This is a genomic window from Pedococcus sp. P2_E5 (genome assembly GCF_056403895.1).
Genome location: NZ_JBFUEP010000016.1, coordinates 1 through 55,558, shown reverse-complemented (window position 1 = coordinate 55,558; position 55,558 = coordinate 1). Strand labels below are relative to the sequence as shown.

General features: G+C 68.8%; 58 protein-coding genes (1 of these 58 cut by a window edge). 21 read left to right on the top strand and 37 right to left on the bottom strand.

The features are described from left to right. The 10 genes from AC1DVZ_RS07340 to hemG all read right to left on the bottom strand — a co-directional run. Window positions 1-399, bottom strand: partial view of a universal stress protein gene (locus AC1DVZ_RS07340; protein ID WP_477617528.1) — the 5' end (the start) only. The gene continues 501 nt to the left of window position 1, outside the view; only the first 399 of its 900 coding nucleotides appear in the window; the start codon lies at window positions 397-399; its stop codon lies off the left edge, out of view. 151 nt (window positions 400-550) lie between these two features. Continuing rightward, window positions 551-1,261, bottom strand: coding sequence for a response regulator (locus AC1DVZ_RS07335; protein WP_477617527.1), 711 nt, complete (start codon window positions 1,259-1,261; stop codon window positions 551-553). Then, on the bottom strand, window positions 1,262-2,212 hold the full coding sequence (locus tag AC1DVZ_RS07330; RefSeq protein ID WP_477617526.1) for a universal stress protein: 951 nt from the start codon (window positions 2,210-2,212) through the stop codon (window positions 1,262-1,264). A 49-nt stretch (window positions 2,213-2,261) separates the two neighbouring features. After that, window positions 2,262-3,800 carry a GAF domain-containing sensor histidine kinase gene (locus AC1DVZ_RS07325; RefSeq protein ID WP_477617525.1) on the bottom strand — a complete coding sequence of 513 codons (1,539 nt, stop codon included), beginning with the start codon at window positions 3,798-3,800 and terminating at the stop codon, window positions 2,262-2,264. Between the two features lie 228 nt (window positions 3,801-4,028). Continuing rightward, window positions 4,029-4,361, bottom strand: a complete 333-nt coding sequence (locus AC1DVZ_RS07320) for a hypothetical protein (protein ID WP_477617524.1) — start codon at window positions 4,359-4,361, stop codon at window positions 4,029-4,031. An 854-nt stretch (window positions 4,362-5,215) separates the two neighbouring features. Further along, on the bottom strand, window positions 5,216-6,682 hold the full coding sequence (locus AC1DVZ_RS07315; protein WP_477617523.1) for a SulP family inorganic anion transporter: 1,467 nt from the start codon (window positions 6,680-6,682) through the stop codon (window positions 5,216-5,218). A 31-nt stretch (window positions 6,683-6,713) separates the two neighbouring features. Next, window positions 6,714-7,352, bottom strand: coding sequence for a DUF4389 domain-containing protein (locus AC1DVZ_RS07310; protein ID WP_477617522.1), 639 nt, complete (start codon window positions 7,350-7,352; stop codon window positions 6,714-6,716). Beyond that, window positions 7,349-8,167, bottom strand: coding sequence for a 2-oxo acid dehydrogenase subunit E2 (locus AC1DVZ_RS07305; RefSeq protein ID WP_477617521.1), 819 nt, complete (start codon window positions 8,165-8,167; stop codon window positions 7,349-7,351). The genes AC1DVZ_RS07310 and AC1DVZ_RS07305 overlap by 4 nt, the downstream gene beginning before the upstream one ends. 38 nt (window positions 8,168-8,205) lie before the next feature. Continuing rightward, on the bottom strand, window positions 8,206-9,759 hold the full coding sequence (locus AC1DVZ_RS07300) for a carboxylesterase/lipase family protein (RefSeq protein WP_477617520.1): 1,554 nt from the start codon (window positions 9,757-9,759) through the stop codon (window positions 8,206-8,208). Window positions 9,760-9,818: 59 nt separating this feature from the next. Further along, window positions 9,819-10,355 (bottom strand): menaquinone-dependent protoporphyrinogen IX dehydrogenase, encoded by a 537-nt coding sequence (gene hemG / locus AC1DVZ_RS07295; RefSeq protein ID WP_477617519.1) that lies wholly within the window; start codon window positions 10,353-10,355, stop codon window positions 9,819-9,821. Window positions 10,356-10,501: 146 nt separating this feature from the next. Here hemG and AC1DVZ_RS07290 point away from each other — a divergent pair, with 146 nt between their 5' ends. Next, window positions 10,502-10,855 carry a hypothetical protein gene (locus AC1DVZ_RS07290; RefSeq protein ID WP_477617518.1) on the top strand — a complete coding sequence of 118 codons (354 nt, stop codon included), beginning with the start codon at window positions 10,502-10,504 and terminating at the stop codon, window positions 10,853-10,855. 110 nt (window positions 10,856-10,965) lie between these two features. Then, a complete protein-coding gene (locus tag AC1DVZ_RS07285; protein ID WP_477617517.1) occupies window positions 10,966-11,628 on the top strand; it encodes a DUF4386 family protein in 663 nt (220 codons plus the stop codon). A 74-nt stretch (window positions 11,629-11,702) separates the two neighbouring features. Here the strand turns inward: AC1DVZ_RS07285 and AC1DVZ_RS07280 are convergent, their stop codons facing one another. From AC1DVZ_RS07280 to AC1DVZ_RS07270, 3 genes are all read right to left on the bottom strand, one after another. Continuing rightward, window positions 11,703-13,076 carry an FAD-binding oxidoreductase gene (locus tag AC1DVZ_RS07280; protein ID WP_477617516.1) on the bottom strand — a complete coding sequence of 458 codons (1,374 nt, stop codon included), beginning with the start codon at window positions 13,074-13,076 and terminating at the stop codon, window positions 11,703-11,705. 90 nt (window positions 13,077-13,166) lie between these two features. Next, entirely contained in the window at window positions 13,167-14,555 is a 1,389-nt protein-coding gene (locus tag AC1DVZ_RS07275) for an FAD-binding oxidoreductase (protein WP_477617515.1), read from the bottom strand. A gap of 127 nt (window positions 14,556-14,682) precedes the next feature. Continuing rightward, window positions 14,683-18,267: a BTAD domain-containing putative transcriptional regulator gene (locus tag AC1DVZ_RS07270; RefSeq protein WP_477617514.1), complete on the bottom strand. Its 3,585-nt coding sequence runs from the start codon at window positions 18,265-18,267 to the stop codon at window positions 14,683-14,685. 190 nt (window positions 18,268-18,457) lie between these two features. On the opposite strand from AC1DVZ_RS07270, the gene AC1DVZ_RS07265 reads away from it, so the two are divergent. Together AC1DVZ_RS07265 and AC1DVZ_RS07260 are read left to right on the top strand one after the other, a co-directional pair. After that, on the top strand, window positions 18,458-18,619 hold the full coding sequence (locus tag AC1DVZ_RS07265) for a VOC family protein (protein WP_477617513.1): 162 nt from the start codon (window positions 18,458-18,460) through the stop codon (window positions 18,617-18,619). A gap of 24 nt (window positions 18,620-18,643) precedes the next feature. After that, window positions 18,644-18,886 carry a VOC family protein gene (locus AC1DVZ_RS07260; RefSeq protein WP_477617512.1) on the top strand — a complete coding sequence of 81 codons (243 nt, stop codon included), beginning with the start codon at window positions 18,644-18,646 and terminating at the stop codon, window positions 18,884-18,886. Window positions 18,887-18,941: 55 nt separating this feature from the next. On the opposite strand, the gene frdD is transcribed toward AC1DVZ_RS07260, so the two are convergent. The 5 genes from frdD to AC1DVZ_RS07235 are packed head-to-tail and all read right to left on the bottom strand — an operon-like array spanning window position 18,942 to window position 22,541. Continuing rightward, window positions 18,942-19,310 (bottom strand): fumarate reductase subunit FrdD, encoded by a 369-nt coding sequence (gene frdD, locus AC1DVZ_RS07255; protein WP_477617511.1) that lies wholly within the window; start codon window positions 19,308-19,310, stop codon window positions 18,942-18,944. Beyond that, window positions 19,310-19,735 carry a hypothetical protein gene (locus AC1DVZ_RS07250; RefSeq protein WP_477617510.1) on the bottom strand — a complete coding sequence of 142 codons (426 nt, stop codon included), beginning with the start codon at window positions 19,733-19,735 and terminating at the stop codon, window positions 19,310-19,312. The genes frdD and AC1DVZ_RS07250 overlap by 1 nt, the downstream gene beginning before the upstream one ends. Then, a complete protein-coding gene (locus AC1DVZ_RS07245; RefSeq protein ID WP_477617509.1) occupies window positions 19,732-20,514 on the bottom strand; it encodes a succinate dehydrogenase/fumarate reductase iron-sulfur subunit in 783 nt (260 codons plus the stop codon). Before AC1DVZ_RS07245 ends, AC1DVZ_RS07250 begins: the two co-directional genes overlap by 4 nt. Window positions 20,515-20,520: 6 nt before the next feature. Continuing rightward, a complete protein-coding gene (gene frdA, locus AC1DVZ_RS07240) occupies window positions 20,521-22,260 on the bottom strand; it encodes a fumarate reductase (quinol) flavoprotein subunit (protein WP_477617508.1) in 1,740 nt (579 codons plus the stop codon). Between the two features lie 56 nt (window positions 22,261-22,316). Continuing rightward, on the bottom strand, window positions 22,317-22,541 hold the full coding sequence (locus AC1DVZ_RS07235) for a hypothetical protein (RefSeq protein WP_477617507.1): 225 nt from the start codon (window positions 22,539-22,541) through the stop codon (window positions 22,317-22,319). A gap of 410 nt (window positions 22,542-22,951) precedes the next feature. Between AC1DVZ_RS07235 and AC1DVZ_RS07230 the strand changes: the two genes are divergently transcribed. From AC1DVZ_RS07230 to AC1DVZ_RS07220, 3 genes are all read left to right on the top strand, one after another. Then, window positions 22,952-23,329 carry a hypothetical protein gene (locus AC1DVZ_RS07230; RefSeq protein ID WP_477617506.1) on the top strand — a complete coding sequence of 126 codons (378 nt, stop codon included), beginning with the start codon at window positions 22,952-22,954 and terminating at the stop codon, window positions 23,327-23,329. 171 nt (window positions 23,330-23,500) lie between these two features. After that, complete coding sequence (locus AC1DVZ_RS07225) at window positions 23,501-23,983, top strand: pyridoxamine 5'-phosphate oxidase family protein (RefSeq protein ID WP_477617505.1); 483 nt, start codon at window positions 23,501-23,503, stop codon at window positions 23,981-23,983. A 362-nt stretch (window positions 23,984-24,345) separates the two neighbouring features. Continuing rightward, window positions 24,346-25,071 (top strand): phage baseplate assembly protein V, encoded by a 726-nt coding sequence (locus AC1DVZ_RS07220; RefSeq protein ID WP_477617504.1) that lies wholly within the window; start codon window positions 24,346-24,348, stop codon window positions 25,069-25,071. Between the two features lie 75 nt (window positions 25,072-25,146). Here the strand turns inward: AC1DVZ_RS07220 and AC1DVZ_RS07215 are convergent, their stop codons facing one another. The 3 genes from AC1DVZ_RS07215 to AC1DVZ_RS07205 form a co-directional block, all read right to left on the bottom strand. Beyond that, complete coding sequence (locus AC1DVZ_RS07215) at window positions 25,147-25,893, bottom strand: hypothetical protein (protein ID WP_477617503.1); 747 nt, start codon at window positions 25,891-25,893, stop codon at window positions 25,147-25,149. Window positions 25,894-26,196: 303 nt separating this feature from the next. Next, entirely contained in the window at window positions 26,197-26,859 is a 663-nt protein-coding gene (locus AC1DVZ_RS07210; RefSeq protein ID WP_477617502.1) for a response regulator, read from the bottom strand. After that, the gene (locus AC1DVZ_RS07205) at window positions 26,856-28,004 is read right to left on the bottom strand and encodes a sensor histidine kinase (RefSeq protein ID WP_477617501.1); all 1,149 of its coding nucleotides are present in this window, start codon (window positions 28,002-28,004) and stop codon (window positions 26,856-26,858) included. Before AC1DVZ_RS07205 ends, AC1DVZ_RS07210 begins: the two co-directional genes overlap by 4 nt. 237 nt (window positions 28,005-28,241) lie before the next feature. On the opposite strand from AC1DVZ_RS07205, the gene AC1DVZ_RS07200 reads away from it, so the two are divergent. Beyond that, window positions 28,242-28,748, top strand: a complete 507-nt coding sequence (locus tag AC1DVZ_RS07200; protein ID WP_477617500.1) for a hypothetical protein — start codon at window positions 28,242-28,244, stop codon at window positions 28,746-28,748. A 310-nt stretch (window positions 28,749-29,058) separates the two neighbouring features. Beyond that, on the top strand, window positions 29,059-30,813 hold the full coding sequence (locus AC1DVZ_RS07195; RefSeq protein ID WP_477617499.1) for a hypothetical protein: 1,755 nt from the start codon (window positions 29,059-29,061) through the stop codon (window positions 30,811-30,813). A gap of 82 nt (window positions 30,814-30,895) precedes the next feature. Here the strand turns inward: AC1DVZ_RS07195 and AC1DVZ_RS07190 are convergent, their stop codons facing one another. From AC1DVZ_RS07190 to AC1DVZ_RS07115, 16 genes are all read right to left on the bottom strand, one after another. Continuing rightward, window positions 30,896-31,723, bottom strand: coding sequence for an alpha/beta fold hydrolase (locus AC1DVZ_RS07190; RefSeq protein ID WP_477617498.1), 828 nt, complete (start codon window positions 31,721-31,723; stop codon window positions 30,896-30,898). Between the two features lie 546 nt (window positions 31,724-32,269). Continuing rightward, complete coding sequence (locus AC1DVZ_RS07185; protein WP_477617497.1) at window positions 32,270-32,782, bottom strand: gamma carbonic anhydrase family protein; 513 nt, start codon at window positions 32,780-32,782, stop codon at window positions 32,270-32,272. 13 nt (window positions 32,783-32,795) lie between these two features. Further along, window positions 32,796-33,422: a LutC/YkgG family protein gene (locus AC1DVZ_RS07180; protein ID WP_477617496.1), complete on the bottom strand. Its 627-nt coding sequence runs from the start codon at window positions 33,420-33,422 to the stop codon at window positions 32,796-32,798. Beyond that, the gene (locus AC1DVZ_RS07175) at window positions 33,422-34,873 is read right to left on the bottom strand and encodes a LutB/LldF family L-lactate oxidation iron-sulfur protein (RefSeq protein WP_477617495.1); all 1,452 of its coding nucleotides are present in this window, start codon (window positions 34,871-34,873) and stop codon (window positions 33,422-33,424) included. The genes AC1DVZ_RS07180 and AC1DVZ_RS07175 overlap by 1 nt, the downstream gene beginning before the upstream one ends. A gap of 14 nt (window positions 34,874-34,887) precedes the next feature. Then, window positions 34,888-35,652, bottom strand: coding sequence for a (Fe-S)-binding protein (locus tag AC1DVZ_RS07170; RefSeq protein WP_477617494.1), 765 nt, complete (start codon window positions 35,650-35,652; stop codon window positions 34,888-34,890). Next, the gene (locus AC1DVZ_RS07165) at window positions 35,649-36,770 is read right to left on the bottom strand and encodes a ring-opening amidohydrolase (protein ID WP_477617493.1); all 1,122 of its coding nucleotides are present in this window, start codon (window positions 36,768-36,770) and stop codon (window positions 35,649-35,651) included. The genes AC1DVZ_RS07170 and AC1DVZ_RS07165 overlap by 4 nt, the downstream gene beginning before the upstream one ends. Next, complete coding sequence (locus tag AC1DVZ_RS07160; protein WP_477617492.1) at window positions 36,760-38,259, bottom strand: amidase; 1,500 nt, start codon at window positions 38,257-38,259, stop codon at window positions 36,760-36,762. The genes AC1DVZ_RS07165 and AC1DVZ_RS07160 overlap by 11 nt, the downstream gene beginning before the upstream one ends. Beyond that, window positions 38,256-38,954 (bottom strand): GntR family transcriptional regulator, encoded by a 699-nt coding sequence (locus AC1DVZ_RS07155; protein ID WP_477617491.1) that lies wholly within the window; start codon window positions 38,952-38,954, stop codon window positions 38,256-38,258. The genes AC1DVZ_RS07160 and AC1DVZ_RS07155 overlap by 4 nt, the downstream gene beginning before the upstream one ends. A 31-nt stretch (window positions 38,955-38,985) precedes the next feature. Next, a complete protein-coding gene (locus AC1DVZ_RS07150; RefSeq protein ID WP_477617490.1) occupies window positions 38,986-40,224 on the bottom strand; it encodes a CaiB/BaiF CoA transferase family protein in 1,239 nt (412 codons plus the stop codon). Continuing rightward, on the bottom strand, window positions 40,211-41,101 hold the full coding sequence (locus AC1DVZ_RS07145; RefSeq protein ID WP_477617489.1) for an enoyl-CoA hydratase/isomerase family protein: 891 nt from the start codon (window positions 41,099-41,101) through the stop codon (window positions 40,211-40,213). The genes AC1DVZ_RS07150 and AC1DVZ_RS07145 overlap by 14 nt, the downstream gene beginning before the upstream one ends. Beyond that, window positions 41,101-42,117, bottom strand: a complete 1,017-nt coding sequence (locus AC1DVZ_RS07140) for an ABC transporter permease (protein ID WP_477617488.1) — start codon at window positions 42,115-42,117, stop codon at window positions 41,101-41,103. Before AC1DVZ_RS07140 ends, AC1DVZ_RS07145 begins: the two co-directional genes overlap by 1 nt. Further along, window positions 42,114-43,664, bottom strand: coding sequence for a sugar ABC transporter ATP-binding protein (locus AC1DVZ_RS07135; protein WP_477617487.1), 1,551 nt, complete (start codon window positions 43,662-43,664; stop codon window positions 42,114-42,116). Before AC1DVZ_RS07135 ends, AC1DVZ_RS07140 begins: the two co-directional genes overlap by 4 nt. 2 nt (window positions 43,665-43,666) lie before the next feature. Further along, window positions 43,667-44,845: a sugar ABC transporter substrate-binding protein gene (locus tag AC1DVZ_RS07130; RefSeq protein WP_477617486.1), complete on the bottom strand. Its 1,179-nt coding sequence runs from the start codon at window positions 44,843-44,845 to the stop codon at window positions 43,667-43,669. A 270-nt stretch (window positions 44,846-45,115) separates the two neighbouring features. Beyond that, window positions 45,116-45,757: a hemerythrin domain-containing protein gene (locus AC1DVZ_RS07125; RefSeq protein ID WP_477617485.1), complete on the bottom strand. Its 642-nt coding sequence runs from the start codon at window positions 45,755-45,757 to the stop codon at window positions 45,116-45,118. 121 nt (window positions 45,758-45,878) lie between these two features. After that, window positions 45,879-46,526 carry a response regulator transcription factor gene (locus AC1DVZ_RS07120; RefSeq protein ID WP_477617484.1) on the bottom strand — a complete coding sequence of 216 codons (648 nt, stop codon included), beginning with the start codon at window positions 46,524-46,526 and terminating at the stop codon, window positions 45,879-45,881. Next, entirely contained in the window at window positions 46,514-48,343 is a 1,830-nt protein-coding gene (locus AC1DVZ_RS07115) for a sensor histidine kinase (RefSeq protein ID WP_477617483.1), read from the bottom strand. Before AC1DVZ_RS07115 ends, AC1DVZ_RS07120 begins: the two co-directional genes overlap by 13 nt. Before the next feature lie 136 nt (window positions 48,344-48,479). Between AC1DVZ_RS07115 and AC1DVZ_RS07110 the strand changes: the two genes are divergently transcribed. The 12 genes from AC1DVZ_RS07110 to AC1DVZ_RS07055 form a co-directional block, all read left to right on the top strand. After that, on the top strand, window positions 48,480-49,118 hold the full coding sequence (locus AC1DVZ_RS07110) for a hypothetical protein (protein ID WP_477617482.1): 639 nt from the start codon (window positions 48,480-48,482) through the stop codon (window positions 49,116-49,118). Then, window positions 49,118-50,038, top strand: coding sequence for an ABC transporter ATP-binding protein (locus tag AC1DVZ_RS07105; RefSeq protein ID WP_477617481.1), 921 nt, complete (start codon window positions 49,118-49,120; stop codon window positions 50,036-50,038). Before AC1DVZ_RS07110 ends, AC1DVZ_RS07105 begins: the two co-directional genes overlap by 1 nt. Continuing rightward, window positions 50,035-50,790, top strand: a complete 756-nt coding sequence (locus AC1DVZ_RS07100) for a hypothetical protein (protein ID WP_477617480.1) — start codon at window positions 50,035-50,037, stop codon at window positions 50,788-50,790. Before AC1DVZ_RS07105 ends, AC1DVZ_RS07100 begins: the two co-directional genes overlap by 4 nt. 23 nt (window positions 50,791-50,813) lie before the next feature. Beyond that, on the top strand, window positions 50,814-50,993 hold the full coding sequence (locus AC1DVZ_RS07095; protein ID WP_477617479.1) for a response regulator transcription factor: 180 nt from the start codon (window positions 50,814-50,816) through the stop codon (window positions 50,991-50,993). A gap of 263 nt (window positions 50,994-51,256) precedes the next feature. Further along, the gene (locus AC1DVZ_RS07090; protein WP_477617478.1) at window positions 51,257-52,411 is read left to right on the top strand and encodes a tyrosine-type recombinase/integrase; all 1,155 of its coding nucleotides are present in this window, start codon (window positions 51,257-51,259) and stop codon (window positions 52,409-52,411) included. Window positions 52,412-52,794: 383 nt separating this feature from the next. Then, window positions 52,795-52,986, top strand: coding sequence for a helix-turn-helix domain-containing protein (locus AC1DVZ_RS07085; RefSeq protein ID WP_477617477.1), 192 nt, complete (start codon window positions 52,795-52,797; stop codon window positions 52,984-52,986). Window positions 52,987-52,997: 11 nt separating this feature from the next. Further along, on the top strand, window positions 52,998-53,231 hold the full coding sequence (locus tag AC1DVZ_RS07080; protein WP_477617476.1) for a hypothetical protein: 234 nt from the start codon (window positions 52,998-53,000) through the stop codon (window positions 53,229-53,231). Beyond that, on the top strand, window positions 53,228-53,446 hold the full coding sequence (locus tag AC1DVZ_RS07075; protein WP_477617475.1) for a hypothetical protein: 219 nt from the start codon (window positions 53,228-53,230) through the stop codon (window positions 53,444-53,446). The genes AC1DVZ_RS07080 and AC1DVZ_RS07075 overlap by 4 nt, the downstream gene beginning before the upstream one ends. After that, window positions 53,443-53,826: a hypothetical protein gene (locus AC1DVZ_RS07070; RefSeq protein WP_477617474.1), complete on the top strand. Its 384-nt coding sequence runs from the start codon at window positions 53,443-53,445 to the stop codon at window positions 53,824-53,826. The genes AC1DVZ_RS07075 and AC1DVZ_RS07070 overlap by 4 nt, the downstream gene beginning before the upstream one ends. A 513-nt stretch (window positions 53,827-54,339) precedes the next feature. Beyond that, complete coding sequence (locus tag AC1DVZ_RS07065) at window positions 54,340-54,528, top strand: hypothetical protein (RefSeq protein ID WP_477617473.1); 189 nt, start codon at window positions 54,340-54,342, stop codon at window positions 54,526-54,528. A 1-nt stretch (window position 54,529) separates the two neighbouring features. After that, window positions 54,530-55,183, top strand: a complete 654-nt coding sequence (locus tag AC1DVZ_RS07060) for a hypothetical protein (RefSeq protein ID WP_477617472.1) — start codon at window positions 54,530-54,532, stop codon at window positions 55,181-55,183. A gap of 124 nt (window positions 55,184-55,307) precedes the next feature. Beyond that, a partial coding sequence (locus tag AC1DVZ_RS07055) for a hypothetical protein (protein ID WP_477617471.1) occupies window positions 55,308-55,558 on the top strand: 251 nt, incomplete at its 3' end.

Here is a 55,558-nt window from a genome sequence, read left to right as displayed (position 1 = left end):
ATGAGCGAGCTGCAGGCTCGTCGACCCCAGGGAGAAGGCGCGTTGGCCGCCCCTGCCGTGCCCGCCGAGCACGAGCAGTTCGGTGGCGGTCAACAGGGCGGCCAAGTCTGGTGCGTCCAGCGGGAGGACGAGGGCACGAGCACGCACTGCGGGGTCGGTCTCACGAGCCCAGTCCAGGCCCCTGCCCGCCGTTACTGCGGCCGTGGAGACGGCATCCTGCTCGCTGCGAGCCATCTCTCCGAGGCGGTCGGATCGCAGCTCGCTCGGGACCGGGACAGCCAGGATGATGAGCTCCTCATCCCGCCGCACTGCTTCGCGGGTCGCGGTGCAGACGGCCCGGTGGCTGTGCCAGGAACCATCACAACCGACAACGATGGACCTGGGCGTCTGCTCTGGCATGGAGTACCACCACCCTCGCTGCCGGCCCACGATGGTCGTGACCGGCTCCACGCCAGCATGACGGTCCTGCCTCGACGTCACAGGGGCATTTGGTCCCGGAGTCTGCGCACCGTGGTGCGGTGGGGGCTCGATCCCCCGGGTTGACGCCTGCTCACACCGACGACGAGTGGCCCTGGGGCGTCGGTCCCCCCGCGCGAGACGCCTGGCTGGCGACGTAGACGGCCGCCTGGGTCCGGCTTTCCAGGCCCATTTTGGCCAAGACCGACGTCACGTAGTTCTTCACGGTCTTCTCGGCCAGGGACATCGTCTCGCCGATCTGTCGGTTGGTGAGACCCTCGGCGATGTGCTGGAGGATCCGACGCTCCTGTGGGGAGAGGCCGGTCAGTCGGGGATCTTCGACGTCGTGACCCCACTGGGCACGCAGCCGGGTCACCACGGCGCTGTCCAACAGGGTCTCCCCCGCCGCGACTCGACGGATGGACGCCACCAGGTCGTTGCCCTTGATGTCCTTGAGCAGGTAACCCACCGCTCCGGCCAGAACGGCCGACCTCAGGGCGTTGTCGTCGTCATAGGACGTCAGGATGATTCCTGCCACCGACGGGTCGATGGATCGCACGTCGCGACACACGTCGATGCCGGACCCGTCAGGCAGGCGAGCGTCGAGGACCATGACGTGGGGTCGCAGGGCGGGGATACGTCGAGTGGCTTCGCCTGCGCTGGCCGACTCACCCACCACCTCGATGTCCTCCTCGACCTCGAGCAGCTCCCGAAGGCCGCGACGGACCACCTCGTGGTCGTCCAGCAAGTAGACACGAATCACCGTCGTCAGTCCCTCCTCGTCGTTCACCAGCGTAGGCCCCATCTACAGCGAACCGTCGCGCATCACGGCGACCGGAAGGTCCGCCTGCCGCAGGATGGCTCGACTCACGGAGCCCAACATCAGTCCCGCGAACCCGCCATGGCCCCGCGAGCCGACGACGAGGAGCCCCGCATTCGCTGACTCAGCGAGCAGCGCTTCGGCGGGTCGACCTTCCGGCGTCCGAGGAATGGTCACGACGTGGGGGTGTCGTTCGTTCGCCTGCGAGACCGCCTCCCTGACACACGCCGCTGCCCCCTCGTACTCGGCGGCCAGGCGGTCCGCGGCCCGAGCGGGATCCGCCCAGAGGTCTCCCATCCACGGCTCGTGCTCCGGGCTCGACCAAGCGGAGACGACAACGAGGTCCGCACTGGTGGCGTATGCCATCGAGGCCCCGAACTCGAGGGCGCGCAACGACGCCCGCGACGAGTCGACTCCCACGACAACCGGGTGATCAGGGCCCAAAGGTCGCGGCTCGACCCCCTGCACGACCACGACCGGGCACCGCGCGTGGGCGCTCAACGCGAAGGAGACCGAACCCAGGCTCTCCACAGGGCCGGTCTGCTTGCGTCGTCCCACGACCACGAAGGCCGCCGACTCCGAGTGCATCACTAGCTCAGCTGCCGGGCTGCCGACCGCGCCCTGGCTGTGGACCGCCAAGTGGGGATGGTCCCGGCAGACAAGGTCTGCCCCCCGCCGCGCCACCTTGGCCGCCCTGTGTTGCATGGCCGACGTGCTCGGCAACATGTTCCCGGATGCCCAAGGCAGGAGAGCGGGAGGGTTCGCGGCATACACAACCCTGAGCTGCAACCCGCGGGCATCGGCCTGCGATGCGGCCCAGCGCAGCGCGTTGGTCGCCTCGGGAGACTCGTCGTAGCCGACGACGGCAACGGCGCGCCCTGCACCTGCACCCAGGTCGCGCCGAATCGTGCCCGCCTCTGTGTGGGAGTCGTCCATGCCCCCACCCTCGTGTGCTGAGCCGTGTGGTGGCAGGGCCCAAAGTCCCTCAGTCCTCGACGGGTCTCTCGGCGAGGGGGACCCGCCAGGTGAGATGCGTTCCCGTGGACGCACCAGACTCCAGCGAAAGGGACCCCCCACGCTTCTGCGCGCGTCGCGCCAAGTTGTCGAGACCGGACCGCACCAGGTCCGCCGGGATCCCGCGCCCGTCATCAGCGACGCTGACCGTGACTTCGCTGTCGACGTGAACGGCGACGTGGACGGCCGACGCCGCTGCGTGCCTGGCGACATTGCTCAGTGACTCCCGCAAGACGGCCAGGAGGTCCGCGGCCAAGGGCTCGGGCACGGTGTCGGTGCGGCCGGACAGCCGCAGCTCTGGAGGGAAGCCAAGGGTCACCGAGGCATCGCGGCAGATCGTCGAGATCTCGGTGGTCAGCACCCGCGCACCCGGCGCTCGGTGCAGGGCAAAGATGGTGTGCCGGATGTCCCTGATCGCTGCGTCCAGCTCGTCGACGGCAACATCGATCTTGGCGCGTGCGCTCTCGTCGCTCGTCCGGGCCGCGGACTGCAGGGACATTCCCGTGGCGAAGAGGCGTTGGATCACGTGGTCATGCATGTCACGAGCGATCCGGTCACGGTCCTCGTAGAGCTCGGACCGGGCCCGCTCGCTCTGGGCACTGGCCGCCCCCAGCGAGACGGCCAGCCCCTGTGCGAAGTTGGCCAGGACGGGGAGCTGGTCCGAGTGCTGCTCGTGCGACCAGTCCAGCAACAGGATCCCCATCGGCCGGTCCCCCAGGGCCAGCGGCACCAGCGCCCTGGTTCCCTCCTCTCCGAAGGCGGTGCTCCGGGCCTCCAGGAGCATGGCGGCGCGGACCTCGGGATCGCGGACCGGGCTGCCCGGCGAAGGCCGGTCGGGAGCGGCGGAAGTTCCCGCACTCGCGGCGTCTGAGCTCGCCGAGGCGACGACGAGCAGGTCGGCTTCCTGCTGCAGCGCGATGGTGCACGTCTGGGCGTCGGTCAGCTCGCACACACGCCGCGCAACGTCGGCGAGTACCTCTTGCTGCGCCTGTCCAGCGAGGAGTGACTGGGTGGCGTTGCGGATCACCTCACCCCAGAGCTGCTGCGACCTGGTTCGGTCGTAGAGGCGCGCATTCTCGATAGCCACACCTGCCGCAGCAGCCAGAGCCACGAGAATGGCCTCGTCGTCCTCGCTGAACTCCTTGGCGGACCTCTTGTCCGTGAGGTAGAGGTTGCCGAAGACCTGGTCGCGGATACGCACGGGAGCACCGAGGAAGCTGGTCATGGGCGGGTGGTTCTTCGGGAAGCCGTAGGAGTCGGGATGCTGCGCGATGTCTGGCACCCGCTGCGGCTGCGGGCTCGTGATGATCAGGCCCAACAGACCGTGGCCACGCGGCAGCGTCCCGATGGCGGAGCGTTCCTCGTCCGTGAGGCYCTGGGTGACGAACTCGACCAGTTCCTCCCCGCTCGGACCGAGCACCCCCAACGCTCCGTACGTCGCGTCGACCAGCTCGCAGGCAGACACCACTATGCGGTGCAAGACCTCGGCGAGGTCAAGGTTGGAGCTCACGGCGACCACCGCGTCGAGCAACKACCCCAGCCTTTCCTGGGACTCGCGAGCACTCCCAGCCCTGGCACGAAGTTCCTCGACCAGGTCATCGAGGTCGAGTGAGGACAGCGGCCATCGTGAAGCCTCCGGCGGCACAGGTGAGCCGGCTGCCCGAGTCCCAGAGCGCTTCCCAGTCACGCACGCAGCGTATGCCGTGCCGGTCGGTTCGGGCAGCGCATCCCGGATTGCCTACCTGACATCCAGTTCCTGGTGCATGCCGTTCGCGTAGTGGTTCCGGAGGTTGCAGACGAGCTCGTACCGGCCTGGGCCGAGGTCGACGGTGGTCCAGCCCACGGCGCCCGAGGCCAGGCCTTCACCCGAGTCGGGCCCACAGCCGTTGGACGCTTCCCCCAGGCTGAGGGACTCGTCGACCTGACCGTCCGGGCCGGGAAGGCGCTCGCCCTCGCTGGCACCCTGGTCCAGGGGCAGCACCACCAGCTCATGGGTCCGCCAGCCGACGTTCTCCGCCACCAAGGTCACGCGTCCAGCCGCGACCGTCGCCGGCAGCACACTCAGGCGCATGGGCGTACCCATGGGCACGGCCCCACCCATCACTCGCGTCATGCCCATGTCCGACAGTCGAACCCTGACCGCGTTCCCCGACAGTGTCCTCGGAGCGCGGCACGTGAGGGCTGAGTAGTGGTAGCCGCCTCCGGAGCCGCCCATCATGCCTCGGGACGACTGACCTCCCGAGCAACCGCCCAGGGCAACGCTTCCCGCGACCACACCGATGGCGAGGCGTCCCACGAGTGCAGGGTGTGAGGCCATGTGAACAGTCCATCCGTTCTCCCGGGGTCGGGACAGGGGCGATGGTCCCATGGACTCGCAGAGTCGGGACCAAGGTCCCTGACGAAGGATGGCCCGACATGGGACAAATGAGGTGTCGCAACCGGCAACGGCGGCGACACCGGTGGAACCCACCACCCTCGGTCCCAGGGGAAACCCTTGGGAAGCGCCCTTGACGAGGGGATGCGGTACGTGGCACCCATCGGCCAGCGTGGCCACGTCGGCCACACAGACGAGGCCCCGGACGATTCTCGAATGGTCCGGGGCCATCGCCATGTCGCACGGTGCAAGCAGGAGCCGGAGCGGACGTCTCCCGTCCGACCACAACGGCCATCGTGTGGCTCGCTCGACGCGACTGACCTACGGGGCCTGGAAGCCCCGAGGCGGCCCTCCGAGGTTCGCGATCGACCACTCCACGTACGCGTGAACGGCTGTTGGCAGGGTCATGAAGATTCTCTCCTCCCCCACTCTCGCAATGAATCCCGTGCGCTCGAGGTCGCCACGGAGGTCGTGCTTCACCCGCGCCATGGCGAAGACCATCCCCCGTCGGCCGACCTCGTCTCGCAGCTGCTCCAGGGTGTCCGCCGCGGTCAGGTCGACTGTGACGTTGGCCTCGGCGTTGAGCAGGAACCAGTGTGTCGGCGCGGTGACGAGTCGATCGCCGCCAGAGCGCGCCTCGTGAAGTCCTGTGCATTGGCGAAGAACAGTGGCGAGTCGTACCGGTAGACCACCAGCCCGGGGACGGGGGTGGCCTGCGGGTAGTCGTCGACGTCGTGCATGCCGGCCACCCCGGGGACGTAACCCAGGATGCCGTCGTGTGGTCGCGTGACGCGGTGCACCAGGTCCAGCACCGAAAGGGCAACGGCGACCAGGACCCCTTGCAGGGCCCCGAGCAGGAGGACTGCGGCCGTCGTGCCGACAGCCAGCGCGAACTCGACACGACGAAAGGCGGCGATGCGTCGGAACTCCGACACGTCGACGAGACGCAGCGCGGCATACACGACAATGGCCGCCAGGGCGGCCCGCGGGAAGGCGGCGAGGGCCGGTCCGAGGAATGCGACCGAGAGCACGACGGCGCCCATCGCCACCAGCGAATGGAGCTGGCTGCGACTGCCCAACGAATCACCGATGGCCGTTCGGCTTCCGCTGCTGCTCACGGGAAACCCTTGTGCCGCAGCGGAAGCCAGGTTTGCCGCACCGAGGGCCAGCAGCTCCTGGTTGGCGTCGAGACCAGCCCTGTTGCGGGTCTCGAAGGCGCGCGCGGTCAGCACGTTGTCGGAGAAGGCGACCATTGCGATTCCGAGCGCCGCGGGCAGGAGCATCCGCAGGTCCTCTGCCCCGAGGTGCGGCAGCTGCCGTGGCGGAAGGCCTCGCGGGACGCTCCCCACCACTGCGACACCGGTCGTGTCGAGGTGGAAGACGGCAACGACACCAGTAGCCAACAGCATCCCCATGAGGGGCCCGGGAGCCTTGGGCAAGTAGCGGCTGACAAGCAGGAGGAAGACCAGGACCGCAAGTGCCAGAAGTGCTGTGGGGACGTCGACCCCTCCCAGGTGACGAAGGACGAATCCAACCTCTTCGACGGGTGTGTCGCCCCGCACTGTCAGACCCGTGAGCCTGCCCAGCTGGCTCACCGCCATGAGGACCGCCACTCCGGCCATGTAGCCGACGAGCACTGGCCGAGAGAGCAGGTCTGCCAGGAACCCCAGTCGCGCAACCCAGGCGAGCAGGCAGATGAGGCCGACCAGGCCGGCGAGCGCTGCGGCCAGGGCGGCGTACCGAGCCGGCTGCCCGACGGCGAGTCCGGCCAGCGCCGTGGCAGTCATCAACGCGGTGGTCGACTCCGGCCCTACCGAGAGCTGCGGGGACGACCCCAGCACGGCGTACACGAGCAACGATGCGCCGGCGGCCCACAGGCCTGACACCGCCGGTAGCCCGGCGACCTCGGCGTACGCCATCACCTGCGGGACGAGGTATGCCGCGACCGTGACCCCGGCCAGGAGGTCACCGCGCAACCAACCCCGCTGGTAGCCGCGCAGCATCGCGATACCGGGCATCACCGCCACAGGCCCTCACCGCCACCGGTCATCAGCGAAGGGAGAACGGCGGGTACTCGTCGGTGACGAGGAGGAACGCATAGGCCTGCACACGTAGTCCCCATCGGGCGACGCCGACGACGAAGTCGAACAGCCCCGTTGGGAACTTGCCGGTGAGGAGGATCGCGAACCAGGCCACGACGACGCAGCAGACGGCCGCGATCCACAGGAAGAAGAGGACGACGTAGTGAGGAATGGCGAGCAACCACTTCACGAGCGGAAGCCACCGGTTCAGGTCACGCTCGACGTCCGGATAGTCGATCCCGAGGTGCACCCCCTGCTCGTCGACCGTCGACGGGTACTGGTCGGTCAGCAGTCCGAGGTAGGCGCCGATGCGCGTGCCGAAGCGGGTGAGCTCCACGGCGAAGTCGAACCACCACCGCGGGTACCGACGCCGGACGACGATCATGAGGAGCGTCGCCAAGAACAGGCCGCCGCTGATGCCGCCGCTCGTCCTGCTGACCACCTCACCGCTGTGGTCGTAGAGCGTTTGCGTGGTGCCCGCGGTGAGCACGCCGCTGACGATGGCRATGGGGACGACCAGAACGAGCCGGAAGAGGGTCGTCAGTCTGTTGCGGTCGGCCGCGTAGTCGACCTCGAGACGTGCCGGATAGACGGTCGATGTGGTCATTCTTCCTCCAAGGCATGGTTTGACGAGCCGACCAACGGCAGGACTTGCGGAGTGCCGGTCTGCGATCGCCCACTGGCGGGTTCCTCGAATGCGGCGGCCGTCTCTACCAGCGTGCGCAGTGTCTCTGCGAAGCGAGCCGCCGGGGCGCCGTCGACGACGGCGTGGTCGAAGCTGATGGTCAGGGGCAGCATCGCTCTCGCGACGACCTCCCCGTTCCGGACCACTGGCCTGTCCGCGACGCCACCCACCGTGACCGTCACGGTCAACGGCGCGACCGGGATTGCCCAACCCCAGTTGCGCGTGAACATCCCCACCGACGTGACCGCTACCGCTGGGCCGAACGTCGCCGCGAGGCGTGGTCTGCTGGCGGCCAGGCGGATCCCCGTCCGTCGCAGTGGTCCGGGCATCCGCATGAGTGCACGGGTGAAGCCGCGCGGCTGGTGTGACTCGGCCGGGCCGTGCTTGGCGCGTCGCAGGGCCTCGGAGATGTCAGAGCAGGACCGACGATCCGCGTCCTGGAGTACCACCACGTCGAGGACGGTGCGCCCTTTCCAGTGACGTTCCACCGTGGCAGCGACCTCGACGCGGTCGAAGTCCAGGATGTGGTTCCCGGCCTTGCGGGAGTTCACTCGAGGGTGCAGCGCGACGGCCCGCGCGACACTCGCGATCACGAAGCCCGTCCAGGACACGCGCGGCATCGCAGCCTCGATGCGCGGCTTCACATCCGTCACGTCGAGTTCGAGCAACGCGTGGACCTGAAAGCGTCGGCTGGCCCCCGCCAGCCGGTCCAGCACTGGCTGGCGCTCCTGTGGCACTGGCCGCACCGCATATCCGCTCCCATCTCGGCCGGTCGTCATCGAAGGCCCTTCCAGAGGGTCCGCTCCCAGGCACGGGGGTCGTTGACCATCTGTGGTTCCAGGTCGAAGCGCATCGTGGCCCGGTGATTGGGGTTGTACGCCGACCAGCCGGGATCACCGGTGCTCGCGAACGCGACCCAAGCCGCGTGCATCGCATGTGCCAGCTCTTGCGGGGGGTTGCTCCCGAGCAGCGGTCCGAACAGCGGCGCGTCAGAAGTGGCGGTATCGAAGACGAATGGCACCTCGAGCGCATGGACGGCACCGAGGCCCGGTGAGGGCCAAGCGAATTCGTACATGTAGGTGCGCGAGGTCGCGGAGGTCTCGGCATGCGCGTCTGCGAGTCGGATGGCGGGGATTCGCATCCACCAATCGGTCTGGAGGGTGGCGAGCAGGTCTCCGGGCCCGGTGTGCGGGTACCGCTCTCGATAGGCACGGAGCGCAGCGGTGGCCGTGAGCCCGTAAGCAGCCAGGCATTGGTAGCCGTTGTCGCGGACTGGTCCTGTCAGGATCTCGTCGGTGATCTGACCGATGGCGCCACTGGCCACCAGCCACAGGCGCCACTCGTCGGTGTTCGTACCGACGATGAGGTCGACATGCCGTGCCGAGCCGGCGGCGATCCGGTCGATCGGGGGACCCGGCAGCACCTCACCATCGACCACGGGCTGCCACGGCATCGTGCTGGTCACGACGGTCTGGCCCCAGCGCTCGGGGTCCGGGTCACTCAACAGCTGGTTCTTCAGCTCCGCCTGTGCCACCAGAAGCCGCTCCACCCCAACGCCCGCGATGGCCTCCCGGGTGCGTGCCACCCCCAGCTCGTCGGCAAGGAAGCCGGCGACGCGCAGGGCGTCGTCAGCCGACATAACGTTGTGGGCGGCACCACTCTGCAGGATGGCCCGTCGGAACAGTCCTTCGGCCCGCGGCATCGCAAGCAGCGCACCGATGCTCATCGCGCCGGCCGACTCGCCGAACACGGTGACGTTGCCCGGGTCGCCACCGAAGGCGCGGACGTTCTCCTGCACCCACTCGAGGGCGGCAACCTGGTCGAGCAGGCCAATGTTGGCGATGCCATCCGCAAGGTAGAGGAACCCCTCGGCACCGGGGCGCCAGTTGATGACGACACAGACCACACCATCACGCGCGAACGTGCTGCCGTCGTATGCCGCCGTCGTGCTGAGCTCGAACATCCCACCCTGGATCCACACCATGACCGGCAGCCCGACTGCACCCGGGTCGGGCGTCCAGACATTGAGGTTCAGGCAGTCCTCGAAGCCTGCTGCCCGCTCGACGCCGGCGAAGGCACCCGCGACGTCCTCCCAGTCCTCGCTCGCTCCGCCACTCGGGCCCCCCGTGGACGGTGGAGATACCTGCGGCGGCTCCGGCCCCATTCGAGTCGCATCGCGAACCCCCTCCCAGGGCGTTACCGGCTGAGGCGGACCCAGCCTGTTTGCACCGAACGGCGGCGCCGCATAGGAGATCCCGAGGAAGGCATGGCCACCCTCCACAACGGTCCCCAGCAACTCCCCCCGGGACGTCCTCACTGCGCAGTCCATGCCGCTCATGCTCGCCGCGACCAAGGAGCAACACCACGGGCCAAGGTCCTGCATCGGGCCTACGCGGGCTCCAGCTGGTCGGCGAAGTGGTCGGCGAAGCCCCGGACCGCGTCCCACTCCGTGTAGACGTAGTCTCGGGACGTGTCGATTCCGAGGTGGCCCGGCTTGCCCCGCACGATCTTCTTCATCATGTGCCGCTTGATGAAGCCGTAGTGGGTGTAGAGCAGCGCACCGCCGAAAAGCGCAGTCTTGTCCGGGCGCCACCCGGACTCTTCCGCGAACTGCTCTAGGTACCCCTCGGCCTCCTGGGTGTCTCCATGGGCGGCGAGGCTGACGGAGAAGAACGCCGAAGGGAGGCGAGCCAGGGTGCTGCGGTTCTTGCGGACGAACTCGAGAATGCGTTTGTCGTGCCGACCCATGTGGATGGACGCACCGAAGATCACGGCGTCATAGCCGTCCAGCTGGGGGTCCGACAGGCTCGCAATGTCGACGACCTCCGCGTTGTGGCCTTTGTCACGCATGACTTCCGCGATGACCGCGGCGATCTTGGCAGTTTGTCCCTCGGTTGTCCCATAGGAAATCAGCACCTTGGCCATCGTGGCCGACCTCCTTCGACTGGACCGATCAGAGCCGGGCCGGATGCGCGTCTATGCGCGTGCCGACTCCCAACCATGCTCCCGCTCGCCCAGGGTGCGACCCAGGGACCTTGTGCCCCTCCTGTCACGCCAGCACAGAGCTGTTGATGACCGTGGAGGAGAGTGGCCGCCTGTCGGCGTGGCGCTGGCCAGACAAGACCAAGGTCTGGACCACCGCCGTCATTGCCGACGGATCTCCCGGCGCCAGTCCGGATGGGGTCTTCGTCGCCGTGCCTGCGCAGCGCCGTGTCGCCCTCCTGGACGCGACGACCGGCAAGCTGCTGCGCCCAACGATGGAGCTCCCGGGTTTGGGCCCTCGCCGAGTGACGTGGGAGGACTCGGCACACTTCCTCGCCTCTGACCCGGATGCCTTGGGCGATGGGGTCGCGAGGTGTGCCGCAGCCACCGGCTCCTGCCAGAAGCTGGACCTGGGCGACACTCCGGTGGTGATCGCGCGATGAGGGTCGTGAGGGTCATTGACGGTCTACCGGCCCGGGTGGATCCTCAGAGCTGAGGAGCCGATCGGGGACCAGAGATGATCAAGTCGACGCGCCTTTCGAGGGTCGGTGCTGTGTGCGCCGTTGCCCTGGTTGCCTGCTTCCTGCTGGGCGGCATCTCCATGGCTTCAAGCGGAGTGGAGACGCTGATCCCGGAAACCGGAGAAGCTGGCCTCACGTGGATCGCGGACGTCGACGCGGCCGGCGGACTCTTCTACGTCGGGGCCTGGCTCATCATCCTCATGGGCTTCCTCGGCATCGTGGCCTGGGTGGGGTTCTACGACGTCCTGAGGGATGGCGGCAGGGTGATGGTGCTCGCCCCCATTCTCGGGGCAGTCGGGCTGACGTTGGTCACCTTGTCGCACCTTCTCCCCATCTCGATGGCGTACGAGCTGGTACCGGCCTACACCGACGCCGATGCGGCGTCGCAGGCAACGCTGGCAACGACTTTCGACACCTTTGCGGCGACCGCGTTGGTCACCAACAGTGCAGGAAACTTCCTGGGCTGGGGCGTGGTGATACCACTGTTCTCCGTGGCGATCCTGACGACCCGAGCGCTGCCCCGATGGATCGGATGGCTCGGCATTCTCGTCGGAGTCCTCGCCGGATGGCTGGGACTCCTCTCGCCTGTGTCGAGCGTCTTCGAAGGCATCTCGAGCATCGGCTTCCTCGCATTCTTCGTGTTCATGGCCAGCATGGGCGTCGCCATCCTGCGTCAGCGCTCCCCTGTCGCGTGAGCGCCGGCGACTGACAACAGCGACCCCGGACAGACTCGTGGCCCCCCTGGCTCAGGGGGCCACGACCGCATCTCTCAGTCCAGTACGCCACCGATGGCCATGACCCCGTCCGGGTCATAGGTGCGGATCGCCCTCCGCAGTCGCGCGATGGTCACCTCGTCGTAGGCATCGGCGTAGTCCGCCGGGGTGAAGGTGAAGTTCGGCAGCCGGTAGCCGCCGGTCCACGGGCGCATGGCCTCCAGGATCGCCGCCGCATGGTCCTCGACTCCGGGGATCTCGGCGATACCGACGATCAGGAGCGAGTAGGCAACCTCACGCGACGCGAACGCGCTGGGGTGCTCGCCACCCCGGGCAATCGCGCCGCCCATCTGGCGCACTTCGACGAGCACCTGCGGCGACGCCGCACCTGGTCCCGTCAGCGCGAGCAACTCGTCGATGGCGTCTTGAGGGAAGTCCGTGAGGACAGCCGCCGCCTCGTATGCCGGCGTGGGGTCCAGGGGGTCGGTGTGCACGGAATCGATTGCGGTGTATGGCTTGTGGGCAACATCGTCGAGGATCACCGGAGCCGCCTCGCGCATCGCAGCGAAGTGACGCTGTCCCTCTCCGGCATCGCCGGTCCACACATAGCGCACCGAGAGCGTGAGTCGGCCGGCGAGCGCCGGTGGTACGCCCGGCATGTCCGGCAGCCGGAAGAGCGCGAAGGAGGTGGTGGCCAGCTCGGGGAGGTCGTCCGACCAGGCCCGCCACTTTGCGATGACCGTCGCGGCGTCCGTGCCGTCGAACCACAACGAGCCTCCGTAGAACATCGGCTGGTGCACCAGGTCGAATTCGATCGCCGTGACGATGCCCAGCATTCCCTTGGCGCCGCGGAGGGCGAAGAACAGTTCGGGATGCTCACTGGGCGTGACCCGGCACAGCACACCGTCGCCCGTGACGACCTCGATGGCACGCACCTTGTCGATCGCGAGCCCGTAGGTCCGCGCCATCGGCCCGAGGCCACCGCCAGTGGTGTAGCCGACGATGCCGACGTCGGTGATCGAGCCGGACAGCGGCGCGAGACCGAAGGGTGCAGCGGCCTCGACGACGCGCAGCCACTTCACGCCGGCCCCGACCCGAGCCCAACCCTCGGGGTGGACCACGACCTCGTCGAGGCGCTTCGTCGTGACGAGGAGCTCGGTGAGGAGGTCCGCAATGGGGCCGTGTCCGGTGGCCTGCGGTGTCACCCGCAGACCGTGGTGTTCCGCGAAGCGGACCGCCTCGACGACGTCCTGGTCGGTCTCCGCGGCCACAACGGCTGCTGGCCTGACGGGGACCGCCACGTTCCATGGCGAGACGAGCGCGTCGTACTCCTCGTCTCCGGGAACGGCGACAGTTCCCTGCGTCCGCGCGTTCAGCTCCCCGAAGGGCACACGGCGTTCGAGCGGGGCGGGCGATTCGGCGATGGTCATGATTCCTCCGGGTCTTTCGGTGTGGTGGTGGAGCACCACCGTGACCCCGGGGTCTTGAGACGAACTTGGCGTCGGCTTGAGCCGCAGCCGTCAACTCCCCTGTGCGCCTGGCCGCGGCGAGAGGAACAGCCGCTCGGGGTCCGCTGCCCCGCGGATGTCGACGAGGCGCTGCCACGAGTTGGTCGGCCAGCCGCGCTGCTCGTCCACGTCCGCGTCGGCCATGAGGAGGTATGCCGATCCCGTGGCCCACGGTTGGAGGGCCTCGGTCACCCGGTTGGCGTCTTCCCGCACTGCCGCCCACCCCCCGCCTTGGTCGAGGCCCACGCAGAGGACCAGGAACGACCCATCCATGCGGTCCAGCGCGCCGCCGCGCGGGGTCGGCCGTGACACTGCTCCGCCGAGCTGGCGCAGCTCTACGAAGAGCAGTTCTGACCCCGATCCCTGGCCTGCCGTGGCAACCAGCTCCTCCACTGCCCGTTCGGGAAGCGCGTCGACCAGAACGCTGCTTGCATAGACGGCCGTCGGCTCGAGGGGGTCGAGCTGGAGCTGCGCGACGGAGGCTGCAGAGCGCTCGCCGAAGGTGTCGATCTCCGCGCCGAGGGCCCGCAGCGGCGCGAGCACCTGCGTGGCGGCCTCGCGCCCCGCAAGCACGACCGCGTCGATCATCACGAGCCTGCGTCCCCGGACATCAGCCGGAAGCCACGGCAGGTCGGGCGCCTGGAAGAGCCGGGCGACGCTGGTGACCTGGTCCGAAGCGGCTGCGGCCCACGAACCCCACGCCGTCAGCACCCGCTGGGCGTGGGTCCAGTCCCAGGCGAGCATCCCGGCATACACCGTGCTCACGGGGAGGAGGTCGAACTCGAGCGCGGTGACGACACCGAAACCGCCACCACCGCCGCGTGCCACCCACAGGAGGTCGCTGTCGACCTCGTCCGTCGCTCGGACGAACGTGCCGTCCGCCAGGACCAGCTCGACCGCCGTGATCGCACTGCACTGCAGCCCGTGCTGGCGGGCGTACCAGCTCAGCCCGCCCCCGAGCGACGATCCGACGACGCCGACGCCGGGGCTCGACGTGTGCAGCGCTGCGAGGCCGACTCGGCTGGCTCGCGCCACGGCGTCACCCCAGAGCACACCCGCGCCGACGCGCGCGGTGCGTCGCGTGGCGTCGACCCGCACCTCGGTCATGGCCGAGGTGCGCAACAGGACAGCATCGCCGAGGTGGCCGGCGAGCGGCGGTGCGCCATGGCCGGTGCCCTGAGGTGCGACCTTGAGGCCGGCGGACGCCGCCGCGCGGAGCACCGTGGCGACCTCATGAGGGAAGGCCGGATAGGCCACAGCGGCGGGATGGGAGTCGGCCTGGAGGTTCCACGGCATACGTGCCTCGTCGTATGCCGGGTCCCCGGGAAGGTGCACGGCGCCGCCGCACAGTCCGCGCAGGAGCTGCGCTCCTGACGGAGCGAGGGATGCGGACTCGGGCACCATGGGAATCCTCACGATCGGGGCGTACCACGATGACAAGGACGACTTGAGGGCAACTTGAGCCCCTTCGCGGGAGCTTGTCGGCGGACATCCGCAGCCGTGGTGACGCAGGCAGCTCTGGCCGATTTCATGGCGGCCCCCCTTGCACCAACTCGAGCACGGCACGCACCGTGCCTGGCGTGAGGAACAGGCGTTGGGCGACCTCATTGACGTCGAGCCCGCTTGCAGCGAGCTCGGTGACACGCCGCTGGCGGCTCGTGATCCGGGGAGGGACACCATCCACCTCGGCGCTTCTCTCTCCCCGCTCGACGAGCGCTGATACCGCGTCGCGAACGACCACTGCGGCCCCACACGCGCGGGCGGTGGCGAGAGCGGCCTGCAGGAGGGGCACCGCCTCCTCCTGGGCGATCGCCTCGGACCGCCCAAGAGCGACTTGGGCACGAGCCTCTTCCAGGACTGCGCACGTCCCCGAAAGGACCTCGACGGCCTCGCGGAGGTGCGCTGCCCCCTCAGCGCCGCGCAGCTCTCCCAGCAGGCGCAGCGACGGCCCCAGCGCCGTGGGCGCACCCCAGGCTCGCAGGAGGTCGACCTCCTCCTGAGCCAGCGCGACCGCTTCGTCGGTGCGCCCGAGCGCAGAAAGCGCCCGTGCCGTGAGCCCACGCCACGGAGCCCAGGCCGGGTTGACCGCCGGGGGGTTGTCGACGGAGGAGGTCAGCTCGCCGAGGGCCTCGGATGGTCGGCCCTGCTCGATGAGCAGCCGAGCTGCGGCCTCCCGCATCAGCCTGCCGCCCTCGCCGACCCAGGGCAGCCCGCGTCCGTCCTCCAGGCTCGCGGCGGCGGCGTCCAGGTCGCCCAGGTCGGTCAGGACGCCGAGAGTGAAGGCCGCGGCGTACGTCGACGTGATCCCGGAGATGCCCCACACGCGCTGCTGTTCGACGGCGTCTGCCAGCGACTGCAAGGCGTCATCGAGCTGGCCACCACGCCACTGGGCGAAGCCTCGCCAGAGGTTCACCGAGAGCGCCGCAAACAGTCCGCCCGTCGCATGGGCTCGGGCAAGAGCACGGTCCCAGAAGTCGCCCAGCTCGTCGTCGGCCAGCAGCAGCACGTTGGCGGCCACGATCCAGAGCAGCCCGTTGTCCACCGCCAGGAGGCGGTCCCCCGCCAAGGCGAATCGAGCCAGTCGCACCGCACCCTCTCGATCCTGTCCCTCGCGCAGCAGCTCGTAGGACAACGTCGCGGCAAGCATCCGGGCCCCGTCGCCCTCACCGGAGACCTCGGGCACCGGCCCTGCACGGTAGGAGTCAGGCGGCAGGCCGTGCATGAGGCCCGTGATGCGCTGCAGCGCGAGCAGGCCCTGCCGATCGTCGTCGAGGTGGTCAGGGAGGTCTGCTGCTGCCGCGCGCGCAAAGGCTGTCGCTATCCCGGGAGGGGAGACGAACACCTGGGTGCGGGCAATGTCCATCGCCAGGAGCGCGCGCTCGTGCGGCTCGTCCATGGCGGCGTATGCATCGCAGAGATGGGCGACACCCGAGGGACCGTCGACCAGGGTTTCGACGCGTCCGAGCTCGACCAGCACCCGAGCACGATCGGGTTCGGACACCGGCTCCTCGAGCGCTCGCCTCAATAGCCCGACACCCGCATCGGCAGCACCTCGCGAGATCGCGGTCCCAGCCGCTGCCCGCAGCAGCGCCACGGTGGCGGCACTGCCCCGGTGTGGTGCCCTCAGGACGTGAACCGCGACCTGCTCGGGCCGCGCGCCGAGCTTCAGCAGCACCTGCGCGGCCCGGTCGTGGTGCAGCGCCCGCTCGCCGGCCGAAAGGTCGTCGTAGATGGCGTCGCGGACCAACGGATGGACGAAGGTCAGGTGCCCGTCGTCCGTGAGGATCTCGCTCCGGCTCAGGATGTCGAGGGCGGTGGCCACCTCGTCCTCGGCCAGCTGGGCCAACGCTGCCACCGTCGGCACGCCCGCGGCCTCGCCCAGCACCGCGACTGCACGCGCGGCGGCCGTGACTGTCGGCGGCATCCGGCGCAGCCGCAACGTCACCAGGGCCGACACGGCACGAGAGCCGACTGCTCGCACGGTGTCGACGTGGGAGACGTCGGGCCGGACACCCTCGTCCGCCAGGGCGCGGAGCAGCTGCCGCAGCAGCAGTGGGTTGCCCGATGTCATGCGATGACAGGCTTCGATGAACGCGTCGGCCCCGTCGCCGAGCCGTGCCTGGACGAGGGTGGCTGCCGCTTCCGTGGACAGCGGCGCAGGGCGGAGCAGGGTGACCGACGTGTCCAGGGCGAGGTCCGCCAGCAATGCGTCGTCAGGATGCTGTTCGCCCGTCCGCATGGCCAGCACGACGAGGGCGGGGAGCCCTTCGAGTCGCTTGACGAGGTACGCGAGATACCGAAGCGAAGCGCTGTCGCACCACTGGATGTCATCGACGCAGATCACCAGCGGTCCTTCGCTCGCGAGGTTCACGGTCAGCCAGTAGAGGCCGTGGAGGACGGCAAAGCTTCCGTTGTTCGAGGTTTCGTCGGCCGCCACCTCCTCGAAGACCGGCCTCGCAACCGCGGCTGCGCCGCCGAGCAGCCTGTCGCGGGCTGCCAGGTCGCTGGTGCAGGGTTCGAACAGCTGGCGCACCGCCCCGAAGCCAAAGGAACGCTCGAGCTGGCTCCCCCGGGCGGAGAGCACCCGGACCCCAGCCGCCGTCGCCAGACGCATGACCTCGACGAGGAGGCGCGTCTTGCCGATGCCAGCCGGGCCCTCGACGAGCACGCAACCGGGGCTCCCGTCGCCCAGCTCGTCCACCATCCGCCGCAGGGTGGCGACTTCCCGCGCACGGTCTACGAGGTCGGACGAAACAGCTGGATCAGGGGACCCTCCTGCGACAGGCGGCTCCCCCACACGCGGCTCCCCCACTGGCAGCCCGACCCTGCCGCGCGGGGCTGGTCCGTCGAGGGCTGGGGACTGGGCGAGGACCTCGGCCTCGAGAGCCCGCAGGGCTGGCCCGGGATCCACGCCCAGCTCTTCGGCGAGGGTCTCGCGCGCCCTCCGCAACGCCGCCAGCGCCCCTGCCTGCCGCTGTGCTCGGTACAGCGCAAGGGCGAGGAGCCGCCATCGCTCCTCCCTGAGCGGGTCCTCAGCGACCAGTGCCTCGAGCTCACCGATGACCACGGCGGCGTCCCCCAGCCGCAGCCTCGTCTCGAGCCGACGCTCGCGGGCCACCGCGTGCAACTCGGTGAGGCGCAGGGCTTCGGCCTCGACCCAGGGCTCGCCCAGGTACTCGGCATAGGCCGGACCCCGCCACAGCCGGAGGGCCTCGTCCAGCGCGCGCATCGCATCGGCCGGCGCGAGCCCCGCCGAGGAGTCCAGGGCTCGTTCGAAGCACCAGGCATCGACGGAGTCGGGCGGGAGCCGCAGGACGTACCCGGCAGCCTCGCTTGCGATGACACCGTCGCGCTGGCGAGCCACTGCCTCGGGTTGGAGGCAGCGTCGCAGATGGCTGACGTACGACTGGAGGGCGCCGGCCGGGTTTGACGGTGGGTTGTCGCCCCAGACGCACCCTGCGAGGCGCTCGGCAGAGACGACCTGGTCACGCCAGATCACCAGCGCGGCGAGGACGGCGCGCTGGCGCCGCCCGCCAAGATCTACGACCGCACCATCGCGGGTGGCCGCGAGCTCGCCGAGCACTCGGAGTCGCATCGTCGTCCCGAGCTCCACCCCGCTCCCCAGTCTGCTCCGTCACGCAGGTGGCGACCGCCCGAACGGGCGTGGTCCAGCGCACCCTTCAAAAGCCACCCGCAGGACCGGATCAAGAGTCCCGCGGGAGGATCGTCTCGGCAACCCCCGCCGCCAGCCCGCCACCAAACCCAGCCACCCAAACACGCCACACCTTGTGAGGAGAAGCACGATGAACCCACCGCTCCAGATGCGGCTCGTGATCGAGGCCGCCGACTACGACGAGGCGGTGCGGTTCTACCGGGACGCGCTCGGCTGCCCTGTGGAGCTCCAGGTCCACGGAGACGATGGCGAGAAGGTGACCATCCTCGACGTGGGCCGAGCCACCCTCTAGATCTCCAACCCACGCCAGGTCGACATGATCGACCGCGTCGAGGTGGGCCGCCGAGTCAGCCCACGCCTGCGCGTCGCGTTCGAGGTCGCCTCTGTGCGTTCGGTGACCGACCGCCTCGTCAGCGCCGGTGCCGAGCTGATCGCCGAGCCGACCACCACACCGTGGGACTCGCTCAACGCCCGACTCCAGGCGCCCGCCGACCTGCAGATCACCGTGTTCGAGGAACTCGGTCCCGCCACGGTCACGCCACCTCGGCCAACCACTTAGGTCGATGCTGCCCCTCCGACCCTGTCGACGGGTCGGTCGCCGGTCCCCTGCGACGCTAGCCCGCCCGCGCCGCGACGGCCTGCCAGAGCACCACGAGCGCAGCCACGGACCCCACGGCGACCAGCGTGTAGACCGTCAGGTTGATGGCCCGCTGGTGCGCCTTGAGCAACAGGCCGTCGAACAGCGTGTAGCGAAAACGCTGCGCCCAGTGGAAGAGCGCGAGCACGCAGACGCCGAGGAGCACCAGCGCCACCAAGGGGTGCCCCAGGACACCCAGCACCCGTTCTCGGCTGGGTTCTGACACCCAGCCGAGCGGTGTGGCGAGCGCGAACAGGAGGACCAGCACGGGCAGGAAGATCGCCGCCATGACGCCGCCCGCACTGAACAGCAGCCACAGCACCGGCTCCGCACCACGCCTGGCCATCATCGCATCACCAGCCAGGCCACCAGCGCCGACACCACGACCCACGCGGCATACGCACCGCCTGCCACTGCCGCCGGCGGCAGCCTCCGGCCACCAACCCGCACCACCATCGCTGCCGGGGTGAGGTTGAACCACGTGACCGCATGGAGCACGAGGAAAGCCAGGGTGACCACGTCGAGCACCACCACCCACGGCGTGCAGGCCCAGTCCAGGAACGCCCGGTACTCGGCCTCGCCCTGCGCCACCGCCCGAACGAGCAGCAGCACCAACACCACCGCCCAGGCGACGAACACGGCACTGATCTCGCGCAGCACGAAGAAGGCATAGCTCCGTTTGTGCAGCCACCACAGGATGCTGACCGGCCTCCGATAGGTGGGTGGCCCGCTTCCCGGTCCTTGGTATGCCGCGTCACCGCGGGTGCTCATCGCGTCCCCCGAGGCAGCACGAAGCTTTTCAGGGACTGCAGGGCCGCGGTGAGCTTGTACCGCTGGATCGCGCCCGCCGGGTCGACACCCTTGGGGCAGGCTCGAGTGCACTCGCCGACGAAGGTGCAGCCCCAGATCCCCTCGGGGTGGATGAGCAGGTCCATGCGAACGTCGGCGCCCTGATCGCGGGAGTCGAGGTTGTAGCGCTGTGCCAGGGCAATCGCCGCGGGACCGATGAAGTCGGGGTCGAGCCCGTACACCGGGCAGGCCGAGTAGCAGAGCATGCAGTTGATGCACATGCTGAACTGCGAGTACTCCTCGAGCTGCTGCGGCGTCTGGAGGTACTCGCCCTCGGAGACCGGCCTCTCCTCGTCCCGCACGATCCACGGGTTGACCTGGGGGAGCTTGCGCATGAAGTCGCCGATGTCCACGACAAGGTCACGGATCACCGGGAAGTTGGCGAGTGGCTCGACCTTGATCGGCCCCGGCGCGTGGTCGACCAGGAAGGTCGCACAGGTGAGCCGGGGCTCACCGTTGACCGTCATGCCGCAGCTGCCGCAGATCCCCATCCGGCAGGACCAGCGGTAGGACAGGGTGCCGTCCCGGTGGTCCTTGACGTGGTTGAGGCCATCGAGGACGGTCCAGTCCTTGCGCAGCGGGACGTCGAACTCCTCGACGGTGGGCTCGGCGTCCTGGTCGGGGCGGTAGCGCGTCACCTGGAGGGTGACCGTCTCGGTGGGCGTTGCCGTGGTCGTGCCCGTGCTGGCCGTGTCAGCCATGCGCACTCATCTCCCGTACACGCGTTCGCCGGGCGGCCACCGGGTGAGGGTGACCGGCAGGTACTCGATCTCGGGTGTGCCCCCTGGTCCGCGAACGGCCAGCGAGTGGGCCAGGAACCGCTCGTCGTCCCGTGCCGGGAAGTCGAGCCGCTGGTGCGCGCCGCGGGACTCCTCACGCTTGAGGGCCGAGGCGAGGATCGCCTCGGCCACGTCGAGCATGTTGGACAGCTCGAGTGCCGCCACGAGCTGGGTGTTGAACGCCAGACTGTGATCCTCGATCGCCACGGACTCAGACTGCTGCTGCAGGTCCCGCAAGGTCGCCGCACCCTTGGTCAGCGATGCCTCGGTGCGGAAGATGCCCGCGCTCTCCTCCATGACGTCCTGCATGGCGGTCCGGACATCCGCGATGCGCACCCGGCCGTCGCTGCGGTCCCGCAGGTCGCGCTCGAGCCGGCGCACCTCTTCGCGCGCCTGGGTTTCCACTGCCGCACCGGGATCGGTCGCACCCGCGGCATACTCGGCAGCTGCCCGCCCCGCGCGAGCCCCGAAGACGAGGCACTCCGGGAGCGAGTTGGAGCCCAGCCTGTTCGCGCCGTTGATGCTCACGCACGCCGCCTCGCCCGCGGCATACAGTCCAGGCAGTGGCGTCGCCCCGTCGATGTCGGTGTGGACCCCGCCCATCATGTAGTGCACGACCGGCCGGACCGGCACGAGCTCTCGGACCGGGTCGATGTTCTCGTACTTCAGGCACAGCTCGCGGACGAACGGCAGCTTGGCGTCGATGAGCTTCGCGCCCAGGTGCCGCAGGTCCAGATAGACGACCGGCCCGTATGCCGTGCTGCCGGTCCGCCCCTTCTCCTCCTCGTGCACGAAGGCCTGGGAGAGCCGGTCGCGCGGCCCGAGCTCCATGCTCCGCAGGACCGGATTGGGGTCGGGCTTGCCGAGGTCGTAGTCCTGGAGGTACCGGTAGCCGTCCTTGTTGAGCAGCCAGCCACCCTCGGCCCGGGCGGCCTCCGTGATAAGGATGCCGGTGAACGGGAGCCCCGTCGGGTGGTACTGGACGAACTCCATGTCCTTGAGCGGCACGCCGGCCCGCCAGGCCAGGGCCATGCCGTCACCGGTGTTGATGTTGGCGTTGGTGGTGAAGGGAAAGACGCGCCCACAGCCACCGTTGCAGAGGATGACCGCCTTGGCGGTGATGGCCTCGATCCGCCCTGTGGACAGCTCGACCGCCACCACTGCCTGGACCCGGCCGTCGTCGACGAGCAGCCTCATGACGAACCACTCGTCGTAGCGCGCCACCGCCGGGTACTTCAGTGAGGTCTGGAACAGCGTGTGGAGCATGTGGAACCCGGTCTTGTCGGCCGCGAACCACGTGCGCATCCTCTGCATGCCACCGAACGCGCGCACCGCGATGTGGCCGTCCCGCTGCCGACTCCAGGGACAGCCCCAATGCTCCAGCTGCAGCAGCTCGCGAGGAGCCTCGCGCACGAAGGCCTCGACCGCGTCCTGGTCGCAGAGCCAGTCGCTGCCGGACACCGTGTCGTAGATGTGCTCCTCCACGCTGTCGCCGGCGGCGATCACTCCCGCAGCGCCACCCTCGGCCGAGACCGTGTGGCTGCGCATCGGATACACCTTGGAGACGATCGCGACCCGAAGCTGCGGGCTGGCCTCGGCGATGGCGATGGCCGCGCGGAGCCCGGCAGCGCCACCGCCGACGATCAGGACGTCATGGTCGGCGTTCATCACGTCGCCCGGTACGGTGCGGCCGGGAGCTCTTCGGCGTCATCCAGCATGGCGCCTCACTCGCCCCGCAGCTCTTCGTCGACCAACACCCTGCCGTTGTGGTGGACCACCCGGGTGTGGACGCTGCCGTCGTGGAAGGCGTCGCGAAAGTCCTGGCAGCCACAGGCATAGTGCAGGTGCTCGACGACCATGCCGTCGTCGTCGCGGTCGGTGTAGCGCACGCCGGCCATGACCTTCCCGCAGGGTGCGACTTCCCCGGTGAAACTCGTCCTCGTCGCCACGACACACCGCCTTCGCGCAACTACCTCCAGCATGCTCCCCAGCGGCGGCAACGGGAAGGGCCGCGAGCGGGAGGGCAGGGACCGAAAGGGGGTCCACGACCAGCCATGACTGGAGCGGCCGCGAGCCGGACGGAGTATCGGGCTCGGGGCCGAGCCCACCCTGGCAGCGTGAGCGACGCGTCGGGATCCACCAGGAAACCCGCGCCACGGCGCCGCGTGTTCCCGCTTATGCCACGATGCCTCGAGGTGCGGTCCGCGTCGCGGGACTGCGCTGTTTGCATCTGCTGTTGGACCGATCGCGGTGCCATGTTGTCTGCGTGAACGGTCCCTTGGGAGAAGGCGCGCCTCAAGCCTCGGGCGGATTGCCGGGCAAGCCGCGTGGGACATTGGGGCGAGCCCTGGTCCGCGCCATGGTCACGTTGCTCGTGTGCGACGTGGTCGGTGGCTTCATTGCCGTCGCATCGGGCGTCGACACGTGGGACCACGCGTGGGGCTTCGACACCGAGTACACGGTGCCGCTCCCAGTCGGCGTGGTTCAGCTCGCCCTGGCTTGGTTGGCCGGCCGCGACGTGCGGCCTCCCGTTGGGTTCATCGCGGCCCTGCTACTCAGCGCGTTCTGCCTGACCAGCCTGTTGTTCGGGTCGTTCGACGGTGACCTCAGGGGGAACATCGCGTCGGCTGGGTGGTTCTCATGGGGAGTGGTCTGGGGATTCGTGCTGCTCCTCGTCACTGGCGTCGTCGGTGTGCTCGCCGCGGCCCAGGCGAGGCGGCTCCGCCGGCATCCCTGATGGCCCGAAGCGCAGGTTGGCAGCTCAGGTCCCGTGTCGATGACCGGCCAGGCGAGACGCCATTCGGGGCCTTGCCCCTCATCACAATGGGGGGCTTGCCGACGCGCTGAGGGCAGGTACGTTGAGGAGATGCGGACCATCAATCTGGGAAAGGCGGAGGGGCTGCCGTCGGTGGACTGGGACGCCGTTGCCGCGAAGCTCGACGCGGGTTCTGCGCCGGCGACCGACGCAGCGAACGCCCGCACGACATGGTTGTCCACCATCAACGAGGACGGCAGTGCGCATGTGACCGCCGTCGGTGCGGTCTGGGTGGACGGCACCTTCTGGTTCCAAACCGGCGGCGGTACGCGCAAGGGGCGCAACGTCGCGCGCGACCCGCGCTGTTCTGTTGCGGTGTCGATCCGCGATGCGGACGTGGTGATCGAGGGTGACGCAGCGCGGGTGACCGAGCCGGACGTGGTGGCACGCATCGCGAAGGCGTGGGCCGACAGCGGGTGGCCGGCGGAGCCTGACGAGTCCGGGTCGGGCATCACTGCACCGTTCAACGCACCGTCGCAGGGACCCCCACCGTGGAACGTGTACCGCGTCGAACCACGCTCGGCCACCGTGGTCATGGCGACGGAGCCGGGCGGCCTGACCCGCTTCGACTTTTGACACCTCGCCCACACCGGCTCCCGACCCATCAAACCTTTGCTGGTCACCGGTAAGGGTCGGTGATCCTCCGTAGGTCGCTGAGGGCTTCGCGGAGCTGTTGCATGCGCTCAGTGCCGAGGTGCGCGCGCCACTCCTCCTCGATGCGTACCTCCTCGGCGCGGGCGTGCCGTATCGCCGACCTCGCGCGAGCGGTCATGCGTACCAAGCGGGCCCGGCCGTCGTGGGGTGCTGACGCGACGGCATACCCTGGCGAGCTGCGGGCCATGGACTGGCCACGCGGCATACCCTCCCGCGCCCACCGTGCCATGGCTGGAAGCGGTGGACGCGCGGATACTGGCAGGCATGAGCGGACGCCTGGGCCAATGAGCGGCGACAACGCCCCGACGGGCCGGCCACACCTTGAGGACCTGGTCCACCGTGCTCGCACCACGCTGAGGGACTGGACGGACACGACCCACACCGATCCGGGTGTGGCCCTGTTGGAGCTGTTCGCCTACGTGGGTGAGCTCCTCAGTCGGCACGCCGACGAGGTCGCGGCCGAGGCATATCTGGGTACCGGACGTCGCCACCGGTCGGCGGGTCGTCGACACAGCATCGAGCTCGAGGTCGACGGGCAGCAGTGGCGTCAGGTCACCGACCTCGCCGACTCGAGCGCGGAGGACCGTCATTACGTCGTCAGCCGACGCGATGACGGTGCGAGCGTCATCGAGTTCGGGGACGGCGTGCATGGTCGGAGACCGCCGGCACACGGCTCGATGCGCGTTCGCTACAGGCAAGGTGGCGGGTACGCGTCGGTGCTCCTGCAACACGACCGCGTCATCATCGACACCGATGAGGGGAAGGAGTCTTCCCGTCCCACCTGCGGGGTGTATGCCGCTGGGGTGCTCGACAACGCGGACCCGCTCGGGCAACGACGTCTGTTCGTTCGCGTTCCAGCGGTCAGCGGAGACGAAGGGGTGTGGGCCACGGCTTGCCTACCGGTAGTCGGCACCACCGAGGTCCCGGCCATCGGCGACGGCGTCTGGGTCGCCCTCGAGTCCTGCGACCCATCACGACCCGTGTGGTTGGGCCGGCGCATCACCCATTGAACCCGGTGCAACCCGGGTCACAGGGCCTCCACTCTCGCGTGTGATCACGGCGTGTTCCCAGCGTGCGGGGAGCCCTCATGGCCTTCCCGATTCCTCGTGCGCGACCGGGTCGGGCACCACAGCGTCGGTCGTTGGATCCGCGCGGTGGCGCAACAGGGCGATGCCCGTGCTGAGCATGAAGAGGAAGAAGGCGATGAAGCCGATCGAGCTGAGCCCTTCGGTCAGGCCGGACGCGGGCGCGAGCAACCCGATCCAGCCTGCACAGACGGCGACGACCGCCCCGAGCCAGCCGATCCAGTGGGGCACTACCGCTGTCGTCAGGATCGCGTAGGCGAGCATCGGGATCGCGACTCCCCAGCCCAGGAAGTTGCCGGCATCGTTCGTGACCAGCGCGATCGACGTCAGCGTCTCGAACGCCCCGGCGAGCGACTCCTGCGCGGGCCCGCTCGCCTTGGTGTAGGCCGGGACGAGCTCGTTCGCCATGGCGATCGGGATCAGATGCGAGAGGGTCACGAGCGTCAGACCGACGGCGCCGAGGATCGGCGCGATGACCAGGACTCGACCAGCCTCGCGCAGCGCGTCGTAGAAGCCGATGAGCGCGACGATGCCGAAGTAGCCGCCGAGGATCGCCAGCCAGCCGCCGACGACGAAGGCAGGCCCGGCACCGTCGACCTCACCGATCCAGGCAAGCCCGTGCGGACCGGTCTCGGGGATGAGCGTAGGGACGCCGCTGCTCGTGGTGAACGCGATGGCGAGCCCGAACGTGGCGAAGACCAGGACGGCGCACACCGCTCCGGCCGTCCTGAGACTGAGGTTTGTCATTGAGGTTTCCTTTCCGCCCCGAGGGGCGATCGGGCCGGCTGCGGCTTCGCGGACTCCAACGTCTCCGACGTCGGTGTCCCACTTGTGCGTTCGTCCATGCCGACGACGCTAGGGCGCGTCGGCCTCAGAGTCGTCACCCCCAGTTCCGACTCCTGTCATCCAGGGGTCCCGTTCACGATCAGACCTCGGTCTGAGCCGGTTCACCGTGACGACTGACGTGCCGAGTGCGAAAGCGCCGTCGGAACGGGGGCGATGGCTGCGGGACGCATGTCGTGAGCGACATCCGGCCCACGAGGCGACGCCTCAGTCGTTGCTTCCCGGCTCCACCAGACCGGTCTCGTACGCCATGACCACCGCCTGTGCCCGATCCCGCAGCGCCAGCTTGCTGAACAGGTGGGACACGTGCGTCTTGATCGTCGCCTCGCTGAGGAACAGCTCGGCCGCGACCTCGGCGTTGGAGCGGCCCCGCCCGATGAGTCGCAGCACGTCCATCTCGCGCTCGGTGAGCGCCTCGAGCGCCGGTGGGCGCGAGGAACCGGGACGGAGCCGCCGCACGTACTGCTCCACCAGCCGGCGCGTGATCGCGGGCGACAGCAGCGTCTCCCCGCCGGCCACCGTGCGCACGCCCTCGACGAGCTGCTCGGGGCGAACGTCCTTGAGCAGGAAGCCACTCGCCCCGGCCCGCAACGCGTCGTAGACGTACTCGTCGAGGTCGAACGTGGTCAGCACGAGGACCCGCGGCCCGTCGCCGGCCACGAGCAGGCGGCGAGTTGCCTCGACCCCGTCCATACCCGGCATGCGCACGTCCATGAGCACGACGTCGGGAGCCAGGTCGCGCACCTTGGTGAGGGCTTCCCGGCCGTCCACCGCCTCGCCGACCACTTCGATGTCGTCCTGGGACTGCAGGATCAGGCGGAAGCCGCCGCGCACCAGGGCCTGGTCGTCGACGATCAACACCCGGATCACGGCGCGACCCGTTCGACCGGCAGCCGGGCCCGCACCGTGAGACCCCCGTCGTGCGCAGGGGTCACGTCGAGGGATCCGCCATACAGGGCAACTCGTTCGCGCATCCCCGCCAGCCCGTGGCCGTCGCCGATCCCGCCAGCAGACTGCCCACGGCCGTCGTCGTGCACCTCCAGCCGCAGCTCGTCGGCGCCGTACCCGACGACGACCCGGGCATGGGTCGCGTGCGCGTGCCTCAGCGCGTTGGTGAGCGACTCCTGCACGATGCGGTATGCCGTGAGCCCGAGCCCGGGTGACAGCGGGCGGGGCGTCCCGGTCACCTCCAGGGTCGCGGGCAGCCCCGCCTCACCGACCGTCTTGAGGAGGGTGGGGAGATCGTCCAGGCCGGGTTGGGGCACGAACCCCATTCCCTCGTCGCCGGCCCGCAGCACCCCGAGCATGCGGCGCAGCTCCCCGAGCGCTTGCCGACCAGTCTCCTCGATGGCCAGCAGCGGGGCAGTGGCCTGTTCGGGGTGGCCGTTGAGCAGCATCCTTGCCGCACCGGCCTGGACGGTCATCACGCTGACGCTGTGCGCGACGACGTCGTGCAGCTCGCGGGCGAGCTGGGCTCGCTGGGCGGCCAACGCGGCCGTGGCTTCGAGGCGTTGGCGCTGCATCGTGGCCGCGAGCTGCTCGGCCGCATCGGCCCGCAGCCCGCGTCGGCGCAGGACCACGGCGGCGATCCACGTTGCAAGGCCGACCTCCGCGACGCTCAGGGAGTCGGTTGCCACGACCCGCACGTCCTCCAAGGTCACCAGGACGATGCCGGCCTCCGCGGCGAGCAGGCCCAGCCCGGCCCGCCTGGCCGGGTTCTCGGCACCGAAGACCCAGAACGTGAGCAGGTAGGCGATCACACCCAAGTACTCCCTCGAGCCCCCCGGGGCGTCGACGAAGGACGATCCGACCTGGACGGCCACCGCGAACAGTGGGGCGGCGAAGGGCCACCGGTGCCGGGCGAGCAGCGGGAGCGTGTAGAGGGGCACAGCGCCGACGAGCAGCCACACCGGTCCGGGGAGTCGGCGCAACAAGATCTCCGCGATGGCAGCGGTCCCGACGGTCACGACCAGGCCGTCGAGGACCGCTCCGCGCCAGGGCACGATGCTCCTCACACCGTCACCGTAGGTCGGTTCACCGCTGATGTGGTCGGCCCCAGGGACGAGTTCCCTCCACCCCTGGAGGGAGCGCGGGTCGTGGCGCGGGTTGGGTGTCTGCGTTGCGGCCGCAACACCTGGCGGATGGGGCCGGCTCCCTGGGCCGATCCGCTGGTCCTGGGCGGTTCCTAGCGTTGGTGGCGACTCGAGTCCAGGTCTGCCAAGAGGGCAGCGCGGGTCGCCTGGAGGCGCATCATGAGATCCACACTTTCCATCGCCTCGGTGCTCGCAGGCGCCGGGTTGGTCTTCATCGGCGGCTCGGCCATGGCTGCCGGGCCGCCGCAGGAGAACGGCACCATCCACCTCAGCAACGAGGTTTCCACGGCCGTGGACTTCCACCCCTGCACCGGGCAGGCGGCGCAGGTCACGACCGCCGAATCTGGGGTCATCCACCTACTGGTGCAGCCCGACGGAAACGTGCACTACACCGGCACGCTCCACGCCCAGTGGAGCGCCGACGCCCTGCCCACCGACGGGGTCGCGGATGCCGCGGGCACCTACGTCGTCTGGTTCGGCGGCAACGGGCTCCTCCTCGAGAACGACACCGCAGTCGGCAGGGCGGAGGTCGGCTACACAGTGAACGGTAAGGGCACCAACGCCGACGGCAGCAGGTTCAGCTGGCACCAGAACGCGCATGGCGTGTTCGACCCGACCGGGACGCCGCGTCTCTCGGTGTTCAACGAGAACACGCGCTGCGACTGAACCTACGGGACCTGGCTCGCCGCACGGGGCACCCGACCCGGTCGGGTGCCCCGTTCGTCACGCTCACGTCGGCGGCCGGCGCTCACCCTGGAGCCGGACCGAAGGCCTCCCGATCCGCCTTCCGTCGACTGACGGTCCTCACGAGGGGATGCCGGGTGACGCCTGACCGGTGCACGGGCTCAGCGATGGATGAGCCCTTCTCGAGATCGGTGAGCGGGCATCTGGGCCATAGCTACGCAGTTTGCTAGAGGTGCGGGTCATCTCTCTGCGGGAGGATGCGCTGGTCAGGCTGGATCGGGAGGGATCGTCGATGAACGCCGCTCCGAACTTCGTCCGTCGGCCGTTATGGCTGTTTGTCCCCGCCGCGCTCGTCGCGGCCCTGGTATTGCCCGGCGCGACGACACAGGCCGCCTCGGCGGGGGCGCCCGAGAAGCTGAAGCCGAAATTCACGAACGCCGCGGCGTTCGACGTGTCGCCGTCACTGCGTGAACTGGCCAAGGCCGCCACGCAAGGGACAGCGCGGCCCGACGTGGTGGGCCGAGACCCGAACCTGAAGTCGGCTGTCACCCGTGGCAGCGCGGCAGACGGGGCGCTGCAGTCCGACACCTCGCCCAGCGCCCTCGCCATCCCCGGCACCCAGGCCAACTTCGAGGGTCTGAGCAACCAGGACAACTTCAACGTCCTGGGCGGCCGGGTCAACCCACCCGATCCCAACGGTGAGGTCGGCCCGAACCACTACGTGGAGGTCGTCAACCTCGTCTTCGCGGTCTACTCCAAGAACGGCACGCGGTTGCTGGGGCCTGTGGAGACCGGCACGTTGTGGAACAACTTCCCGATCGACGAGTGCACCGAGCCATCCGGCGACCCCGTGGTCATGTACGACCAGGTGGCCGACCGCTGGATCCTGACCCAGTTCACCACACGCGGGATCGACTACCCGGACGAACCGCTCAACCAGTTCTACAACTGCGTTGCCGTCTCGACGAGCCCTGACCCGACCGGCTCGTACTACCGCTACGCGTTCACGACCGGGTTCAACTTCCCCGACTACCCCAAGTACGGCGTCTGGAAGGACTCGTACCTCATCACCACCCGCGAGTTCGGCATTCTCGACCCGAGCATCTACGGCATCGGCGTCTACGGGCTCGAGCGCAACAAGATGATCTTGGGCGATCCGGGCGCGCGTGCGGTGAGCTTCCTGATGACCGACAGCGCGGTACCGCTCAACCTGATAGGCGACGGGCTGCTGCCGCCGGACGTGGACGGAAAGACCAAGCCCAGGAACGACGCCCCAGCGCCGATCGTGGGAACCCAGGACGACAACGCTCCCTATGGAGCGACCTTCGACGCGCTCAACATCTGGGAGTTCGACGTCAAGTGGCGATCGACCCCGACTGCGTCGATCGTCCTCAAGACGCAGCTGCCGGTCGCCTCGTTCGACTCGGACTTCCCGTGTGTCGGTGGCTTCGGCTCCAGGGACTGCCTCCCCCAGCCGGGCATCACCAACCCGGCGCAGTACCTCGACATCCTGTCCTACCGACAGCGGCCCGCCTTCCGGCTGGCCTACCGCAACCTCGGCACCTCCGAGTCCCTGCTGACGAACCAGTCGGTCGAGGCCCTGCCGGGTGTTGCCGGCGTGCGCTGGTATGAGATTCGGCGCACCAACGGCGTCTACAGCGTGCGCCAGCAGGGCACCTACGCGCCCGCCGACGGCGTCCACCGGTGGATGGGAAGCATCGCCGCCGACAAGTTCGGCAACGTCGGGCTCGGCTACAGCGTGGTCAACGGCACCGACGTCTTCCCGGGTATCCGCTACACCGGGCGGATGGCGGGCGACCCGCTCGGCCAGATGCCACTGGGCGAAGGCACCATCGTCAACGGGACCGCGGCCCAGACCACAGCCAACTCGCGCTGGGGCGACTACACCGCCCTGACCGTGGACCCTGTCGACGACTGCACGTTCTGGTACGTCAACGAGTACTACACAGTGGCCAGCGCCGCCTCCGCGCCCAACGGAAACGGGTGGACGACCAGGATCGCCAGCTTCAGGCTGCCCGGCTGCTGACACCCCCCGCACCCGGGCGCCCCTGTCGGCAACTCCCGGTGTGGGCATGGGCGACGCCGAGCCTGCTCGGCGTCGCTGGTCCTCAGGCCGATGGGTCCGATGGGCTGGCGAGGGCCGCAAGGCAGGCGCCGATCTCGTCGGCCACACGGTCGGGGACCTCCCAGTAGAAGGCATGGCCCGCCCYGGGATATACCCGGAGTCGGGCGTTGGGGATTGCAGCCGTCAGCGCCTCCTGATCACCCCGGGGAATGATTCGGTCCTGATCGCCCCAGACAACCAGCGTCGGGGCCTTGACGTTGCCCAGCTCCTGGAACGAGTCGTCGTCCAAAAGGCCTTTGAACGTCGCCTTCCACACCCGCGCCGGGGCCTTGAGATTCTCCTGCACGATGGTTTCGAAGAACCAGGCAGGGACCGGCTGGGCAATGCAGCTCTGGGCGAACCCACGCACGAAGTCGGGATCGATCGGATCCGTCAGCGTGGACAACGTGGAGTCCCACAGCTCGAGAAGTTCCGGCTTACCCCGCAGCGTGGCTGGCGAACCCAAGAGAACGAGCCCACGAGTTCGCTCGGGGTAGTCAATCGCAAATCGGCGGCCGATGAGTCCGCCGCTGGAACCTCCCGCGAGGACGGCTGCCTCGACGTGGACGGCATCCATGAATGCCAGCAGGTCCGCGGCGAAATCCTCTGGCCGATAGCCGGTCGCGGGGCGGGTCGCGTCGCCGTGGCCGCGCTGCGTCGGGACGAAGGCGTGGATGGAGTCGGGCAGGTCAGGCAGGACGCGCTCGAAGCTGTGCCACGAGTCTGCGATCGCGTGCAAGAACACCAGAGGCGCACCCGTCGGGTCCCCCTGTTCCACATACGGAAGCGTCACCTCGTTGGGAAGCTCAACAGTCTTGAGGACAAAGGTCATGACGACCACCTCCACGTGACCACGCACATCGCCAGTTCACGATCCCACGCCTCTGGACCTCCGTGACCAATCCTGCGACCAGAGCACGGCCACGGACGCTGATGAACGTCCGTCCACGGCTACTCACATCCGCGGTCGTTGTCACTCACTCAGTCACTCATCGGTCGGCGACCACGACGTATGGGATCCATCAAGGAACCCGCGTCACAGCGCCGCGAGTGCGGGTCGTGTCAAGGATGCGGGCCATGTGGACGAGCACGGCACAGCTTTTCGAGCCCTATACCTGCGCGCGTCTGACGACGTCGTTCCCCAGTCAACCGCATTGGTCCAGCCAACTGGCCCCCAGGCCCTGAGGCTGACGACCTGCACGGGGTGAAGGCGGGACCGAACCAGCCCCGACATGTCCCAAGGCTACGCGTGCCCAGTGGCGCCGACGTCCTCTTGCGGTCCACAGCCGTGGCCCCACGGCCTACGAGATCGGTCCTGAGGAGGGCGCCGAGAGCGACTGGTGGCTGGACGGTTGAAGCCCGCAGTGCACTGCTCCGACTAGGAGGTGGCAGTCGTGTACTCGGCGACTCGTTCAACGTACAGGCGGGCGTTGGCGCGAATCTGTTCACGCTCTCCCTCCGTGGTCTGTCGACGGACCTTGCCGGGCAGTCCCAACACCATGGAATTCGGCGGGATCTGAGTTCCCTCCGGGATCATCGCACCAGCGCCGATGATCGAGCCCGAGCCGATGCTCGCGCCGTTGAGGACGATCGCGCCCATGCCGATCAGCACATCGTCGTCGACGGTGCAGCCGTGCAGCACCGCGTTGTGGCCGACAGTGACGCCGGCGCCGAGCCGCAGGCGAACTCCTCGGTCCGCGTGCAGGACACAACCGTCCTGGACGTTGCTGCCGCGGCCAATGGTGATCGTGTCACCATCGGCGCGGATCACCGCGGAGAACCACAGGCTGCTGCCCTCCTCCATCACAACCGCGCCGATCGCGGTGGCATTGGCGGCGATCCACGCGGTCTCGTGGATCAATGGCGTCCGGTCCTGGAGGGGGATCAGCATGGGTCGTCCTTCGTCATGGCTGGGGGTCGGTCTCCACGAGCACGACGCACAACGTGCGCGGCCCGTGCACGCCCTCGACCCGGTCGAGCTCGATGTCGCTCGTGGCCGAGGGTCCGCTGATGAACGTGATCGGTCGCTCCCCCGCCAACCGCGAGAGCATCTCGGGCACCGACGACACGACCTGGTCAGCCCGCACGATGCAGACGTGCAGATCGGGGATCAGCGTGATCGCGCGGCGGCCTTGGTCGGGAGACGCGTCGAGGGCGATGGTGCCCGTCTCGGCGCACGCCACCGTGGAGGCGGTGAGCACCGCGGCATACGCGTCGAGCTCCTGGGCCCCGAGGCCCTCGTGGTCGGGCTCGGCAACCGGGCACCACTCCGACGGCACTCCCGGTGCGCGCAGCACCGGCGAGGCCGCGGCCAACAGCCCCTGCACCGCAGAGGCGAGGCCGTCCGGTCGGCACCTCACGACCGTGGCGCGGTAGTCGACCAGCCGCTCCTCGAGGAGGTCGAGCAAGGCCGACGGCTCACCGGCAGCGGCCGTCACCGGTCCCTGACGATAGGCGCGCTCCACCGGACGGACCTCGATGCCGGCGTTGGCCTCCTTGATGCGCTGGAGGATGTCTTCGCGGGCGCCCATCACCGGTCCCTCGTCCTTTCCCACCACTCGCGGAAGGTCTCCGGCGGGGGCGCGGGCGCATCCCTGCTGGTGGTCCAGGCCGAGAGCGGGAACGGCAGGGACCGGAAGCCTCCACTTCGAGCGAACGGACGCGCCATACGGGATGCGGTCTCGGCCATGCGGAAACGACGCGGGCTCTGCATCACCCAGCCCACCAGGGACAGTGCCGCCGCCTCGGGCGTCGGCAGGCGGTGCGCCTTGGCCTGCTCCTCCGTGTGGCGCTCTCGCAGGTGAACGAGCAGGGACGGGATGTCGATCCGCACCGGGCAGGCGTCGAAGCAGGCGCCACACAGGGTTGACGCGAACGGCAGGGACGAGTTGTCCTCGATCCCCGTGAGCTGCGGGGTGAGCACCGCACCGATCGGGCCCGGGTAGACCGACCCGTAGGCGTGGCCGCCGGTGCGCTCGTAGACGGGGCACACGTTCATGCACGCACTGCACTTGATGCAGTGCAGCACCTCACGGCCGACGTGGTCCCCGAGCGTCGCGGTTCGTCCGTTGTCGAGCAGCACGAGGTGGAACGCCTGCGGCCCGTCACCGGGCGTTACCCCGGTCCACGCCGAGGTGTACGGGTTCATTCGCTCCCCCGTGGACGACCGGGGCAGCAGCTGGAGGAAGACCTCGAGGTCCTGCCACGTGGGCACGACCTTCTCGATCCCCATCACGGTGATCAGGGTCTCCGGCAGGGTCAGGCACATCCGGCCGTTCCCCTCGGACTCGACCACGAGCAGGGTGCCGGAGTCGGCGACGGCGAAGTTGGCGCCGCTGACGGCGACCTTGGCAGTGAGGAACTTCTGCCTCAGGTGGGCGCGCGCGGCCATGGCCAGCTGGCGCGGGTCGTCGGTCAGGTCGGCCGGTACGCCGGGCATCTCCCGCAGGAAGATCTCGCGCACCTCGGCGCGGTTGCGGTGGATGGCGGGCACGAGGATGTGGGAAGGCTTGTCGTGGCCGAGCTGGACGATGAGCTCGGCGAGGTCGGTCTCCGTGGCGGTGATGCCCTGCGCCTCGAGGGCCTCGTTGAGCCCGATCTCCTGGGTGACCATGGACTTGACCTTGACCACCTCGCGCTCCCCCGTCGCCAGGATGAGCTCGGAGATGATCGCGTTGGCCTCATTGGCATCCCGGGCCCAGTGGACCGTTCCGCCGCGGCGCGTCACCGCCTCCTCGAGGGTGCGCAGGTGCTCGTCGAGGTTGGCCATGGTGGCTGCCTTGATCTGCTCGCCCGCGCGGCGCAGCTCCTCCCAGTCGGGCACCTCGTCGACCACCGCGGCGCGCTTCTCCCGGATGGTGCGCGTCGCCCGTCCGATGTTGGCCCGCAGCTGGGTGTCGCCCAGTGCGGCCTTGGCGGCCTTCGGAAAGGACTCGTCACCACGCAGGCCGCCCACCCCACGAGGGGCGTGTATGGCGGGCATGCCGAGGAAGGTGCTCACCGCGCCACCGCGGAGGACCCGGTCGACGCCGACGTCTCCGTCGACGCCAAGATCTCGGCGAGGTGGACCGTGCTCGTGCCGACGCGCAGTCGCGACAGGCCACCACCGATGTGCATGAGGCAGGACGAGTCACCGGCAGTCACGCTCTCGGCCCTCGTCGCCATGACGTTCTTCATCTTGTCGGCGAGCATCGCGGTGGACGTGTCGGAGTTCTTGACGGCGAAGGTGCCACCGAACCCGCAGCACTGGTCGGCGTCCGGGAGCTCCACCAGGTCAAGGCCCCTGACCGCACGCAGCAGCCGCAACGGCTTGTCGTCGACCCGCAGCATCCGCAGCGAGTGGCACGTCGGGTGGTACGTGACGCGGTGCGGGTAGTGGGCACCGACGTCCTCGACGCCGAGGACGTCGACGAGGAACTCCGTGAGCTCGTAGGTGTGGCTCGCGACTCGCTCCGCTCGGACAGCCAGTGCCTCGTCGCCCGCCTTGCGAGCGAGCATGGCGTGCTGGTGGCGCACCGCACCCACGCAGGACCCCGAGGGGGCGACGATCGCGTCATACTCCTCGAACGTCTCGACGTGGTGGCGGACGAGGGGCACCGCCTTGCGTCCATAGCCCGTGTTGGTGTGCATCTGGCCGCAGCAGGTCTGGGCCTTCGGGAAGACGACCTCGTGACCGAGCCGCTCGAGCACGGTGACCGTCGCTCGGCCCACCTCAGGGAAGAGTCCGTCGGCCAGACAGGTCACGAAGAGCGCGACCTTCACGACGTCGCCCTGACGATGACTGCCAGGGGGTTGCCGTCGGGCGGGCCCTGGTGGGAGTTCTGCTCTCCCCCGCTGACGAAGACCTCGGTGCGGCCGGTCGTCGACGCGAGCAGGAAGCCGCCCATCGCCTTGGCGACGTGGTAGCCCACCTGGTCCTCGAGCAGCGTGATGCGGCGCCCGTCCAGCTCGCTGGTGCCCGGCATGATCATCTTGGCCAGGGCGTACACGAGGCTCTCGGACGCCTTGCGGGTGTCACCGTCCTCGACTTGAACCCCTGCCGACTCCAACGCCCCGGCGACGGCCGACCCGTCGATGATGCTGAGCATCGACTGGTGTCCGATCCGCATGCTGCTCGACGACGTCGTCGTGTTGCCGAGGAGGAGCACCTCGGCGTGAGTCTTCTCGCCACCGGAGGACGTGAGGGCGACGTCGGAGAAGACCGAGTAGTCGCGACGGACCATGTCGTCGTGGACGTCCGGGTCCTCGGCTTCGCCCAGGGCAAGGGCCACACCCAGCGCGGAGGCGTCGTTCGAGTAGCAGATGGCACCCTCGGGACCGATCGAGACATCGTGGGTCACCGTGTCGTGGCCACGCTGCTTGGCCTCCGCGATGCTCTCGGGGCTGAGGGACGGCGCCTTGACGAGGACAGCATGGACGTCAGCCGGGTCCTCGATCCCGGCGTCGGCCAATGCCTGCTCGACGGCGGCACGCACCTTGGTGATCTGGCCCATCCTGCCGATCTCCTCCGGGAGGATCTCGGCGGAGTGCGCCAGCCCCGCCACGAGTCGCGGCTCACCGACGGCCGCCTCCGCCGGGTCGTCCGTGCGCGCGAAGACGGCGATGTGGGGGGTGATGACGCCCGGACTGCCACCCGACAGCACGATGCAGAGCTTGTCGGCGACGTCGGCGGCGGTGGTGCCGAGCCGTGCGGCCAGCAGCTCCTTGATGGCCCGGTCGGYGGCCTCGCGGCCGGTGTCCTTGCCGAGGCCGGTGCCCTCGGACTTCCCGACCAGCGCGATGACGCTCTCGGGCGAGACCGTGCCCTCGTCGAAGAGGCGTGCGAGCTCCGAGACGTCACCAGGGCTGCGCATCTGGCAGACGTGGACGTCAACGCGCATGGAGCACCTGTCCGGAGCCGCCGCGACCGGAGTCGCCGTGCGCGGAGTCGACGCGACCGGAGTCGCCGTGCGCGGAGTCGACGCGACCGGAGTCGCCGTGCGCGGAGTCGACGCGACCGGAGTCATGGCTCACGCGGGGAAGGAGCTGACCGAGGCGCTCGCACACCGCCAGCGCGATGTCCTCGCGGAACGCGGGCGCCACGACCTGCACGGAGATCGGCGACCCCAGACGGGAGGTGGCGACCGGCACCGAGACCGCCGGCACGCCGAAGAGGCTGATGGCTCGGCTGGGCGCGAGGAGGTGGAAGTCGGCGACCCGACCCGTCAGGTCGTGGGGCGCCTCGGTGCTGACCGGCAGCAGGAGGGCGCGCTCACCGGTGAGCCACTGGCCCAGTCCCTCGATGAGAGCGTCGCGCTCGTCCCACAGGTCCGTGAGCTCGGAGTCCGTGAGGCTCACTCGGGCCCGCAGCATCCCCTTGATGGGATCACCGATCAGGTCGGGGTCGGCGTCAAACAGGTGCTGGACGGCGATCATGGGCTCGGCCGACCGGAGCCGGTCGTAGACGGCCCGCCCGCGGTCGACCTCGGACGGCACTCCCCTTGTCACTCGCACGCCCGAGGCGGCGAGGCTCTCGGCGGCCGAGGCCACCGCGTCGGCGACCTCCGCGTCGACCTCGACGTCGCCAACCGTAGGGGCCCAGGCCAGTTCGAGGTCGTCGACGCGCACGTCGCGGTAGTCGTGGAGGGGCTCGTCCGCGACGAGCGCGTCCCGCCCGTCGGGGCCGGAGATGACCTGTAGGACTGTGAACACGTCGTGGACCGTGCGGCCGATGGGGCCGACGACCTGCACCGTGTCTTGGAAGGAACGGACGGACTCGTTCAAGGGGGTCGCAGGCTGCTCCCCGCTGCGCGAGACCCTGCCCACGGTGGGTCGCAGGCCGATCAGCCCGGCGCACTGGGCCGGCCAGCGCAGTGACCCGCCGTAGTCGCTGCCCAGCCCGACCATGGACATCCCCGAGGCGACGGCAGCCGCCTCGCCACCGCTCGACCCGCCTGCAGTCCAGGGCCCCAACGGGTTCCGCGTCGGACCGAACAGGTCGTTGTCGGTGTCGACGCCGAGGGCGAACTCCGGACAGTTGGTCTTGCCCACCAGCACTGCGCCGGCGGCCCGCATCCGTGCGACCGCGGTCGCATCCTCACCGGTCAGGTTGCCTTCGAGGGCACGAGACCCGCAGGTCGTGGGCAGGTCGACGGTGGCGAGCATGTCCTTGGCAGTGAAGGGAATTCCGGCGAGGACGCCACCCGAGCGCGAAGACGGCAGCGCAGCGGCCTCCGCTAGTGCCGCCTCCGCGCGGTCGGCGACGACCGCGTTGAGACGGGGGTTCTCCAGGGCGATCCGCGCCACCGCGGCGCGAACCAGCGTGGTCGGTTCCACCGACCCGGCGCGGACCTCGTCCGCAGAGCTGACGATCGAGGTGGCAGAGCTCACGTGGCCGGCCCGATCAGCTCGTCGAGGTTGTCGAGGATCGACCGGTTGCCATGGTTGGCGATCTCGTGCAGGACTGCTGCCTTGTCCCCACGTTCGATGCTCTCCAGCAGCCGCGCGTGGCGCGGGTGCACGTCGCCCCGGTCGCCATAGAGGCGCTCACGGAACTTGAGGTTGTAGGCCATGCAGAGCTCCAGCTGGAGACGAAGCCCCTCGTATGCCGCGATGAGGCGCCCGTGGCCGGGCAGCGAGACCAGCCCCATGTGGAACCGGCTGTTCGCGGCGAGGACCGCGTTGTCGTCGCCGCTGTCGGCGGCGGCCTTCATGTCGGCGAGGGCCGCGCGCATGGGCTCCAGGCGGGCGGGGTCCGGGACGGGGACGCCGAGCTCGATGGCGAGCCGCTCGAGGGCGAAGCGCAGCGAGTAGATCTCGCGGACGTCCTCGGCCGTGATCGGCGTGACGATGTAGCCACGCCGGGGCAGGCTCTGCACCAGCCCGTCGCGCTGCAGGATGCGCAAGGCCTCACGCAGCGGCGGCCGGCTCACCCCGAACATCTCGGTCAGCCGCTCCTCGACCAGGCGGTCGCCGGGGCGCACGTCTCCCGAGACGATCAGCGCACGCAGGCGCTGGACGACGGCCTCGACCATCGACGGGATCTCGACCTTGCCCTGCTCCGTACGGAACGCCTCAGCAGCCATCATCGTGTCCTCCCTGTATCCCCGGTGCGGCTCATTGTGCAGCATCGACTGTCGAGTCCGGGTCGTGCACAACGTGCTGCAAGTCAGCTATCACGCCGGCCTTCAGGAGCTGCTGGATCACGTCCTCGCCGATGCCGGACTCCCGGGCCACCTCGATCGAGTGCTCGCCCAGCATCGGGGCTGCGCGACGCAGCCAGCCCTTCTCACTGCCCTCGACCTTCACCGCCTGACCGAGCACCTTCATCGGGCCGAGCTCGCGGTGCTCGATGGTCTCGACCATGTCGAGCGCCTCGGTGATGGGGTGGTTGAGTGCCTGCTCGAGGTCGAGCACCGGGCCGCACGGGACACCGGCGGCGTTGATCTCTGGGATCCACTCCTCCGCGGACTTCGCGGCGAGCACCTCCTCGATGGCGTGCCGCAGCTCACCGCGGTTGACCATGCGAGCCGCGTTGTCGACATACCGCGGGTCCTCGGCGAGCTCGTCGACGCCCAGCGCCGAGCAGAGCCGGCGCCACATCTTCTCGTTCCCCGAGGCCAAGGTGATCGAGCCGTCGCCGGTCTTGAACGTGCCCTGGGGGAACATGATCGGGTGGTCGTTGCCGTCGCGCCCGGGGACGATCCCGAGGCTGAGGTACTTCTGCGCCTGGTAGGACATCAGGGTGAGAGTCGACTCCATGAGGGAGGCCTCCACCACCGCGCCGTGGCCCGACCGGTTGCGCTCGTGCAGGGCGGCGAGCACTCCCACGGCGGCGAACACGCCCGTCGACGAGTCGCTGATGGCAATGCCGACGCGCAGCGCGCCTGTGTCCTCCGTGCCGGTGACGCTCATCAGCCCGGACATGGCCTGGGCCGTCTGGTCGAAGCCGGGCAGGGCGTCGCCGGGTGGCCGGGTGCCGAAGCCGCTGATGTTGACGTAGATGAGCTTGGGGTTGCGGGCCCGCAGGGTCTCCGCCCCCAGACCCATCGCCTCGGCCGTGCCGGGGCGGTAGTTCTGGACGAAGATGTCGGCGTCGTCGATGAGCCTCAGGAGGAGCTCGAGGCCCTCCGGCCGGCGCAGGTCGACCGCGAGGGACCGCTTGTTCCGGTTGGACGCCAGGTAGTACACGCTCTCCTCGTCGTGGAACGGCCCCGACTGCCGGGCCGGGTCCCCCGTGGGCAGCGTCTCGACCTTGACCACGTCGGCTCCCAGGTCGGCGAGCAACATCGTGAGCGTCGGGCCGGAGAGATATCGGGTGAGGTCGACGACCTTCAGTCCGTCAAGCGCTGCCATGACCGGAGGTCCTCTCGGTGGTGAACTCGGGAGCGCGGCCGGCGAGGAATGCCGCGACGCCCTCCTTCAGGTCTGCTCCGCCGTAGGCCTGCTCGTGGAAAGCGCGGAGCGTGGTGTGGTCGTCGGTGACGGCCGGGTCGAGACCCAGAGCCGCCGTCACCTTGGTGGAACGGATGGTGACCTCGGAGCTGGCCGCGATGTTCGCCACGAGGGCGTTCACCTCGTCCTGGAGGAACTCGGGCTCGACGACCTGCTGCACGAACCCCATCGAGGCGGCCTGCGTGGCGTCGACGAGCTTGCCGCTGGCCACGAGGTACATGAGGTTGGACCGGCCGAGGGCCCCGGCAACCGCCCGGGTCTCGGTGAGGCCCAGGGTGACGCCGAGGCGTCCGATCGGGATGCCGAACCGCGAACGCGACGAGGCGATCCGGATGTCACAGGCGGCCGCGAGCTCGCACCCGCCGCCGACCGCAAGGCCGTCGACCATGGCGATGACCGGGACCGGCAGCGCCTGGACGCCCTGCAACGCAGCGGCGATCGCGGCGTTGTAGGTGTCGGCGTCGCCCGGGGTGAGCCGCTTGGCGGGGAACTCACTGATGTCGGCGCCCGCGCTGAAGGCCCGGCCGCCGGCGCCGCGGATGACCACGGCCCGCAGCGACGTGTGGTCCAGCAGGCTGGTGAAGACCTCGCCGATCCGCAGCCACCCGGCCAGGCTCAACGCGTTGTGCTGGGCCGGACGGCTGAGGGTGACCACCGCAGTCGTGCGGTGGGCCCCCACCTGGGCCAGCTCGAGCCCGATCATTCCCTCGACACACTCGTCCGGCGTCTCTCCTGCCAGAACGGCCCGCAGCGGGGCGTGCTCCGTCATCGTGGCCATCACCCGTTGTCCAGCGGCACGCGGCCACGCGCCAGCTGCGAGAGGGCAACCGCGACGAGGAGGGCGCCACCGTAGAAGAGCTGCTGCACGTAGGACTGGACGCCCATGAGCTGGAGCCCGGTGATGCCGGTGACGAGGAAGTACACCGCGATCGCGGTTCCCCACGGGTTGAACCGTCCGGGCATGATGCTGGTCGCGCCGAGGAAGGCGGCCGCGAATGCGGGGAGCAGCAGCGTCGAGCCGGAGCTGGGGTCCGCCCCACCGGAGGTGCCGGCGTACAGCACACCGGCCAGCGCGGCCAGGGCAGCCGAACCCATGAGGGCACCGACCCGCACGCGGCCCACTCGCACACCGCTGAGCTTCGAGACGCTGCGGCCGCGGCCGACGAAGAGCAGACGGCGTCCGACCGAGGTGTACTCGAGCACCCACCACAGCAGCGCGCACAGGGCGATCGCGTAGAAGAAGGCCAGCGAGATCCCGGCGAAGCGCTTGACGATCACGTAGTCCACGAGCGTCTGCGAGATGCCCGAGATGGTCGCGGAGTCGCTGGCCCACAAGGTGATTCCCGTGAGGAGTGTGCCCATGCCGAGGGTCACGATCAGCGACTCGATGCCGAAGAAGACCATGATCAGGCCGTTGATCAGACCGACCACGAGCCCCATCACGAGGGCGGCGACGATCGCTGCCCAGATCGGCCAGCCGTGCTGGACGTTGAGGATCGCGACCATCATGGCCGACAGCGTCAGCACGCCCGCCACGGAGAGGTCGTAGTCACCGGCCGTGAGGGGCACGATGAGCGCGAGCGTCAGGACGAGGAGCACGGCCTGCGAGCCGAGCATCGTCTGGAAGGTCGCCGCCGTCAGGAAGACGCCGGGGTTCGCGATGCCGAAGCCCACGATGAGCAGCAGCCACGCGACCGGCAGCGCGACGCGCTGCACCAGGTCGAGACGGCTCACGCCCTTGGTCTTGGCGGCACTCACCGCCTTGTCCGTGCTCACGGTCTTGTCGGCGCTCACGACGCCACCTCGGTCGGCTCCAGTGCCGACGGCACCGTCTCCTGCACCGCGTACGAGAGCTCCGAGATCCGCTCCTTGCTGATCTGGTCCCCCGTCAGCTCCGCCACGATCCGGCCCTGTCGGAAGATCAGGACCCGATCGCAGATCAACGCCAACTGTTCGTGATCGCTGCTGGCGCATAGCACGCCCATCCCTTCTGCGGTCGCTGACCGCAACACTGAAAAAATCTCTTCGCGGGCGCCGACGTCGACGCCCTGCGTGGGTTCGTGGACCATGAGCACGGTGGGCCGGGTCTGCAGCCACTTGGCCATCAGGACCTTCTGCTGGTTGCCACCGGACAGGCTCGAGCACGGCAAGGTCGGGTCGTTGGGTCGCACGTCGAACGACGACAGGACCTTCCGAGCCTCCTCGCGCATCTTCTTGCGCCGCAGGAACGGACCCTGCTGGTAGGTGCGCAGGGTCTGCATGCTGACGTTGTCCAGGACGGACAAGGTCAGGATCGCGCCGTCGCGCGGTCGGTCCGCCGGCACGAGGGCCAGTCCCTGGTTGAACGCCTTGGTCGGGTTCTGGCGGCGCAGTTCCGTTGCCGCAGAGCCGATCTCGATTCGACCCGAGTCGGCGCGCTCCGCACCGAACATCAGGTAGGGCAGGTCCTCGAAGCCGGAGCCCGACAAGCCCGTCACCCCCAGGACCTCTCCGCGGTGGACCACGAGGGACGCGTCGGCGACGAGCCCCCCGCGAGCACCAGTGACGGTCGCTGCCACCTCGGACGCCGCGAGCTGGGCCGCGCTGCGGTGGCTGACCGCCTCGAGGTCGTGCCCGACGATGAGGCGCACGATCTCCTCGCGGGTGTGGTCCGCGGTGGCACCGCCACCCACGACCCGCCCGTCACGGAACACCGTGAAGCGGTCCGTGAGCTGCTTGACCTCCTCGAGGTCGTGCGACACGAACAGCACTCCCGTACCGGTGGCCGCGACGTTGCGTGTCACGTCGAAGAGCATCTGCGTGTCGTCCTGCGGCAGGAACACCGTCGGCTCGTCCAGGACGAGCAGGCCGTTGCTCGGCGCGTTCGCCACGGCCCGGACGATCGCGAGCAGGGCCCGCTCGACCGGTCGCAGGTCACTGACGAGCTTCGACGTCCCGAGGCTCACGCCATAGAGGCCGAAGAGCTCGCGAGCCTTGGTGCGCCACTGCTTCCAGGGGATCGAGACCGATCCCTCGGTGGCGAGCTCGTCCAGGAACAGGTTCTCCAGGACGGTCAGGGACGGGATGAGCCCGAGGTCCTGGTGCACGAACCGCATGCCCAGCGCCTTGTACTCACCCGGCGCGAGCGGCAGGGACACCTCCGTGCCGTTGATGTGCAGGTGTCCGCCGTGGTCCGGCTGGTGGAACCCTGCCAGCACCTTGATGAGGGTCGACTTGCCCGAGCCGTTCTGGCCGAGCAGGCCGTGGATCTCGCCGGCTCGCACCGTGAGGTCCACGCCCTGCAGGGCCTTCACGCCACCGAACGTCTTCGCCAGACCTTCGATCTTGAGGACGTCAGACATGTCTACTTGAGTCCCCACAGGGTCCGGTAGCCGTCCTTGAACTGGTTGGGGTCGCCATACCCGTCCTTCTGGTTGACGGGCTTGCCGGCCTCGTCCACGTTGGTCGCGTCGAACACGCGCAGCGGCGTCTTCTGGCTCACCAGCGGCTCCACGCCCGAGAGCACCCGGAGGACCTGGTCCATGTTCGCCCAGCCGAGCCACTCGAGCGGCTCGCCCACCTCGGCGACGACGAGGTTCTTGTCCTGGATCATCTTCATGACCGAGGCGGTGCCGTTGTAGGCGACGATCTTGACGCTGCCGGTCTTGCCGGCCTGGGTGATGCCGGTCGTGAGGAACGGCGTCATACCGTCGAACACCGGGATCGCGTAGTTGATGGACGGGTCCTTGAGCAGGGCCGTCTGCACCTGGGTGGGCACCTTGGTCGCCCAGTCCGAGATCGGGATGTTGACGATCTGCGCCTTGCAGGTGGCGGGGCACTTGGCCGCCAGCTCGTCCTTGAACGCCTTGGCGATCCCGGCTGCGGGCTGGACCTCGTTCGAGGTCACGAAGTACGCGTTGACGTGGCCGCCCGAGTTGACGATGGCGTAGTCAGCCATGAGCGTGCCGGCCCGGTAGTGGTGTGCGTCGACGAAGGCAGCGACGTTCGGCTGCTCCTTCTTGGCACTCTCGACGTAGGACTCGTCGTAGAGGTGCGTGCTGATGACCGGGATACCCGCGGCCTTGGCGGCAGCCAGCTGCGGTCCGAGCAGCTTCGGGTCCGGCGAGCCCTCGAGCACGATGGCGTCGGCCTTCTGCGCGATGCCGCTCTGGACGCCCTGGATCCACTGCGAGACCTGGCCCTGGTTGGTGAACTGGATGACCTTGACGCCGGCCTCCTTGCCCGCCTCGCCCATCGCCGCGTCGACGATCTGGTTGAACGGGACGGTGCTGTTGAGGCTGACGTTGACGATCGTCTTGCCCTTGGCCTTCGACGCGTCGAAGGTCGGGCCGGGCGCCGTGAACGACGGGAGGGCCTTGGCCTTGTCGATCTCTGCCTTGGCGGCCGACGTGTCGACGGCGGGGCCCGAGCCGTTCGCGGCAGACGCCGTCGGGCTCGTGCCCTCAGAACAACCTGCCAGGCCGAGTGCCGCGACGACCGCCAAAGATGCGGTCAGTCCGTGCGCTCCGAAGTTTCGCCGCATTGCGGTCCTCCATGATCCCGAGGGCGGCGAGCACCGTTGCTCACCGCGTGGTGGGCCTCACCGTAAGGGCCTCGGAACGCGATTGTCTACAATATTCAAACGACAATCTGCGAAATGGCGGAGATCCGCCGGGCCGTCCGCACTGTCCGAGGCGGATGGCCTGCGACGACGGGGCGCTTCATGTGTCCGGCCGGTCCGGGCTCGTGGAGGGGTACGGCCTCGCGCGCCCATACATGTCGCACGCGCCTGTCGGTGACCTGAGCAGCCAGGTCACGCTGGGCCCCGCCACGCTGGGGCGACCTCGCGGTAGTACGACCTGCCCGCCATCCTGCTGAGGAGAAAGGCGACGGGGGCCGGGATCGTGGAGCGGAAAAAGGCGCGCTCTTGGTTGGGCATCCCGTCCTGGACCCAGGCCATCCAGCGGCCCGTCTCGGCGAGGGACCCCGGACGCAGGCGTTTCTCGACGGCCTTCCAGTCCGGCGATTCAATGTGCGGCAGCATCAGCGGCTCGAGCTCTGTCTCCTCGTGGTGCAGGTGCCGCTCCACGACCTCGTGTGCTCGGATCATGGCGTCCCGGGCGGAGTGCGCGTCGGGGGCGGAAGCGGTCGAGGCGTAGGCGGTCATTGCTGTCGCTGCCTCTGCAAGCGCGGCCGCCATCGCCTCGTGCTCGGCCTCCATGACAGCCACGAGCTCGCTCGCTCCCTCGACCCTGGCCAGGAACGGGAAGACGTAGGTGTCCTCGCCCAGGTGGTGGTGCTTGAGCTGGCGGTGCATGTTCGCGTATGCCGCGTCGAGCTGGCGCGCCCGAGCCCGGTCACCGTCGCGAGCCGTATGGAGCGCGGACTCAAGGCGAACCAGGTCACGGCGGACTGCCGCATGGATCACCCGGTTCATCGTCATGGGGCTGCTCACGGGCCAGACGCTAGCGGACTGGATCCGTCGCTGGATCCAGCATTTGCGCTATCGATGGTGGGCGAGGTCGAAGGGTCCGAGGGTTGGCCAGTTCAGAGGGGTGCGCTGGGCTGCAGCCGCGTTACGACACCTCGCCGCCACGCAGGTGCGCGAGCACAGCCAGAACACGGCGGTGCTCGCTGGCGGACTCGGGGATGTCGAGCTTGATGAAGAGTCGGCGGACGTGCGACTCGACCGTCCGGTCGCTGAGCACCAGGCGCTGCGCTATGCCAGAGTTCGTCAGGCCCTCAGCCATGAGGGCGAGCACCTCCACCTCTCGCTCGCTCAACGCCTGAATCCCGTGTCGCTGGCGACCAGCCACCAGGTTGGAGATCACCTTAGGGTCGAGGGCAGAACCACCCCTTGCGACGCGTTCCGCCGTGGCCAGGAACTCGCCCACCTCCAGGACGCGATCCTTGAGGAGGTAGCCGAAGGCCTGGTGCTCGACCAGCCCGACGGAATGCACGGTCTCAACATGCTGTGAGAGCACCAGGACTCCCAGGGTCGGGAGGACTGACTTGAGCTCTGCAGCCGCGCGGATGCCTTCATCGGTGTGGGTCGGCGGCATCCGGACGTCCATGACGACGAGATCCGGCGTGACGTGCTGCACCACGGCGAGTAGCCCCTCGGCGTCCCCCTGGGTTGCCACGACCTCGTGGCCGCCGTCCTCGAACAACCGCGCCAAGCCTTCTCTGAGCAGGACCTGGTCCTCGACGATCACGACGCGCATGACAGCTCCGCTACGAGAGTCGTGCCCTGACCGGGCTCGGACCGGATGCTCAGCCGCCCGCCGTGGGCGGCCACGCGGTCGCTGACTCCGACGAGACCACCGCCGTCGCGCAGCTCGGCTCCGCCGACCCCGTCATCGGTCACCCGCAGGACCAGCCTGTCCCCCACCTCCCGCACGTCGAGGTCGAGCCGGGTCGCCGCTGCGTGCTTAGTCGCGTTGGTGACGCCTTCGCAGGCAATGAAATACGCCGCGGTCTCGACGTCCCTGGGAAACCGTCGATCCGGTACGCGCACCGAGACGGGCAGCAGCGTGCGCTGGACCAGGTCGCGCAGCGCCGACGCGAGGCCGTCGTCGAGGATGCCGGGCCGGATCCCGTGGGCGATCTCGCGGAGCTCCTCGATGGTGTCGGTGACCTCCTGGACTGCGGTGTTCAGCGAATGAGTCACCTCAGCACCCGGATCGCCCAGTTGGTGCTGGAGGTGGCGGAGGCCGAGCCCGATGGAGACCAGCCGCTGCTGGGTGCCGTCATGCAGGTCGCGCTCGATGCGACGGCGCTCGGACTCGGTGGCAGCCACGATGCGCCGCCGGGAGTCCCTCACCTCGGTCAACTGGGCACGAAGCTCGGCGCGCAGCCRGACCATCTCGATCGCCAGGGATGCCTCCTGCTCGAGTGCCGGCACGAGCGCGGCTCGTGCCTCGTCGCTGCGCATGCGAGCCGAGGCGTCTGCAATCACCCGCGAGACCTCCTCCGGCTCCCGTCTGCCCGCGCGCAGCTCGGCCATGAAGCGGGCGACATCGCCGAGGGCGTCGTAGCGCCCGCGGGCGAACCAGCGGTCCACGTACGTCTGGAAGAACGTCAGCAGCGGCCGGAAGGCAAGCGCAACGACCAAGGTGGCGAGTGCTGTCGCGATCGTCGAGCCTCGACCGAAGACGACCCCGAGCCCGACGATGAGTGCCGCGAAGGACCCGCCCAGCGCGGCGGTGACAGTGGCATAGACGACGGTGCGGCTGATGATCAGCTCGATGTCGTAGAGCCGGTAGCGCCAGATCGCCGCCAGCGCCGCCAGCGGGACGGCGGTCAGGACGATCGCATTCCAGATCCGCACCACGACAAAGCTGTAGTAGAGGGGCGCACCGATCGGAAGAGTGAGCACTACCAGGCTGACCGCTGCCACCATCCACTTCAGTTGTTGTCGCTCGACACCTTGCGCCTGGCGCATGCGGAGCACCATCGCCAGGGCGCCGAGGATCATCGAGGCCGCCAAGGCAGTCAATCCACTCCAGAAGAGGAGCTCACTCGGCACCACCTCGCTCAGCAGCGGGTTGCGGCCGGTCACCAGGCCCTCTGTCACCTCGTCACCCGTCGCCCAGCCGGCCATGGTGACGACCGCGCCCAGGCACCCGAGCGGGAGGACCCACGGCCAGACCCTCCCCTGCTGCGGAGGGGAGCCACTGGGGAAGAGCACGAACGTCGCCGCCATGAGAGCTCCCCCGATGGGCCACGCCGTGTTGACCACCAGATCTACAGCGACTGTGCCCGGCCACGCTCGGACCGTGCCGGCCAACACCCAACCCTGCGCGAGGTCGCTCACGATCGCATTCACCAGCCCCGTGGCGATCAGCAACCACCCGATCCTGTGACCGGGATGGCGCGCCAGGATCAGCACGCCCGCGACGATGTTGGCGAGGCCATAGAGGGCGTAGAGGAGGCTGTCCCACGCGGGTTCTCRTCCCCACGACAGGCCGATCGCGACGACCTCGATCACCAGCGTTCCAAGCAGCATCGCCCAGTGCGCAGGCCGCAGTCGCAGTTCCACCTTCGAATAGTGGCGCAGCCGAGGTATCCGCGCATTCAGTGCTGGCACGCAAGCCGGATCTCAGCATCCGCCCGGACGCGCAGCCAGGGTCGTCAGGCCTTTCATGGGAGTCACCAACGACTGTCTGGAGCCTGCGATGACACTCACCACCGAGTCCCACACCCCCACTACTCGCCGTCCCGTGCGCAAGGCGGTCTTCCTCCCGTCCGTCGGTCTGATCGTGGCGGCCGCCGCCCAGATCGACGCCGGCATCACGACCAACGCGTTCCGCTCGGTCAGCCCCGCGCCCGAGGACGGCCTGAACTTTCCCTGGTACGGCGAGCTGGCCGGCCAGATCTCGACCTGGTGGTCCTTCACCGGGCTCTTCCTGGTCATCGGGTTCGCAGCCTTCGCACTCAGCAGTGCTGTCCGGCACAGCAGACGGGGCCGAGCCGGGGCTTGGGCCGCTGTCGTCGGGGCAGCCCTGCTCGTGCTCGCCAACTTCATGTCTGCTGTCAACGCCGACGCGATGATGGACGACGGGATCAGCAAGGTCATTGTCGGCTTCTTTGCAGTCGCGACGCTCCTCATCGGGGCAGGGCTCATTGCCGGCGGCCTCGCGACCCTGCGGTCGGGAACCTGGCACGGCGTGGGTCGCCACGTCCCGCTCGCCACCGGAATCTGGTGCTTCCTCCTCATCCCGATCCAGTTCACCGGGGAGCTCGCCATCGGGGTCGGGGTCATGGCGGCGCTCCAGGTCGCGCTCGGCGCGGCCCTCATCGCCGAGGAGGCCTGATGAACATCGAGCTGAGCAGCCTCACCAGGCGCTTCGGCGACGTGCTTGCCGTCAACGACGTCAGCGCGGTGGCACAACCAGGCCAGGTGACGGCCCTGCTCGGACCCAACGGTGCCGGCAAGACCACGACGATGCGGATGCTGCTGGGGTTGGTGGCACCGGACACTGGAACCGCGACGTTCGGCGGCTGCCTCTACGGCGAGCTCCCGGATGCCGTCCGGCAGGTCGGCGCGGTCCTCGAGGCGTCGGGCTACCACCCGGGACGTTCGGCCCTGGATCACTTGCGGATCCTCGCGACGGCGTCGCGGCTGCCCACGGACGCGCCGATGAGCGCGCTTGTCGAGACCGGACTCGCAGACGACGCGCGTCGGCGAGTCGGGCAGTTCTCCCTCGGGATGCGCCAGCGGCTCGGGATCGCCGCGGCGATGCTCGGCGACCCGGGAGTGCTCGTCCTGGACGAGCCGACGAACGGCCTCGACCCGCCCGGGGTGCGGTGGCTGCGTGGCTACGTGCGCCGACTCGCGGACGAGGGTCGCACCATCCTGTTGTCCAGCCATGCTCTGAGCGAGGTCGAGCTGATCGCCGACCACGTGCTCGTCATGGTGCAGGGGCGGCTGGCCAGGTCCTCAAGCCTTGCAGCGTTTCGCGCCGAGGCGGGCGTCGGTTCGAGGGTGCGCACGCCGGACCCGGATCGGCTCGGCTCCGCCCTGGACGCGGCGGGGCACAGGCACCGTCGTACCGACGTTGGGCTCGCCGTGGACGCCACGCCCGAGCAGGTCGGTGAGCTCGCGGCCCTGCATCGAATCGTCCTGCACGGCTTGGAAGGAACAGCCGACCTCGAGAAGGCCTTCTTCCGGCTCACCCAGGAACCCGGCGAAGCAACGGAGCGATCACTAGCGGCCGAAGGGGTCATGTCATGAAGGCGCTGGTGGCGGCGGAGCTGCTCAAGCTGCGCAGCACGCGGGCGACAGCGTTGATGGTGCTGGCGACGCTCGGACTCGCCGTGCTCACCGTCCTGACGACCGTGCCGGGCGTGCTGGAAGAGAATCCCTCGATCTCGCTCACAGACCCTGACGTCCTGGCGATCATCGTGGGAAACGGTTTCGGTGCACCCCTGGTTCTCATGGCACTGCTCGGCGTACTCGCCTTCACTCAGGAGTTCCGCCACGGGACGGTCACCTCGACCTACTTGGCCGAGCCTCGTCGAGCACGAGTCCTGATCGCCAAGGTGTTGTCGCTGACGCTCGCCAGCATCGTCATCACCGCGGTGACGCTCGTCGTCACCGTGCCGCTCAGCATCGCCCTGATCCGCTCTCAGGACGGCGTCGTAACGGTGACGGCGCAGTTGTGGCAGACGGTCGCGGCCGGATTCCTCGCGATGGCGGCGTACGGCGTACTCGGCGTTGCCATCGGGGCACTGGTCACGAACCAGATCGCGGCCATCGTCGGGGTGTTGATCTGGATGCTCGCCGTCGAGCAAATGGTGATCCCCATCTACCCCGAGGCCGGTCGCTGGATGCTCTACGCATCCGCCAGTTCGTTCATGCAGATCGGTGAGTCCCTCGGCGTCCAGTTGCTCTCTGTCGGCATGGGTGGGCTCGTCCTGCTCTGCTACGCCGCCGTCCCGGTCATCCTCGCCATCGTCGTGACACCACGCAGGGATGTCTTGTGACGTCGGGGAGCCGAGGCGGTTCCTTGGTTCTCCTCGGCGGACTCAGCGGGCTCGCATGGGCCGCAGGCCTTCGCGGATTCGCCACCGAGCTCTACATCACCCCCAGCACCGTCAAGGCCCACCTCGCCAGCCTCATGAGAAAACTCGGCGCCCGCAACCGCGTCGAGGTCGCGATGTGGGCCCACGAGACCGGCCGCCTCTAGACCTCTCAGAGCCCTGTGCGGTCGGCTGCCGGCAACGAAACGGCCCCTGGTCTGCGTCTCCGCAGGTCAGGGGCCGTTCGTGACTGGTGGGCGATACTGGGTTTGAATCAGTATCCCAATGGATTCGGCTGCACTGGCCTGACCTGCTTAAATCCGTTGTGACCAGCGCGTATGCGACACAGTATCGCGGGACTGGACGTGACACAAGACGACACGGATAATCGCACGTATCGCACGCAGATCGCACGACGAGGGGATTCAGGATGGCTGGCAAAGCGAACCGCAGGGGCTTCGGGTACGTCCGTCGTCTGCCGTCCAAGCGCTACCAAGGGTCGTACATCGGCCCCGACATGGCGCGTCACTCAGCGCCCAGCACGTTCGACACCAAGGCCGACGCCGAGGCATGGCTATCCGACGAGCACCGCCGTATCGCCATGGAGGCGTGGACTCCCCCAAAGCTGCGGCGACAGGTGGCCGAGGCGAACCGACCCACGACGTTCGGCACGTACTCCGCCGCCTGGCTCCAGGGCCGAGACCTGAAGCCCCGCACCCGATCTCACTACACCGCGCTGCTGCGCGACCACATCGGGCCAGCGTTCGACGCGGTGCCCGTCAAGGAGATCCGCCCAGACATGGTGCGCGCCTGGCACGCCGACCTCGACAAGAAGACGCCCACGACCAAGGCGCACTCCTACGGGCTACTGCGCGCCATCCTCGCTACCGCCGTGTCCGACTCTCTCCTGCCCGTGAATCCATGCCACATCCGCGGCGCCGGAACGTCCAAGCGCGTGAAGAAGATCCGTCCCGCAACGCTCGAGGAGCTCGAGACGCTGGTCGCTGCCATGCCCGAACGGCTTCGCCCAATGACCTTGCTCGCCGCGTGGTGTGGACTGCGGTTCGGCGAGCTGGTGGAGCTGCGTCGCAAGGACGTCGACCTCAAGGCCGGGGTGATCCACGTCCGGCGCGCGGCCGTGCGAGCGGATGGTGTGGTCGTGATCGGCACCCCGAAGTCCGACGCCGGCACTCGAGATGTCGCCATCCCGCCACACCTGATCCCCATGCTCCGGGAGCATATGAGCAAGAACATCGTCGGCGGTCGCGACGGGTTGCTGTTCCCCAGCGCGAGTGGTGGAACACTGGCCCCCTCCGCCCTGTATGGCCGCGCACCGAAGGGCGAGCAACCAGGCTCGGGTTTCTACGCCGCGCGTGTGGCCGCTGGCAGGCCAGACCTGCGGTGGCACGACCTGCGCCACACGGGGGCCGTTCTGGCGGCACAGACGGGTGCCACGCTGGCCGAACTCATGGGGCGGCTCGGGCACTCCACGCCACAGGCCGCACTGCGCTATCAGCACGCCGCCGAGGGCCGAGACATGCAGCTGGCGAAGGCCCTGTCTGAAATGGCCAATCGCTCCCAGTGACGGAACTCCCGCTCCAGCAAACGCGCGCAAATTGCTAAATGTGAGCAGGATCACATTAGCTACCGATGGGGGCCTAAGTCGTGACACAGACGTGCACAGACCAACCACAGGCTAGTCCACACGATTGCACACGATGGTTCGCTGTATTTCCCTGTGCTTCGCCGCCTCGCGGGGGTGCCGATTTCGGTGCGACAGTCCGGTAGATCAGCGGGTACGCCGGCCGTAGACTGGCACTCACGGCCATTCAAGGGCAGCACGATCACCCGCGAATCGCCTTGAAACACAACGCAATGGCGGCCCCGGCATGACTTTGGCGAGACAACCGGGACCGCCTTACCTCCCGCTAGGAAGGCACTCCCATGCTAGACGTCCCCAGGGCTGCAATGGAACAGCCCGCCGCTTTCTGGTCGCTCGAGCGCGCCGCCGAGCACTACGGGTGCTCGGTCAAGACTGTGCGCCGCATGATCGCCTCTGGCGAGATCACCGGCTATCGCGTCGGTAAGCGCATGATCCGTGTCGCGGCCGATGAGATCTCTGTCCTGGCCCGCCGCATCCCCGCCGCCGACGCCAGCTAGGGCGAGACGGCATGGACGCCGCCCAGCACATGGTCAACCTCGACGACCTCCACCCCGCTCACATGGTCGGATACGACCAAGGCTTCGCGCACGGTCAGCGGCTCGCGGACAACGACCGCGCACACGCCATCCTGCACGCCTACGCCGTCAAGATGGCGGGACTGGCCATCAGGACAGCCCGAGCCCGTCACGGCGACGGCTGGGCAAGTGAGATAGCCCGCCAGGCCTCAGGTGAGGACTGGTGAACCGCATCTACGTCTACGGGATGCCAGAGAACTCCCGCTACACACTGATCCGCGGCCACCTGCGGGACTGGCTCAAGGCCGAGAACATCCCCGCGATGCATTCGGTCACTTACAAGGGCTGGCACGTCCGCACTGAACGGATTGGCGACCTCATCGCCAGGGCCGAACACGCCGGCTACGAGGTGCACATGAAGGGCCGGGTGGTCCGACCATGAGCATCAACGCATGGGCCAAGCACTACCAGACCGTCTGGCTCGAACGTGCGGGCGATCCGGAGCTGCCCGACTGGCTGCGCGTGGCATGCGTCGCCTACGGCCAACACAAGGCCAATGGACACGCGACGTTCCGTAGGGGCCAGCTCGCGCTGATCCTCGCGCGCATCGATACCGCCACAGGTGAAGTCCTTCCCCTCGACAGGCGAAACCTCTACCGAGCCATCCAGGTGGCGATCCAACACGGATGGCTTTCTGCCACCTCGAGCGCGCGATGCCTCGTTGTTCCGGCCCACCACGTTACGGGCGGACTTGGCAATGCACGCGCCGTCTGCCCACAGCACGAGGCCATCAGAGAACGCCACCTCAAGGCGGTGGGCTAGATGCAAACGTCATCACTCACTGACGACGTATACCCCCAAACGTCATCACTGAGTGACACCCTCTGTCGTCACTCAGTGATGACGTTTGGCGCGAAATCGTGCTCAGTTCGGAAAGCCCCTTCTATCTCTTCTCTCACCAAACGCAGCGTGCCCGACAGGGCACCCCGAATGGGTCCACCCACATGCCCAGTTTGCGGTGGGGCTCTCCGTCCCGGATGGCTCATCCACCCGTCATGTCGGGAGTCCGCGTGAACGCCGCCGAGCGACTGACTCAAGCCCTGGCAAACCTGGCCGAGCGCAACCAGCGGACGCCCTGCCTTGGTAGCAAGCGATCGGCCCGATGGACCAGCGACGACCTCGCCGATCTCGAGTGGGCGGCATTCCACTGCGTCTCCCTCAACTGCCCGCTTCTCGACCTCTGCGGCGACGCAGCTGACGAGATGAAAGCCCGTCATTTCACGTGGGGCGGACGCGTGCGCTCCCCCCAACCCCGAACGAAAGCGAGCTAGACCCATGAGTGACAAGAAGATCCGACGACAGGCCGCCACCACAGTGAAGAGCGTCTTGGGCTACGCAGTGGCTCGGGCGGCGTCGTTGCAGCAAAGCAAGGACGAAGGCGAGGACGTCACCAGCGAGGCACTGGCTCTGCTGTCCGTCCTGGCGATGGTCGACCGCATGGCGGACATCGCGGAGGGCAGCTGAGATGGCCAGCAACAGGGTCATAAAGGAGTCCCAGTCCTTCCGCTACAAGGTGCAGCTCCTGCGCGAGGAGCAGCGCCGCCAGCGATCGTCGTCGCCGTTCTGGGGTACGGGCGTCCACCCCAACGGCCAACTGGGCATGGACTCGGACAACTACGCCGCGGGCGTCTCCGGCTTCAGCCTGCGAGGCGGTGACGGGTTTCTTGAGATCAACGACATCCAGCTACGCGGCAACATCATCGGCAACGCGGCGCTGTCCAACCCGGTGATACCGGGGCAGCAGTTCATTGGAACCAACACATTCGGTGTGACCGTCGCAGGCGCCTACATCCTGACCCGTACTGCAACAGTGCCGGCAGGCTGCGACACGGCGACGGTGACCGCGTTCGGCCGAGTCATCGCGACCAACTCGACCGGCACCGATGACGCCCTGTACTCGACGATTGACATCAACGGCGCAGGCGGCAACCAGTTTGGGACCGACGTGCGCGCCGGGAAGTTCTCCACCAGCTCGGTCGGATTCTCAACGACCTTGACCGGCTTGACACCGGGAGGGTCGGTTGTGACACGCCTCTACGCCTCAACAGGACTCGCGTCGTGGGCCAGCAGCGCCTCGAACGCCGCAGACCTGTCCGTGACCATTCTGTGGACCCGGTGATCGCCGTGCCCGAGATGACCCCCACCAAGCCAGGCCCCGGTCAAACCCTGACCGAGTCGGACTATCTGCCGGACCCCGAGGCCGTCAAGGCCTCCGAGCCGCCCGCGGCAGAGGAGGTCACTCCGTGAGCGAAAGCGAGAGGCCGCTCACGACGTACTGGCCAGACATGCCCGGAACCCCACGGCAGACGGCCTACACGCGGCGGGCGGACACCTGGCCCACCCACCGTCGCCGCAGACCGCAGCGCAGCACGACCGAGCCGCAACCCCGGCAACTCACGACCGGGGAAATGGCCCGCGACCTCGTGGCCCGTGGGCTCGCGTCCTCGATGATCCTCGACTCCCAACCCACGACCTACGACAACCGAAAGAAGGC

Bases quoted from the DNA above. Each gene is read 5' to 3' on its own strand.
- AC1DVZ_RS07300 (WP_477617520.1), bottom strand. From the start codon at position 9,759: ATGGACTGCGCAGTGAGGACGTCCCGGGGGGAGTTGCTGGGGACCGTT.
- AC1DVZ_RS07230 (WP_477617506.1), top strand. From the start codon at position 22,952: ATGGTCACGTTGCTCGTGTGCGACGTGGTCGGTGGCTTCATTGCCGTC.
- AC1DVZ_RS07200 (WP_477617500.1), top strand. From the start codon at position 28,242: ATGAGATCCACACTTTCCATCGCCTCGGTGCTCGCAGGCGCCGGGTTG.
- AC1DVZ_RS07130 (WP_477617486.1), bottom strand. From the start codon at position 44,845: ATGCGGCGAAACTTCGGAGCGCACGGACTGACCGCATCTTTGGCGGTC.
- AC1DVZ_RS07250 (WP_477617510.1), bottom strand. From the start codon at position 19,735: ATGAGCACCCGCGGTGACGCGGCATACCAAGGACCGGGAAGCGGGCCA.
- hemG (WP_477617519.1), bottom strand. From the start codon at position 10,355: ATGGCCAAGGTGCTGATTTCCTATGGGACAACCGAGGGACAAACTGCC.
- frdD (WP_477617511.1), bottom strand. From the start codon at position 19,310: ATGGCCAGGCGTGGTGCGGAGCCGGTGCTGTGGCTGCTGTTCAGTGCG.
- AC1DVZ_RS07330 (WP_477617526.1), bottom strand. From the start codon at position 2,212: ATGGACGACTCCCACACAGAGGCGGGCACGATTCGGCGCGACCTGGGT.
- AC1DVZ_RS07060 (WP_477617472.1), top strand. From the start codon at position 54,530: ATGGCCAGCAACAGGGTCATAAAGGAGTCCCAGTCCTTCCGCTACAAG.
- AC1DVZ_RS07150 (WP_477617490.1), bottom strand. From the start codon at position 40,224: ATGGCAGCGCTTGACGGACTGAAGGTCGTCGACCTCACCCGATATCTC.
- AC1DVZ_RS07135 (WP_477617487.1), bottom strand. From the start codon at position 43,664: ATGTCTGACGTCCTCAAGATCGAAGGTCTGGCGAAGACGTTCGGTGGC.
- AC1DVZ_RS07185 (WP_477617497.1), bottom strand. From the start codon at position 32,782: ATGCTGATCCCCCTCCAGGACCGGACGCCATTGATCCACGAGACCGCG.
- AC1DVZ_RS07155 (WP_477617491.1), bottom strand. From the start codon at position 38,954: ATGGCTGCTGAGGCGTTCCGTACGGAGCAGGGCAAGGTCGAGATCCCG.
- AC1DVZ_RS07265 (WP_477617513.1), top strand. From the start codon at position 18,458: ATGAACCCACCGCTCCAGATGCGGCTCGTGATCGAGGCCGCCGACTAC.
- AC1DVZ_RS07220 (WP_477617504.1), top strand. From the start codon at position 24,346: ATGAGCGGCGACAACGCCCCGACGGGCCGGCCACACCTTGAGGACCTG.
- AC1DVZ_RS07320 (WP_477617524.1), bottom strand. From the start codon at position 4,361: ATGCGCCTGAGTGTGCTGCCGGCGACGGTCGCGGCTGGACGCGTGACC.
- AC1DVZ_RS07080 (WP_477617476.1), top strand. From the start codon at position 52,998: ATGGACGCCGCCCAGCACATGGTCAACCTCGACGACCTCCACCCCGCT.
- AC1DVZ_RS07180 (WP_477617496.1), bottom strand. From the start codon at position 33,422: ATGGGCGCCCGCGAAGACATCCTCCAGCGCATCAAGGAGGCCAACGCC.
- AC1DVZ_RS07215 (WP_477617503.1), bottom strand. From the start codon at position 25,893: ATGACAAACCTCAGTCTCAGGACGGCCGGAGCGGTGTGCGCCGTCCTG.
- AC1DVZ_RS07120 (WP_477617484.1), bottom strand. From the start codon at position 46,526: ATGCGCGTCGTGATCGTCGAGGACCAGGTCCTGCTCAGAGAAGGCTTG.
- AC1DVZ_RS07070 (WP_477617474.1), top strand. From the start codon at position 53,443: ATGAGCATCAACGCATGGGCCAAGCACTACCAGACCGTCTGGCTCGAA.
- AC1DVZ_RS07105 (WP_477617481.1), top strand. From the start codon at position 49,118: ATGAACATCGAGCTGAGCAGCCTCACCAGGCGCTTCGGCGACGTGCTT.
- AC1DVZ_RS07335 (WP_477617527.1), bottom strand. From the start codon at position 1,261: ATGGGGCCTACGCTGGTGAACGACGAGGAGGGACTGACGACGGTGATT.
- AC1DVZ_RS07100 (WP_477617480.1), top strand. From the start codon at position 50,035: ATGAAGGCGCTGGTGGCGGCGGAGCTGCTCAAGCTGCGCAGCACGCGG.
- AC1DVZ_RS07315 (WP_477617523.1), bottom strand. From the start codon at position 6,682: ATGCCCGGTATCGCGATGCTGCGCGGCTACCAGCGGGGTTGGTTGCGC.
- AC1DVZ_RS07145 (WP_477617489.1), bottom strand. From the start codon at position 41,101: ATGGCCACGATGACGGAGCACGCCCCGCTGCGGGCCGTTCTGGCAGGA.
- AC1DVZ_RS07085 (WP_477617477.1), top strand. From the start codon at position 52,795: ATGGAACAGCCCGCCGCTTTCTGGTCGCTCGAGCGCGCCGCCGAGCAC.
- frdA (WP_477617508.1), bottom strand. From the start codon at position 22,260: ATGAACGCCGACCATGACGTCCTGATCGTCGGCGGTGGCGCTGCCGGG.
- AC1DVZ_RS07175 (WP_477617495.1), bottom strand. From the start codon at position 34,873: ATGCCCGCCATACACGCCCCTCGTGGGGTGGGCGGCCTGCGTGGTGAC.
- AC1DVZ_RS07065 (WP_477617473.1), top strand. From the start codon at position 54,340: ATGAGTGACAAGAAGATCCGACGACAGGCCGCCACCACAGTGAAGAGC.
- AC1DVZ_RS07110 (WP_477617482.1), top strand. From the start codon at position 48,480: ATGACACTCACCACCGAGTCCCACACCCCCACTACTCGCCGTCCCGTG.
- AC1DVZ_RS07290 (WP_477617518.1), top strand. From the start codon at position 10,502: ATGACCGTGGAGGAGAGTGGCCGCCTGTCGGCGTGGCGCTGGCCAGAC.
- AC1DVZ_RS07195 (WP_477617499.1), top strand. From the start codon at position 29,059: ATGAACGCCGCTCCGAACTTCGTCCGTCGGCCGTTATGGCTGTTTGTC.
- AC1DVZ_RS07260 (WP_477617512.1), top strand. From the start codon at position 18,644: ATGATCGACCGCGTCGAGGTGGGCCGCCGAGTCAGCCCACGCCTGCGC.
- AC1DVZ_RS07090 (WP_477617478.1), top strand. From the start codon at position 51,257: ATGGCTGGCAAAGCGAACCGCAGGGGCTTCGGGTACGTCCGTCGTCTG.
- AC1DVZ_RS07245 (WP_477617509.1), bottom strand. From the start codon at position 20,514: ATGGCTGACACGGCCAGCACGGGCACGACCACGGCAACGCCCACCGAG.
- AC1DVZ_RS07280 (WP_477617516.1), bottom strand. From the start codon at position 13,076: ATGACCATCGCCGAATCGCCCGCCCCGCTCGAACGCCGTGTGCCCTTC.